At 61.6% G+C, this 57,671-nt stretch carries 50 protein-coding genes (1 of these 50 only partly in view); 15 read left to right on the top strand and 35 right to left on the bottom strand.

All coding sequences use genetic code 11. The features are described from left to right. The 3 genes from J2045_RS11770 to J2045_RS11760 form a co-directional block, all read right to left on the bottom strand. Nucleotides 1-1,045, bottom strand: the 5' portion of a protein-coding gene (locus J2045_RS11770) for an FAD-binding oxidoreductase (RefSeq protein ID WP_307372958.1). 365 nt of this gene lie to the left of the window's left edge; only the first 1,045 of its 1,410 coding nucleotides appear in the window; its start codon is at nt 1,043-1,045; its stop codon lies off the left edge, out of view. Between the two features lie 121 nt (nt 1,046-1,166). Next, a complete protein-coding gene (locus tag J2045_RS11765; RefSeq protein ID WP_307372956.1) occupies nt 1,167-4,316 on the bottom strand; it encodes an efflux RND transporter permease subunit in 3,150 nt (1,049 codons plus the stop codon). Then, nucleotides 4,313-5,524, bottom strand: a complete 1,212-nt coding sequence (locus J2045_RS11760; protein WP_307372955.1) for an efflux RND transporter periplasmic adaptor subunit — start codon at nt 5,522-5,524, stop codon at nt 4,313-4,315. The genes J2045_RS11765 and J2045_RS11760 overlap by 4 nt, the downstream gene beginning before the upstream one ends. 272 nt (nt 5,525-5,796) lie before the next feature. Here J2045_RS11760 and J2045_RS11755 point away from each other — a divergent pair, with 272 nt between their 5' ends. After that, the gene (locus tag J2045_RS11755) at nt 5,797-8,274 is read left to right on the top strand and encodes an ATP-dependent helicase (protein ID WP_307373315.1); all 2,478 of its coding nucleotides are present in this window, start codon (nt 5,797-5,799) and stop codon (nt 8,272-8,274) included. A 50-nt stretch (nt 8,275-8,324) separates the two neighbouring features. Here the strand turns inward: J2045_RS11755 and J2045_RS11750 are convergent, their stop codons facing one another. Continuing rightward, the gene (locus tag J2045_RS11750) at nt 8,325-8,924 is read right to left on the bottom strand and encodes a thymidine kinase (RefSeq protein ID WP_307372954.1); all 600 of its coding nucleotides are present in this window, start codon (nt 8,922-8,924) and stop codon (nt 8,325-8,327) included. A 324-nt stretch (nt 8,925-9,248) separates the two neighbouring features. Here J2045_RS11750 and J2045_RS11745 point away from each other — a divergent pair, with 324 nt between their 5' ends. After that, the gene (locus tag J2045_RS11745; protein WP_307372953.1) at nt 9,249-10,028 is read left to right on the top strand and encodes a glycosyltransferase family 25 protein; all 780 of its coding nucleotides are present in this window, start codon (nt 9,249-9,251) and stop codon (nt 10,026-10,028) included. 1 nt (nt 10,029) lies between these two features. On the opposite strand, the gene J2045_RS11740 is transcribed toward J2045_RS11745, so the two are convergent. Further along, nucleotides 10,030-10,308, bottom strand: a complete 279-nt coding sequence (locus J2045_RS11740; RefSeq protein WP_166602333.1) for a DUF6074 family protein — start codon at nt 10,306-10,308, stop codon at nt 10,030-10,032. Between the two features lie 387 nt (nt 10,309-10,695). On the opposite strand from J2045_RS11740, the gene pncA reads away from it, so the two are divergent. From pncA to panB, 3 genes are all read left to right on the top strand, one after another. Beyond that, nucleotides 10,696-11,322 carry a bifunctional nicotinamidase/pyrazinamidase gene (gene pncA, locus J2045_RS11735; protein WP_166602332.1) on the top strand — a complete coding sequence of 209 codons (627 nt, stop codon included), beginning with the start codon at nt 10,696-10,698 and terminating at the stop codon, nt 11,320-11,322. Nucleotides 11,323-11,411: 89 nt separating this feature from the next. Further along, on the top strand, nt 11,412-12,284 hold the full coding sequence (panC, locus tag J2045_RS11730) for a pantoate--beta-alanine ligase (RefSeq protein ID WP_166602331.1): 873 nt from the start codon (nt 11,412-11,414) through the stop codon (nt 12,282-12,284). A 1-nt stretch (nt 12,285) separates the two neighbouring features. Then, on the top strand, nt 12,286-13,113 hold the full coding sequence (gene panB, locus J2045_RS11725) for a 3-methyl-2-oxobutanoate hydroxymethyltransferase (protein ID WP_307372950.1): 828 nt from the start codon (nt 12,286-12,288) through the stop codon (nt 13,111-13,113). Here panB and J2045_RS11720 read toward each other — a convergent pair whose 3' ends face one another. Further along, nucleotides 13,114-13,362 carry a DUF2164 domain-containing protein gene (locus J2045_RS11720; protein WP_307372949.1) on the bottom strand — a complete coding sequence of 83 codons (249 nt, stop codon included), beginning with the start codon at nt 13,360-13,362 and terminating at the stop codon, nt 13,114-13,116. 159 nt (nt 13,363-13,521) lie between these two features. On the opposite strand from J2045_RS11720, the gene J2045_RS11715 reads away from it, so the two are divergent. Beyond that, a complete protein-coding gene (locus J2045_RS11715; RefSeq protein WP_307372948.1) occupies nt 13,522-14,232 on the top strand; it encodes an AzlC family ABC transporter permease in 711 nt (236 codons plus the stop codon). After that, complete coding sequence (locus J2045_RS11710; RefSeq protein WP_307372947.1) at nt 14,229-14,540, top strand: AzlD family protein; 312 nt, start codon at nt 14,229-14,231, stop codon at nt 14,538-14,540. The genes J2045_RS11715 and J2045_RS11710 overlap by 4 nt, the downstream gene beginning before the upstream one ends. Nucleotides 14,541-14,544: 4 nt before the next feature. On the opposite strand, the gene J2045_RS11705 is transcribed toward J2045_RS11710, so the two are convergent. Next, a complete protein-coding gene (locus tag J2045_RS11705) occupies nt 14,545-16,380 on the bottom strand; it encodes an aminopeptidase P family protein (protein WP_307372946.1) in 1,836 nt (611 codons plus the stop codon). A 262-nt stretch (nt 16,381-16,642) separates the two neighbouring features. Between J2045_RS11705 and J2045_RS11700 the strand changes: the two genes are divergently transcribed. Then, nucleotides 16,643-16,816: a hypothetical protein gene (locus J2045_RS11700; protein WP_166602325.1), complete on the top strand. Its 174-nt coding sequence runs from the start codon at nt 16,643-16,645 to the stop codon at nt 16,814-16,816. Between the two features lie 146 nt (nt 16,817-16,962). On the opposite strand, the gene J2045_RS11695 is transcribed toward J2045_RS11700, so the two are convergent. From J2045_RS11695 to J2045_RS11685, 3 genes are all read right to left on the bottom strand, one after another. After that, nucleotides 16,963-17,847, bottom strand: a complete 885-nt coding sequence (locus tag J2045_RS11695) for a 50S ribosomal protein L11 methyltransferase (protein WP_307372944.1) — start codon at nt 17,845-17,847, stop codon at nt 16,963-16,965. Between the two features lie 104 nt (nt 17,848-17,951). After that, nucleotides 17,952-18,551 (bottom strand): SCO family protein, encoded by a 600-nt coding sequence (locus J2045_RS11690; RefSeq protein WP_307372943.1) that lies wholly within the window; start codon nt 18,549-18,551, stop codon nt 17,952-17,954. A 121-nt stretch (nt 18,552-18,672) separates the two neighbouring features. Then, a complete protein-coding gene (locus tag J2045_RS11685; RefSeq protein ID WP_307372942.1) occupies nt 18,673-18,828 on the bottom strand; it encodes a hypothetical protein in 156 nt (51 codons plus the stop codon). A gap of 138 nt (nt 18,829-18,966) precedes the next feature. Here J2045_RS11685 and J2045_RS11680 point away from each other — a divergent pair, with 138 nt between their 5' ends. From J2045_RS11680 to J2045_RS11665, 4 genes are all read left to right on the top strand, one after another. Next, entirely contained in the window at nt 18,967-19,758 is a 792-nt protein-coding gene (locus tag J2045_RS11680; protein WP_307372941.1) for a DUF2189 domain-containing protein, read from the top strand. A 187-nt stretch (nt 19,759-19,945) separates the two neighbouring features. Beyond that, nucleotides 19,946-21,913 carry a methyl-accepting chemotaxis protein gene (locus tag J2045_RS11675; protein WP_307372939.1) on the top strand — a complete coding sequence of 656 codons (1,968 nt, stop codon included), beginning with the start codon at nt 19,946-19,948 and terminating at the stop codon, nt 21,911-21,913. A gap of 2 nt (nt 21,914-21,915) precedes the next feature. Continuing rightward, the gene (locus J2045_RS11670) at nt 21,916-22,380 is read left to right on the top strand and encodes a chemotaxis protein CheW (RefSeq protein ID WP_006725961.1); all 465 of its coding nucleotides are present in this window, start codon (nt 21,916-21,918) and stop codon (nt 22,378-22,380) included. A 232-nt stretch (nt 22,381-22,612) separates the two neighbouring features. Next, on the top strand, nt 22,613-22,975 hold the full coding sequence (locus J2045_RS11665; RefSeq protein ID WP_307372937.1) for a hypothetical protein: 363 nt from the start codon (nt 22,613-22,615) through the stop codon (nt 22,973-22,975). Nucleotides 22,976-23,182: 207 nt separating this feature from the next. Here the strand turns inward: J2045_RS11665 and J2045_RS11660 are convergent, their stop codons facing one another. Together J2045_RS11660 and J2045_RS11655 are read right to left on the bottom strand one after the other, a co-directional pair. Then, nucleotides 23,183-23,671 (bottom strand): CreA family protein, encoded by a 489-nt coding sequence (locus tag J2045_RS11660; RefSeq protein ID WP_307372935.1) that lies wholly within the window; start codon nt 23,669-23,671, stop codon nt 23,183-23,185. Between the two features lie 46 nt (nt 23,672-23,717). Then, nucleotides 23,718-24,356: a 3'-5' exonuclease gene (locus J2045_RS11655; protein WP_307372934.1), complete on the bottom strand. Its 639-nt coding sequence runs from the start codon at nt 24,354-24,356 to the stop codon at nt 23,718-23,720. Between the two features lie 255 nt (nt 24,357-24,611). Between J2045_RS11655 and J2045_RS11650 the strand changes: the two genes are divergently transcribed. The 3 genes from J2045_RS11650 to J2045_RS11640 all read left to right on the top strand — a co-directional run bounded on the left by J2045_RS11650 (nt 24,612) and on the right by J2045_RS11640 (nt 28,857). After that, on the top strand, nt 24,612-25,148 hold the full coding sequence (locus tag J2045_RS11650) for a GNAT family N-acetyltransferase (protein WP_307372933.1): 537 nt from the start codon (nt 24,612-24,614) through the stop codon (nt 25,146-25,148). A gap of 167 nt (nt 25,149-25,315) precedes the next feature. Next, nucleotides 25,316-27,409, top strand: a complete 2,094-nt coding sequence (locus J2045_RS11645; protein WP_307372931.1) for a DEAD/DEAH box helicase — start codon at nt 25,316-25,318, stop codon at nt 27,407-27,409. 647 nt (nt 27,410-28,056) lie between these two features. Further along, nucleotides 28,057-28,857, top strand: coding sequence for a GGDEF domain-containing protein (locus J2045_RS11640; RefSeq protein ID WP_307372930.1), 801 nt, complete (start codon nt 28,057-28,059; stop codon nt 28,855-28,857). A 2-nt stretch (nt 28,858-28,859) separates the two neighbouring features. On the opposite strand, the gene ligA is transcribed toward J2045_RS11640, so the two are convergent. From ligA to mraZ, 23 genes are all read right to left on the bottom strand, one after another. Then, complete coding sequence (gene ligA, locus J2045_RS11635) at nt 28,860-31,016, bottom strand: NAD-dependent DNA ligase LigA (protein WP_307372929.1); 2,157 nt, start codon at nt 31,014-31,016, stop codon at nt 28,860-28,862. 63 nt (nt 31,017-31,079) lie between these two features. Continuing rightward, nucleotides 31,080-31,892: an endonuclease/exonuclease/phosphatase family protein gene (locus J2045_RS11630; protein ID WP_307373312.1), complete on the bottom strand. Its 813-nt coding sequence runs from the start codon at nt 31,890-31,892 to the stop codon at nt 31,080-31,082. Between the two features lie 79 nt (nt 31,893-31,971). Then, entirely contained in the window at nt 31,972-33,420 is a 1,449-nt protein-coding gene (cls, locus tag J2045_RS11625; RefSeq protein ID WP_307372928.1) for a cardiolipin synthase, read from the bottom strand. 58 nt (nt 33,421-33,478) lie between these two features. After that, nucleotides 33,479-35,152, bottom strand: coding sequence for a DNA repair protein RecN (recN, locus tag J2045_RS11620; protein ID WP_307372927.1), 1,674 nt, complete (start codon nt 35,150-35,152; stop codon nt 33,479-33,481). A 33-nt stretch (nt 35,153-35,185) separates the two neighbouring features. Beyond that, on the bottom strand, nt 35,186-35,992 hold the full coding sequence (locus tag J2045_RS11615; RefSeq protein WP_370873106.1) for an outer membrane protein assembly factor BamD: 807 nt from the start codon (nt 35,990-35,992) through the stop codon (nt 35,186-35,188). Nucleotides 35,993-36,274: 282 nt separating this feature from the next. Then, the gene (gene lpxC, locus J2045_RS11610; RefSeq protein WP_307372925.1) at nt 36,275-37,231 is read right to left on the bottom strand and encodes a UDP-3-O-acyl-N-acetylglucosamine deacetylase; all 957 of its coding nucleotides are present in this window, start codon (nt 37,229-37,231) and stop codon (nt 36,275-36,277) included. A 261-nt stretch (nt 37,232-37,492) separates the two neighbouring features. Continuing rightward, entirely contained in the window at nt 37,493-39,238 is a 1,746-nt protein-coding gene (gene ftsZ, locus J2045_RS11605; protein ID WP_307372924.1) for a cell division protein FtsZ, read from the bottom strand. 96 nt (nt 39,239-39,334) lie between these two features. Next, the gene (ftsA, locus tag J2045_RS11600; RefSeq protein WP_166602307.1) at nt 39,335-40,666 is read right to left on the bottom strand and encodes a cell division protein FtsA; all 1,332 of its coding nucleotides are present in this window, start codon (nt 40,664-40,666) and stop codon (nt 39,335-39,337) included. Further along, the gene (locus J2045_RS11595; RefSeq protein WP_370873093.1) at nt 40,663-41,595 is read right to left on the bottom strand and encodes a cell division protein FtsQ/DivIB; all 933 of its coding nucleotides are present in this window, start codon (nt 41,593-41,595) and stop codon (nt 40,663-40,665) included. Before J2045_RS11595 ends, ftsA begins: the two co-directional genes overlap by 4 nt. Continuing rightward, nucleotides 41,583-42,509 (bottom strand): D-alanine--D-alanine ligase, encoded by a 927-nt coding sequence (locus J2045_RS11590; protein WP_307373307.1) that lies wholly within the window; start codon nt 42,507-42,509, stop codon nt 41,583-41,585. Before J2045_RS11590 ends, J2045_RS11595 begins: the two co-directional genes overlap by 13 nt. Before the next feature lie 205 nt (nt 42,510-42,714). Continuing rightward, the gene (locus tag J2045_RS11585) at nt 42,715-43,569 is read right to left on the bottom strand and encodes a GGDEF domain-containing protein (protein WP_307372923.1); all 855 of its coding nucleotides are present in this window, start codon (nt 43,567-43,569) and stop codon (nt 42,715-42,717) included. A 70-nt stretch (nt 43,570-43,639) separates the two neighbouring features. Next, nucleotides 43,640-44,614 carry a UDP-N-acetylmuramate dehydrogenase gene (gene murB / locus J2045_RS11580; RefSeq protein ID WP_307372922.1) on the bottom strand — a complete coding sequence of 325 codons (975 nt, stop codon included), beginning with the start codon at nt 44,612-44,614 and terminating at the stop codon, nt 43,640-43,642. Continuing rightward, on the bottom strand, nt 44,615-46,027 hold the full coding sequence (gene murC / locus J2045_RS11575) for a UDP-N-acetylmuramate--L-alanine ligase (RefSeq protein WP_307372921.1): 1,413 nt from the start codon (nt 46,025-46,027) through the stop codon (nt 44,615-44,617). Beyond that, nucleotides 46,024-47,145, bottom strand: a complete 1,122-nt coding sequence (gene murG, locus J2045_RS11570; protein ID WP_307372920.1) for an undecaprenyldiphospho-muramoylpentapeptide beta-N-acetylglucosaminyltransferase — start codon at nt 47,143-47,145, stop codon at nt 46,024-46,026. The genes murC and murG overlap by 4 nt, the downstream gene beginning before the upstream one ends. Before the next feature lie 6 nt (nt 47,146-47,151). Next, nucleotides 47,152-48,306 carry a putative lipid II flippase FtsW gene (gene ftsW, locus J2045_RS11565; RefSeq protein WP_307372918.1) on the bottom strand — a complete coding sequence of 385 codons (1,155 nt, stop codon included), beginning with the start codon at nt 48,304-48,306 and terminating at the stop codon, nt 47,152-47,154. Nucleotide 48,307: 1 nt separating this feature from the next. Further along, nucleotides 48,308-49,717: a UDP-N-acetylmuramoyl-L-alanine--D-glutamate ligase gene (gene murD, locus J2045_RS11560; protein WP_307372915.1), complete on the bottom strand. Its 1,410-nt coding sequence runs from the start codon at nt 49,715-49,717 to the stop codon at nt 48,308-48,310. Between the two features lie 7 nt (nt 49,718-49,724). Next, a complete protein-coding gene (mraY, locus tag J2045_RS11555) occupies nt 49,725-50,825 on the bottom strand; it encodes a phospho-N-acetylmuramoyl-pentapeptide-transferase (RefSeq protein ID WP_307372913.1) in 1,101 nt (366 codons plus the stop codon). Between the two features lie 24 nt (nt 50,826-50,849). Beyond that, nucleotides 50,850-52,283 (bottom strand): UDP-N-acetylmuramoylalanyl-D-glutamyl-2,6-diaminopimelate--D-alanyl-D-alanine ligase, encoded by a 1,434-nt coding sequence (locus J2045_RS11550; RefSeq protein ID WP_307372911.1) that lies wholly within the window; start codon nt 52,281-52,283, stop codon nt 50,850-50,852. Continuing rightward, the gene (locus tag J2045_RS11545; protein WP_307372909.1) at nt 52,280-53,734 is read right to left on the bottom strand and encodes a UDP-N-acetylmuramoyl-L-alanyl-D-glutamate--2,6-diaminopimelate ligase; all 1,455 of its coding nucleotides are present in this window, start codon (nt 53,732-53,734) and stop codon (nt 52,280-52,282) included. The genes J2045_RS11550 and J2045_RS11545 overlap by 4 nt, the downstream gene beginning before the upstream one ends. A 59-nt stretch (nt 53,735-53,793) precedes the next feature. Further along, nucleotides 53,794-55,542, bottom strand: coding sequence for a peptidoglycan D,D-transpeptidase FtsI family protein (locus J2045_RS11540; protein WP_307372907.1), 1,749 nt, complete (start codon nt 55,540-55,542; stop codon nt 53,794-53,796). Next, the gene (gene ftsL, locus J2045_RS11535; RefSeq protein ID WP_205911305.1) at nt 55,542-55,904 is read right to left on the bottom strand and encodes a cell division protein FtsL; all 363 of its coding nucleotides are present in this window, start codon (nt 55,902-55,904) and stop codon (nt 55,542-55,544) included. Before ftsL ends, J2045_RS11540 begins: the two co-directional genes overlap by 1 nt. A 27-nt stretch (nt 55,905-55,931) precedes the next feature. Continuing rightward, nucleotides 55,932-56,957, bottom strand: a complete 1,026-nt coding sequence (gene rsmH / locus J2045_RS11530; RefSeq protein ID WP_307372903.1) for a 16S rRNA (cytosine(1402)-N(4))-methyltransferase RsmH — start codon at nt 56,955-56,957, stop codon at nt 55,932-55,934. A gap of 17 nt (nt 56,958-56,974) precedes the next feature. Beyond that, the gene (gene mraZ, locus J2045_RS11525) at nt 56,975-57,412 is read right to left on the bottom strand and encodes a division/cell wall cluster transcriptional repressor MraZ (RefSeq protein WP_307372901.1); all 438 of its coding nucleotides are present in this window, start codon (nt 57,410-57,412) and stop codon (nt 56,975-56,977) included. Nucleotides 57,413-57,671: the final 259 nt, after the last annotated feature.

Raw genomic sequence — 57,671 nt, 5'->3', positions numbered from 1 at the left:
ACAGCGCGGCCAATTCCGGCGCAAGCGCGCGGCTCGCCCAATAGGCATTGTGGCGGGCCTTCCAAAGCTGGCTGCGTTCCTCGGCATTGGCGGTATAGACAAAATCTCCGCCCCCGAATTCAGCCGCGATCTCGCCGAATTGCGCCGCCTGCAGCGCCACTGTCTCCTCGGTGCCGTGGAACTCGACGAACAAGGTCGGACGCTCGGCATAAGAAAGCCTCGAATAGGCGTTGCAGGCGCGGATCTGCATCTCGTCGAGCAGTTCGATGCGCGCCACCGGAATGCCCATCTGGATGGTCATGATCACCGCATTGCAGGCATCCTCCAGTGACGGGAAGGCGCAGACACCACCAGCGATCTTCGCCGGAATGCCCTGCAGGCGCAGCGTGATTGAGGTGATAAGCCCGAGCGTGCCCTCAGATCCCACGAAGAGCCGCGTCAAATCATATCCCGCCGAGGATTTTCGCGCCCGATGCGCCGTCCGGATTTCCGCGCCATCGGCCGTGACCACGGTGAGTGCCAGGACATTGTCCTTCATCGTGCCATAGCGCACGGCATTGGTGCCGGACGCGCGCGTTGCCGTCATGCCGCCGAGCGAGGCATTCGCACCCGGATCGATCGGGAAGAACAGCCCGGTATCCCTGAGGTAGGTGTTCAGATCTTCCCGCGTGACGCCCGGCTCCACAGTGCAGTCCAGATCCTCGGCATTCACCGATAGAATTCTGTTCATCCGGCTGAAATCGACCGAAATGCCGCCACAGGGCGCATTGACCTGTCCCTCAAGCGACGACCCCGTGCCGAAGGCGACAATTGGCACGCGATGCTCGGCGCAGATGCGGACAACCTCCCGCACCTCGTCGCTCCCCTCGACGAAAACCACGCCGTCGGGTCGCTGCGAGGGCAGATAGGTCGTGGTATGGCTGTGTTGCTCGCGGAAGGACTGCCCCGTCTGGAAACGCTCGCCAAATCGCTGCTTCAGGATCGGCAACGCCTGCGCGATGCCGTCCTCGTTGCGCCGTCCGTCGATCACATCCTTGCGGGCCATCCGCACCTCCCGAAACTGCAATGGGTCTCAGCGGCAAACCGCCGATGCGACCTGCTATGGGATAGCGTCAGGCAATTGTCCAGACGGCGAATGCGCGCGCCGCACGACCGGCGCGCCTTGCTCATTCGGCGGCAATCCGTGGCGGAGCACCGGGATCATTGGCGATCTTCAGGGTCGCATCGTCAAGCTCGGTCTTCAGGCGCGCCTCCTCATGGGCGTGAGGCCTGGAGAAGCGGGCGAGCAGAAGGTAGGCGACGGGCGTGATATACAGCGTCACCAGGGTGGCCACGCCGAGCCCTCCAACGATCACCCATCCTAGCGCAATGCGCGCCTCAGCACCGGCTCCCTGGGCGAGCACCAGCGGCACGCCTCCGAGAACGGTTGCGATCATCGTCATCATCACAGGACGAAGCCGTATGGTGCAGGCGTTCTCGATCGCCTCGCGCACGGAAAGCCCCCTGTCACGCAGCTGGTTGGCGAATTCGACGATCAGGATGCCGTTTTTCGCCATGACACCCACCAGCAGGACCAGACCGATCTGGCTGTAGACATTCAATGTCGAACCGGTGACGACTAGAGCAAAGACGGCACAGGCAAGACCAAGGGGCACCGTCGCCATGATGATCAACGAAGAGACGATGCTCTCAAACTGCGCTGCGAGCACCAGGAAGATGATGGCGATCGCAAAGCCGAAGGTCAGTGCCATCCCGTAGCTGTTCTCCTCCAGCGTCGCGGCTTCGGCGAGCGGAATGAGCCGCGATCCTGGCGGCAGCAGTGGTTGCGCGATTTCGGTCACCGCCTGCACCGCATCCCCAAGTGTCACGCCATCGGCAAGACCGGCGGAGAAGGAGACCGATGCCAGTTGCTGCTCGCGGTTGAGCGTCGGAGAGACCACCTTTTCCTCAAGTGTTGCAATGGTCGACATGGGCACCACCCGCCCGTCCGAGGTGGTCAGGAAGATGTTCTCCAGGTCTGTCGGATCGTTGATCGGCTGGGTACTCGAAACGAGGCGGACCGGGATCGCGTTTCCGTCGACGAAGACATCGGTGACGGAACGGCCTTCCAGCAGTGCCTGGAGCGAGGCACCGATTGCTCCGATGTCGATCCCGAGGTCTGAGGCGCGTTCGCGGTCGATGGTAACGGAGATCTGGGCCTGCGTCGGCTCGTTGTCGAGGCGCGGTGTCTGGAACTCCGGGCGGTCGCGCATCTGCTCGATAACCTGCAGGGCTGCCCCCGTCAGCTTGTCATGTGTCGAGCCGACAAGGGCCATCTGCAGCCCGTTTCCGGCGCCCCTAATCCGCAGACTGTTGCTCTGGAACACGTTGCCGCGCAGGGCCGGCACACGAGCCGCTGCGGCGTTTACGTCCTGCACGATCTGATCCTGCGTACGCGCCCGCTCAGACCATGGTGCAAGCGTCATGACCATGAAGGCGCTGTTGGAAGCCCCCTGACCGGAGATCGAGAAGATGTTCTGGATCTCGCCGCTGTCGCGAAGCGGCTGAAGATTTTCCTCCACCCGCTGCAACTGGTCGCGCGTATAGGCGAGGCTGGAGCCCTGCGGCGTGGTGAGACGCATCATCACCATCGAGCGATCTTCCCGTGGCGTCAATTCGCTGCGGATCGCGGTAAAGGCGCCATAGGCGGCTGCCGAGAACATCACCGCAACAACGACCACCACCATGGGATTGCCGAGACAGGCGTGCAGGCTGCGTTTGTAGGCGGCGGCGAACAGCGAGCCGAAGGCGCCCAGCAGCCCCTTGTTGTGATCCGCAGGGCGAGACAGCATGCGCGATGCCATCATCGGACACAGTGTCAGGGCCGTCACCGACGACAGAAGCACGGCAAAGGCGAGAACGAAACCGAACTCCCGGAAGAGCCCACCGAGCTGCCCCGGCAGAAAGGAAAGCGGCACGAAGACGGCGGCGAGCGTCGCCGTTGTCGCAAGAACCGCAAAGAACACCTCCTGTGTTCCGAGCACAGCCGCCGCACGCGGCCCCATGCCTTCGGACCGGCGACGTACGATATTCTCCAGCACAACGATCGCATCATCGACCACCAGGCCGGTGGCCAGCACGATCGCGAGCAGGGTCAGGATATTGATCGAGAAGCCGACGAGATAGATGGCAACCAGCGTACCGATCAGCGCCACCGGCATGGTCAGCGCCGGGATCAGCGTTGCTCGCCAATCTCTGAGGAAAAGATAGAGAACGACAAGCACGATCGCGGCGGAGAGACCGAGCGCCAGTTCCACCTCGTGCAAGGCGCCCTGGATGAATACCGCATCGTCGCTGGTGACAACCACACGTGTGCCCTCCGGCAACGCAGCTGCCATGGCGTCCACGGCCGCATGAACACCGGCCGAGATGTTGAGCGTGTTCGATTGCGCCTGACGGATGACCCCAAGCCCGACCCCGGGCACCCCGTTGGAGCGGAGTGATGTCGAGCCTTCGTCGGGACCCAGCGTGACAGTGGCCACATCACCGAGCCTGATCCGGTCTCCGATCAGGACATTCTCGAAATCCTCGACCGAAGTCAGGTTTGCGGTGGCCCGTACGACGATATCCTGGGTCTGCGACTGCAGCGAACCAGCCGGCACGTCCAGCGATGCGTTCTGCAGCCCTGTGGCCAGGTTCGCGACCGTCAGACCACGACCCGCAAGAGCCGCCTGGTTGACGTCGATGCGGAAGACCTTCTCCTGGTCGCCATAGACCTGGACATCGGCAACGCCCTCCACGGCCGCCAGCCGGTCGGAGATCTCGTTTTCGACCAGCAGGGTCAGATCTTCCATCGACAGCGTGCTGGAGGTCACGGCCAACCGCATGATCGGCTGGGAATCTGCGTCCGCCTTGACGATCCGCGGCTCCTCGGCATCATCCGGCAACTGGTTCTGCACGCGTCCGAGAGCATCGCGCACGTCGTTGGCCGCAACAGCAAGATCGACCGTATCGCCGAATTCCAGTGTCGTGCGGCTGGAGCCGAATTCCGAACGCGAGGACATGGACTTCATGCCGCTCACCCGTGCGACGGCCCCTTCGATGACCCGCGTCACCTCCTGATCCATGGTTTCGGCCGAGGCACCGTCGTAATCGGTGCTGACAGTGATGACCGGCTGGTCGACGTCAGGCAGTTCGCGGATCTCGATGCCCGCAAGGGCTGCAAGCCCGGCGACCACGAGGAGCGTGTTGAGGACGGCCGCCAGCACCGGCCGGCGGACGAAGAGAGCCGTAAAACTGCGGCCAGACTGTTCGGATCCGGTTTCGGTTGTACTCATCGCGTGGCGACCTCCTCGGACGGGACTTTCTCGGCTCCGGCAACTTCGACGGCTCCGCCTTCGCGAACCCGCTGCAGCCCCTCGACGGCAACGATATCACCATCCTTGAGCGGAGCATCGACCAGGATCTGGTCGGAGTTGCGCTGAATGATGCGGACACGGGTCTTGACGGATTTGGCATCGACGATCTGCCACACGAAGGATCCTTCGCCGTCCCATTGCACGGCCAGCGGATTGACTGCGGGATAACGGTCTCCTGCGAACCGCATGACGACGTTGAACGACATGCCCGCCCGCAGCACGTCGTCGGGATTGTCGATCCTGGCCCGTATCCGGATTGTACGGCTGGCCTCGTCCACGCGGTTGTCGACGGCTTCGACCTCCCCCGAGAACGTCTGGCCCGGACGCGCAACGGACGTCGCCTCGACGGGCATGCCGGGCTTCACCGCCACCGCGAAACGTTCCGGTGCCCAGAAGTCGATGAGCAACTGCGTCCGATTGTCGAGCGAGACGATGGCGCTGCTGTTGGTGACATTATCGCCGACACTCACACCGATGATCCCGATCATGCCATCGATAGGCGCCACGATATCGCGCCGCTTGAGGTTCAGTTCCGCCGTGGTGAGTTGCAATTGCGCCTGCTCTTCGGCGATCTTCGCATCGAGCACATCAAGACGCGAAAAGCTCTGCAGATTACGGTAGGACTCGGCCTTTTCCCGGGCGCTGCGCAGCGCGACGGCAGCGAGGTCCCGCAGGATCAGCTGCTCTTCGCGGTCGAGGCGGGCAATCACATCGCCCTTCTTCACCGACTGTCCGGAGGCGACCAGGATCTCCGAGATCATCCCTGATGTTTGCGGCATCACGGTCACCGCCTCGATGGCCTCGCCGTCGCCGATGGCGCCGAGACGATCATTCACCGTGCCGATCGTGACCGGCTGCGTCGCGACCAGAATGGCCTGGCTGCCACGCCTCTGGCCGCCCTGATTCTGGCCACCTTGACCTTGGCCCTGTGCCTGCCGCGCATTTCCCTGAGGCGCCTGCCCGCCCCCTGGGCCCTCTGCCTCACCAGATGAAACCAGCGCCACGAGCGCCTGCGGCACACCCATGCCAATCAGCGTCTGCCCTGCCCCTGGCGACAGGTAGATCCAGGAGCACAGTCCGATGAAAAGCAGCAGGATACTGACGGCGGCTTGCTTCCAGAGAGGCATTTGGAACTCCGAGAACTGAATTGGGTAGCAGCTAGTATCGGATACAAACAGAAAGTGGCAATGCCGGAAGAACAAGCTTACCGAATTGTAATCTCGCGCGTTTTCACAGCGGCGTGATGACGATCGTCAACCTGGGGCTGCGCAGGGCGAAACCACACAGAACATCGTGCCATGTTGAGGCTCACGCAAAAACCCGTGTGCAAGGGCATTGGTGGAATGAAACCAGAACGCCATCACTGGCCTTTCCAATCCGAATCACTACATTGAGCCGCATGAGTAACGGTTTCGACGACATACCCTTCTTCGATGAAGAGCCTGCGCCGCGCAAGCCGGCTACGCCCGCTGCCCCGAGTGCAGGCGCACCTGCGGGCGGCGGCCTCGGCATTGCGGCCCGCGCCATGGCAGCCCGCGACCAGGCCCGTGCGCCCGACTACCTCTCCGGCCTCAATCCCGAGCAGCGCGAGGCGGTCGAAACCGTCGATGGCCCCGTGCTCGTTCTCGCGGGTGCAGGCACCGGCAAGACCCGCGTGCTCACGACCCGCATCGCCCATATCCTCGCGACCAGTCGTGCCTTTCCCAGCCAGATCCTCGCGGCGACCTTTACCAACAAGGCCGCCCGCGAGATGAAGGAGCGTATCGGCCATCTCGTTGGCGGCGCCGTCGAAGGCATGCCCTGGCTCGGCACCTTCCACTCGATCGGCGTTAAGCTGCTGCGTCGGCACGCCGAGCTCGTCGGCCTCTCCTCCGATTTCACCATTCTCGACACCGACGATGTCGTGCGGCTGATCAAGCAGATCATCCAGGCCGAAGGCCTCGACGACAAGCGCTGGCCGGCAAAGCAGTTCGCCCAGATGATCGACGGCTGGAAGAACAAGGGCCTCGACCCCGCACAGATCCCCGAGGGAGATGCCCGCGCCTTTGCCAATGGCAAGGGCCGCGAACTCTATGCCGCCTATCAGGCCCGCCTCAAGACCTTGAATGCCTGTGATTTCGGCGACTTGCTGCTGCATCCGATCCGGATGTTCAAGGCGAACCCGGACGTTCTCAAGGAATACCACCAGCGCTTCAAATACGTTCTGGTCGACGAGTATCAGGACACCAACACGGCCCAGTACATGTGGCTCAGGCTGCTTGCCCAGCGCCCTCCGGGCGTGCCGCAGAATGTCTGCTGCGTCGGTGACGACGATCAGTCGATCTATGGCTGGCGCGGCGCCGAAGTCGATAACATCCTGCGCTTCGAGAAGGACTTTCCGGGCGCCAAGGTGATCAAGCTCGAGCGCAATTATCGCTCCACCGAACATATCCTGGGTACCGCCGGCCACCTGATCGCCCACAATGAAGGTCGGCTTGGCAAGACGCTGTTCACCGACCGAGTCGATCCGAACGACGGTAAAGTCGTGGTACACAAGGCATGGGATTCGGAAGAGGAAGCCCGTGCCGTCGGCGAGGAAATTGAACAGCTCCAGCGCCAGCAGCATCCGCTTAACAATATGGCGATCCTGGTGCGCGCTTCCTTCCAGATGCGCGAATTCGAAGACCGCTTCGTGACGCTCGGTCTCAACTACCGCGTCATCGGTGGCCCGCGCTTCTACGAGCGCCTCGAAATCCGCGATGCCATGGCCTACTTCCGCCTGGTCTGCCAGCCAGCCGACGACCTTGCCTTCGAGCGCATCGTCAATACGCCGAAGCGAGGCCTCGGCGACACGACAATCCGAAACCTGCATGACTATGCCCGCGCCCGCAACATCCCGATGCTTGCGGCAGCGGCCGACATCATCGACACGGACGAGTTGAAGCCCAAGGCCCGCAAGGCGCTCTTTGACGTGGTCGCCGACTTTCGCCGTTGGCAGTCTCTTCTCGAAAACACACCGCACACCGAACTCGCCGAGCAGATCCTCGACGAGAGCGGCTACACGGCCATGTGGCAGAACGACAAGTCAGCGGAAGCTCAGGGACGATTGGACAATCTTAAGGAACTCATTCGTTCAATGGACCAAGAGGAAAGCATGCGTGCCTATTTAGAGCGCGTAGCATTGGTCATGGATGCCGAGCAAAACGCCGATATGGATGCCGTATCCATCATGACATTGCACTCGGCCAAAGGTCTGGAATTCGAAACCGTTTTCCTGCCCGGCTGGGAGGAAGGTCTGTTCCCTCACCAGCGTGCTCTCGACGAAGGCGGTCGTGCCGGCCTCGAAGAAGAGCGCCGTCTCGCCTATGTCGGCATCACGCGTGCCAAACGTCGATGCCATATCTGGTTTGTCGAGAATCGCCGGATTCACGGCCTCTGGCAATCGACGCAACCGTCGCGTTTCCTTGAAGAGCTACCTTCTGCACACGCAGAATATGATGAAACCTCTGGCAGCTTTGGCGGTTACGGTCGCAACCCCTACGGCCAGTCGCGCTTCGACAAGCAGGAACCCTTTCAGAACAGCTATTCGACACCGGGCTGGAAGCGCGCCCAGGCCAACAAGACCGATGCCACGCGCGACAACTGGGGCAACCGCTCAGGCCATGCGGTGGAGCGCATCGGTTACGGCGAAAGCGGCCCGCGCGCCAAGACCATCGACGGGGAACTGGTCGCCAAGTCCAAGACGTCGGAACCATCCCGCTTCTCGGTGGGCGATCGCGTCTTCCACATCAAGTTCGGTAACGGCAATGTTTCTGCGATCGAGGGCAACAAACTGACGATCGACTTCGATCGCGCCGGACAGAAACGGGTGCTGGACGGATTTGTCGAGCTGGCGTGAACACCAAGATCGAAGAACAGGTGGCGCCGTCTGGCGCCCCTGAATGATCCTCAGGCCGCTGAGTAAACCTCTTCCGCAGCAAAGGCGCGCTGCCAGTGACGCCGGCAAAGCGAGGTATAGGTCTCGTTTCCACCGATAAGCACCTGAGCGCCGTCCTTCTGCGCCTTGCCGTCTTCGCCCATGCGCACCACCATGGTCGCCTTGCGGCCACAATGACAGATCGAGCGTGCCTCGGTGAGTTCGTCGGCGATGGCGAGCAACGCCTTGGAACCGGGGAAGAGCTCGCCGCGAAAATCTGTTCTCAGCCCATAGGCCATGACCGGGATGTCGAGCATGTCGACGATCCGCGCCAGTTGCCAGACCTGGTCCGTCGTCATGAACTGCGCCTCGTCGATGAAGACGCAGGAGAGCGGCGATGTCTCGTGATCGGCTTTGATCGCGGCAAAGAGGTCGTCCTGCGCACCGAAGATGTCAGCCTCGGCCCTGAGCCCGATCCGTGACCCGATGAAGCCTTTGCCGACGCGGTTGTCCAAAGCGCTGATCAGCGTTGCGACCCGCATGCCGCGTTCGCGGTAATTGTAGGCAGCCTGCAGAAGAAGCGTCGATTTGCCAGCATTCATGGTGGCATAGATGAAATGAAGTTTGGCCAAGGCTTTGCCGCTGTTGAGTTGAATATCTGCCGGAAACCGCAGTTCTAGGGACGTCGCGGGCCATGGACAAGCGTATCGTCGGCATTGCCAACAACCAAAATTGCGAAAAGGTGGAGAACAGTCGCACCTTGAGCACCTTGCGGATGCCGAAGAGGTGATCAAAGTGACAGGTTTTGGATCGCAGATTGAATGCGGTGGAACATCCGGGGCGGGTTTCTCGACCCAGGCAGTTGAGCGCACTCAGTTGACGCCCAAGCGGGGATTGCTATGACTGCCGGGCCTATGACTTCACGGCCCGACAGGGCCTCTCCCGCGGAGCACGACTTGCAGTTCCTGCCTGAAAGCCGCTTATCCATGGCGGTCTACCTGATCAACATGGATGGTGCGACCGACCGTCTTGCCGCGATGGAGCGCAAGGCAGGTCACGCCGACCTGGACTTCCAGCGTGTTCCGGGGGTGGAGGGTCGAAAGCTCACGTTTCCGACACCGGATTTCAGCGAAAAGAGCTACAGGTTGTTGCACGGACGGCGCACCACGCCGGCCGAAATCGGCTGCTACCTGAGCCATGTCGAATGTGCACGACAGTTTCTCGCCAGCGATGCAGACATCGCGTTGATACTGGAAGACGACGTCTCCTTCGAGCCGGATTTCCTCGAAACCGTCGATCTCGCCAGCTGTCATCGCAACGATTGGGATGTCCTGCGGCTGACCACCGTCAACGACGGAAAAAAATTTGCGTTCCGACAGTTGAAGTCCGGACGAAGCCTCGCAATAGCCCTGACACGGGAAAAAGGGGCTGGCGCCTATATCGTCAACCGCAAAGCAGCAACCTGGATCGTGGAGCGGCTTCTGCCGATGAAACTCGCCTACGACATCGCTTTCGACCTGGAATATCTCGACGGCTTGCGCGCGGCTTTCGTCCACCCTCTTGTTGCAAGCCAGCGATCGGAGCACCCGACCCAAATTCAGGCCAACATCAAGGAATACAAGCTCTCACGCTGGCGCTATCTGACCGTTCTGCCCTATCGGACATATCTGGAAGTTACGCGCTTTGTCGCACGCGGCATCACGCTGATGCGGCACAAGCTGAAGTCGGCCCGATAGTTCAGCCCCGCGCGGCTTCCTCGCGGTGCAGCCACATGAGCTCTATCTGCACGGCAGCCTGAAAATCCATGATCTCGGCGCGCATGTCCTCTTCCGGGCAACCGAGCGCGAGCAATTCGTTGCCAAGCCCACGGCACGTCGTCTTCCAGAACTCCGTGGCCGCGTAGCCATTCAGGCGATCAAGTTCGATCGCGGAACGGCGCACCAGATCCCTACGGTTCGCGAGTGGAAAGAAGGCGATGGTCGGGTTGTTCTGGCCGTTCATGGCTTGGCTACTCATGCGAAACATCCTCACGTTACGGCATGTGTTTAGAATCACATGGTTAACGTTCCGTTTCGCAGCAATGCCGGACACGCCGAAGTGTGCCAAAAGTGAGCCTGTCCCAGGCAGGTTCCCGGGCAGTTTCCCGCATATGAACTGCCGGCGGAAAGTTCATCCCCCAGCCGATGCGGCCTGCCCTTTGTCCATCACGACCATCGCGGCAGTATCAATTGGGCTTGCTTCCCGATCGATGCGTCACCGCCAACCGCCCGAGCGATGAAGCGAGTCGCACATGGCGGCAGCACAGGTGTTCCATCTGCGGAGCAGCGAGGAAATCTCCCGATTGCACTTGATCACAAGGCTCGCGATTGCCATCTTGCGCCGCACAAGAAATGGAGCGCGACCATGACGAAGGCCCTTCTGCTGATCGACATCCAGAACGGCTTCTGCCCCGGCGGCAATCTGCCGGTTGCGGAAGGCGACGCGGTCGTGCCGGTCGCCAACCGCCTGATGGCAAGCGGCGCCTATGACCTCATCGTCGCGTCACAGGACTGGCACCCCGCCAACCATGGCAGCTTTGCCTCCCAGCATCCGGGCAAGATCCCCTTCGATATGGGCGAATTGTCCGGCCAACCGCAGGTCATGTGGCCGGATCACTGTGTCCAGGGCACTCTGGACGCGGAGTTCCATCCGGATCTCGAAACGGCACGCATCGACTTCATCCAGCGCAAGGGCGAGAAACCTGATGTCGACAGCTACTCCGCCTTCCGTGACAACGACAAGGCGGCGCTCACGGGTCTTGCAGACTGGCTGAGGACAAAGAGTGTGACGGAACTCGACGTGATGGGGCTTGCGACGGACTATTGCGTGAAGTTCTCAGCCCTCGATGCAGTTGACATGCTGCCGGGCCTGAAGGTTCGCCTGATTGCCGACGGCTGCCGAGGCATCGATACAAAGGGCGTGGACGACGCCATCACTGCGATGCGCGACGCAGGCGTCGAGATCACGGACAGCAAGCGAATCGGTTTCTGAGCAAAGGCCTGCAACAGATTCGTGCGATTGCCTTTTTTGGCGGCAAGCGCTAGAGCCGAGCCAACGACAAGACAGGAAGGACGCCGGTCATGGAAGTCGTCACCACGATCGCCGCTTTGCGACAGAAGCTCTTGCCTCGCCGCCGTGCCGGCCAGACCATCGGCTTCGTGCCAACCATGGGTTACCTCCACCAGGGGCACCTGAGCCTGGTCGGCCGTGCCAAGTCTGAAAACGACGTCACCGTGGTCTCGATCTTCGTCAACCCGCTGCAGTTCGGCAAGAACGAGGACCTGGAGAAATACCCCCGCGACCTCGCCCGCGACAGCGCCATGCTGGACGAGGCCGGCGTTGATTTCCTCTTCGCACCGGACGTTGAGGACATGTATCCGGAACCTATGCAGACGGTGGTGGACCTTCCGAGGCTCGGATCCGAACTCGAAGGTGAAGCCCGGCCGGGCCACTTCGCCGGTGTCGCCACAGTCGTCACCAAGCTCTTCAACATCGTGCAACCCGACAACGCCTATTTCGGCGAGAAGGACTACCAGCAGGTCACGATCATCAGGAAGATGGTCGAGGATCTGGCGCAACCGGTGCGCATCGTCCCGGTTGCAACGGTGCGCGAGGCCGATGGCCTCGCCTGCTCGTCGCGCAATGTCTATCTCTCGACTGCCGAACGCACCGCCGCCGTTATCGTGCCGAAGACCCTGGCCGAGGCCGAGCGCCTGCTGCGGACCGGCATCAGGGACGTTGCGACGCTGGAAACAAGGCTTCTGGAATTCGTCCGCACCGAACCGCTTGCCGAGCCGGAGGTCGTGGCCATCCGCGACCCGCGAACACTCGAGCGGATCGATATGGTGAAGGACACCGCCCTCGTTCTTCTGTATGTCCGCTTCGGCAAGACGAAGCTTCTCGACAACCGCATCATCGGCCAAGCGGCCGCCACCGGCATGGAGGCCGCCTGACATGAGCACACCACCCCGCCAGAAGCGCCTGACGCCCGCCGACATCACGGCACTGAAGGGCAACCGCCCGGTCGTTTCCCTGACCGCCTACACGACGCCCATCGCCCGGATCCTCGACCGCCATTGTGACCTGCTTCTGGTCGGCGACAGCCTTGGAATGGTTCTCTACGGCCTGGAAACGACGGTCGGCGTGACCATGGACATGATGATCGCCCACGGTCAGGCCGTGATGCGTGGCACCGCACGCGCCTGCGTGATCGTCGATCTGCCCTTCGGCTCCTATCAGGAGAGCAAGGAGCAGGCCTTCCGCAACGCTGTTCGGCTGATGAAGGAAACCGGCTGCGACGGCGTGAAGCTCGAGGGTGGCGCCGAAATGGCCGAAACCGTGGAGTTCCTGGTCACCCGCGGCGTGCCGGTCTTCGGCCATATCGGCCTGATGCCGCAACAGGTGAATACGTCGGGCGGTTACCGCTCCAAGGGCCACAGTGAAGCCGAGCAGGACAAGATCCGCCGCGACGCCAAGGCGATCGACGAGGCCGGCGCCTTTGCCATGGTCATCGAGGGCACCGTCGAGCCCTTGGCACGGGAAATCTCGGCCAATGTCAGAGCCGCCACCATCGGCATCGGCGCCTCGCCGGCCTGCGATGGCCAGATCCTGGTCTCCGACGACATGCTCGGCCTGTTCAACGAGTTCAAACCGCGCTTCGTCAAGCATTACAGCGAATTGGCCGAGGTCATCGACAAGGCCGCCAGCGATTATGCATCCGAGGTGAAGGAGCGCGTCTTCCCCGGTCAGGAACACACGTTCCAGATCCGCCCGAAGAAATAGTCAGGCCTCCGGCAGCCGCTCCATTTCGTAGAGCGCATCGTTGATCTGATCGACCTGCCGGGCAATGAGCGCCTGCGCGTCGCGCAGTCCCTTGTTGTAGTAATGCGGCCCGATTAGCCGGGCGACCAGATCGACCAGCGTCTCGACCTCGAAGCGCCCGAGCTCCGTTTCGGCCTCATCGGACAGATGACGCTGAACCTTGAGCAACAGCCGCTCCCTGTCCTCGCGACTGATCAGATCCTTCTCCATCTGCCTTTTCTCCACATCGGATGCGACTTTTCGACAAGACGGAAATCCCGTCCGGATGGCAATGCCATTCATCAATGGCGGTCGTCGTTCCATCAGCGGAATTGGTTTGTCGATCAGAGCGACAGGCTTTAGCCAGCAGAAGAACGCGAGAAGTCTATAATGTCCCGATCCCCCTTTGCCGAAGGCGCGCTGAAGGCGCTGCCTGTCATCATCTCCGCAGGTCCCTTTGCCGTTCTCTTCGGCGCGGTCGCCGTGGCGAACGGCCAGACGGTTGCGGAAGCTGCGCTGATGAGCGCCACCGTCTATGCCGGCGCCAGCCAATTGGTCGGCATCGAACTTTTCGGCCAGGCCGTGCCGATGTGGGTTGTGATCCTCTCGATCCTGGCGGTGAATTTCCGCCACATCCTCTATTCGGCGGCCCTCACCCCGTTCATCGATCACTTCACCCTGCCGCAGAAACTGCTCAGCTTCTTCCTGCTGACCGACCCACAATTTGCCGAGGCCGTGGCGCGCGGTGAAAGCGGCCGGGAGGTTAGCTTCCCCTGGTATTTCGGCTTCGGCGCGATGATCTACGTTCCCTGGGTCGCCATGAGCGCGCTTGGCGGCGCCCTTGGCAGCGTCATCGGCAATCCCGCCGACTACGGGATCGACGTGCTGCTGCCGATCTACTTCCTCGGCCTCGTTCTCGGCTTCCGCAAGCGCGGCAATTTCCTGCTGATCGTGGCCGTAAGTGCCGTCGTCTCCGTCGCTGCCCAGCATGTGGTAGGCGCGCCCTGGCATATCAGCATTGGAGCTGTGGCCGGCATCGTGCTCGCAGCTCTCCTGCCTCTTCCCCCGTCAGAGAAATCTGTCGAGGAGGTCGCCCGATGAGCACCTGGCTGACGCCCAACATGACGCTGCTGATCGCAGCTGCGGCCGTTGCAACCTTCCTCACCCGGATCGCCGGCTATGTGCTGGTCAAGCGGCTAAAGAACATGCCGCCCCGGCTGGAGGCTGCGCTGAATGCCGTGCCGGCTGCGGTGCTGACGACGCTTGTCGCGCCCGCCTTCTTCTACGGCCAAATCGACGTGAAGGCCGCCATGGCGGCGGCCCTTCTCATCGGCCTGCGTTTCTCCGCCATTCCGATGCTGATCGGCGGCTGGGCCGCCGTCATGCTGATGCGGCAGGTGATCGGCTGATCCCTTAGCGCTCGAACGGCGCCGTTGCATGCTCCAACCAGGCGCGCGTGGCGGCATCTGAAATGAGCGGCAACAGCTCTTCCCGTGTCTTGGCGTGATAGGCATCGAGCCAGCGCAGCTCGTCGCGCGTCAGCAGATCTTCCACGATCAGCGCGCGATCGATCGGCACATAGGTCAGCGTCTCGAAACCGAGCATAGGCTGATCGCCACCCTCGATCGCCTCGGCCTCGCGCACATAGATCAGGTTTTCGATGCGGATCCCGAAATTGCCGGGGCGGTAGTAACCCGGTTCGTTCGAGAGGATCATGCCGGGCAGAAGCTCCTGCGTCGAAAGCCGGGCAATACGCTGCGGCCCCTCGTGGACGGACAGATAGGACCCGACGCCATGCCCCGTGCCATGGGCGAAGTCTGCCCCGGCCTTCCACAGTGCAATGCGCGCCAGGGGATCCAGATCGCAGCCCCGCGTGCCCTTCGGGAAACGCGCAGCACTGATCGCAATCATGCCCTTGAGCGCCAGCGTGAAGAAGCGCCTCTGTTCATCCGGGACCTCTCCGACCGCAAGGGTGCGGGTGATGTCAGTGGTGCCGTTCACATACTGCGCGCCCGAATCGATCAGGAACATCTCGCCGGACCGGATCTGGCGATCACTTTCGCTGGTCACCCGGTAGTGCATGATGGCGGCATTCTCACCGGCACCCGAAATCGTGTCGAAGGAGATGTCCTTCAGCGGGTTCTGCATCCGCTCACCGACTGCGGCGCGCACCGCTTCGAGTTTCCTGGCAGCCGCGATTTCAGTCAGGCTGCCGGCGGGTTGCTGGTTGAACCAGTGCAGGAACTCCACCATGGCAACGCCGTCCTGCAGATGGGCGGCGGCCGAGCCGTTGAGCTCGACCATGTTCTTGACCGCGCGACCGAGCTTGGCAGGATCATTGCCCTCGACGACCTCGCCGCCGCTCTCCCGGATCATGCGGGAGAGCGCATAGGGTGTAAGATCGGGATCAACCAGGATACGGGCACCATCGCGGGCCACCCGCTCCAGCCGCTCGGAGAGAACGGCGGGATCGACCTGCTCGCACAGATCACGCAGATAGCTTTCGACGTCCAGATTGGTCTTGGCACTGTCGAGGAAGAGTTCGGCAGAACCATCCGACTTGATGATGGCGCGCGATAGCGGGTGCGGCGTATGCGGGACGTCATTGCCACGCAGATTGAAGATCCAGGCGACCGAAGATGGATCGGCGATCAGGACGGCTGCGAGATTTCTGTCGGTGAGGTCAGCCGCGATCGTCGTGAGCTTTTCAGCCGCCGAGACACCGGCATGGTTGAGCGCCTGGATGATCACGGCGCCCTTGGGCTCGGCCGGACGGTCCGCCCACAGACGATCGATCGGGTTGAACGGCAGAAACACAAGACTGCCGCCCTTATCCGCAAGCGCTTTTTCCAGACGCCGGACCTCTGCACCGGTGTGCATCCAGGGATCGATGCCCAGCCGAAAACCTTTGGCCGCCCGGTTCTCTATCCATCTGTGAGGCGGCTCGCCGACGAGGTCACCCGGCGTGAACACCGAAGCATCCACCTGCTGGGCAAGCTGGGTGACGTATCGGCCGTCAACGAACACCACAGCCAGGGTCTCGGTGACAAGCAGCAGCCCGGCAGAACCGGTGAAACCTGTCACCCAGGAGAGCCGTTCGGCCGACTCGGGGACATATTCGCCGAGATATTCATCCGAGCGTGGCACGAGCAGTCCGTCGATCCCAAGTTCACCAAACAGCCCCCGGAGCAAGGCGATCCTCGACTTGGCATGATGCGGCGTGGACTTGACCTCATAGGACTGAAACATGGATGTGCTCACAATGGGTTGCGGATTCTGACTGCGCTTATAGCAAGCCCGCTGCGCCCTCACCACCAGCAGCGCATCGTTTCGCGGCAATTGCCGCAAGGCGAGATCAGAACCGCCACAATTTCAGGCAAGCCTCATGTTGCTATGCAGCAAACGCAGATCTCCCGTGCCCCAAGCCACCTGCCTGACCCGCTCTTCAAGGCCTATATAGGGAGCATGGAGGACGCGAACTTCGTGTCCCAAACGGAAAAGGATCAGAAAGATGGCACAGTCTTTCCTGCGCACCGCCCTGAACAACCTCGTCGAAGCACGCCAGCGTCGAGCCGATCTCTATGCCACCGGCGCGCTGCTGTCACTTGATGACGCTTCCCTCGAAGCCATGGGCCTGAAGCGCGACGAACTGCGCCGCCGTCCGCATCAGCGTTCGATCATCTGATCACCAGGACGGCAAACCGTCCGGTCCATTCTCCGCTGGAGCGCTCCTCCCACGCTCGCGGACCACGGCGCGGTGTCATGCCGATGCCAGAAAGGCGGCTCCATGTGGGCCGCCTTTTCTCTTTCAGCAACAACTGACGTTACGTTTCAGCCCTGACCTTGCGTGAAGTGTATGGTCACCCAACCATTGCGCCAGATCGTCCTGACATGCGAGAGCCCCTCGCCGCTATAGGCCGCAATCACCTTCCAGCGCTGTTCAGCCAGAATGCCGGACAGGATCACCGACCCGTTTGCCGCCAGATGCGTCACGAGTTGCGGCGCCATCTTGATCAATGGCCGCGCCAGGATATTGGCAATGATCAGATCGAAGGGACCGTGTTCGCGGAAGGCAGTCGAATGAAAGCCGGGCGCTGTCCGAAAATCGATGCCGTCTACGATCTGGTTGCGACGGGCATTTTCGCGGGCGACGCGAACAGCGATCGGATCGATATCCGTGGCCAGCACCGGTACCGGAAGCAGTTTGCGAACAGCAATGGCAAGAACGCCGCTGCCCGTGCCGAGGTCGAGGGCATTGCGGACCTTGCGGGCCCTGACAACCCTTTCGATCACTTCCAGACAACCCGCCGTCGTGCCGTGATGGCCGGTCCCGAAAGCCTGGCCCGCATCGATCTCGATTGCGACGTCATGCGGCTGCACCTTGTCGCGGTCGTGCGAACCATGCACCAGGAAACGACCGGCACGCACAGGCTTGAGGCCTTCTAGCGACTTGGCGATCCAGTCGACATCCGGGATCACCTCGCGCTGGACGGGAAGGTCCGGGAACTCTTCGGCGAGCAACTCTTGCACGCGCGGCAGGACTTCTTCTTCCTCGTCCATCATCAGATAGATCGAGGCCTCCCATATGTCCGATTTTTCGTCGACTTCGGTTGTCGCAATCGCGAAATCCTCCTCGCCGAAAGCGAAGCTCATCAGATCGAGGATCCGGTTGGCATTCTTTTCGGTCGTGGTCACATAAAAGCGAATTTCGCTCACGGTCTGTCTTCCTCGAAGGGGATGTCTGGAAGGGGCTTGTCGGTCAGGCGTTGCGGTACAACGCTATTGCCGCCGTGGCAACCTCCTCCGTCCGAACCCCGACATTAGCCCTTCATCAGGTTTTCGAGCTTCTTGATCGCCGTCTCCGGATTCTCGCCATAGGCAATCGTGCCCTTGAAGCGCCCATCGGCATCCAGCAGGAAGATCGAGGCCGTGTGATCCATCGTGTAGTCGCCATCTGGCTGGCTCTCATCCAGCGGGATCTTCTTGGCATAGACCCTGAAGCCCTTGACGACCTCGGCGACCTTCGCAGGCTCGCCCGCAATCCCGATCACCCGATCCGTGACATTCGAAATGTAACGACCGAGGATCTCAGGCGTGTCGCGCTCGGGATCAACAGTCACGAAATAGGCCTGAAGCCCCTTCGCATCCGGATCCACCTGCTTCATCCAGCCGTCGAGCTCGAAGAGCGTCGTCGGGCAGACCTCAGGGCAATGGGTGAAGCCGAAGAAGAGCGCCGTCGGCTTGCCCCGGAACGCGGCCTCGGTCACCGGCTTTCCATCCTGATCAACCAGTTGGAAGGGCACACCAAACGGCGCCTCCGCCATCTGCTCTCCGGACTGTGTGACCTGATAGGTCAGCCAGCCCAGAACGCCCGCCATGACGACGACCGCCGCCCACAAGATGACCCTGACCGTTTTCATGAGCGCAAATCCCTGAATGCAAAATCCATGTGAACGCCGATAAGCCCCTGATCCTCGAAAGGCAATTCAACTCGGCGTAAAACCGCGAATGAGCGCCGATTTGTCACGTCTGTGGGGAGCTTCAGAAGCAGTAGGCGAGCCCGGACTCGATCAGCGACAGGAAGATCGCACCGCCGAAGCGCATCCATCCAAGAAAGACCGCGACGCTGAAAAGCGTCCCTGCGAGAAACAGGGCGGCATAGGGCAGCCATCGTTGTAAGCGCACGACTTCGATCATCTTGCGATCCTAGCGCAGTTTGCAGAGGATGAAACGCGAGATTTTGATCGGCAATAGAGAGATTTGACTGTTATCAAGGAACGCAATGCGCTTTTGCTGACAGATTGCCGTAGCAGCCAGACGTCTTGGGAGGGATCAATGGAACAGCAGGCACTCGAACGCGGATCACTGCCGAAACTTCAGATCAACCCGTTGCGCATGGAGGATGTTCGGGCCGCGTTCGCCGACGGCTGGCGTGATTTCCGCACCTATCCCGGATTCGGCCTCTTCTTCGGCGCGATCTATGCACTCGGCGGCCTCTTTATTGCGGTCATGCTGACCTACTACCACCTGCCCTGGATGATCATTCCCGTGGCAATCGGCTTCCCGCTGATCGGCCCCTTCGTCGCCGTCGGGCTCTACGAGATCAGTCGCCGGCACCGGCTGGGAGAACCGATCGCCTGGAAGGCGGTGCTGGGAGAGGTGTTCCGCCAGCGCGAACGGCAACTCTCCTGGATGGCCTTCGTTGTCCTGTTCATCTTCTGGATCTGGATCTACCAGGTAAGGCTGCTGATGGCGCTGTTCCTCGGCTTCCGCATTCCCGCCACCCTGGAGGCCTTCGCGAACGTGGTGCTGACCACGCCTGCCGGTCTTCTCTTTCTTGCCGTCGGCACAGTCGTGGGCGCCGTTCTCGCCATCATCCTGTTCACGGCCACCGTCATCTCGATGCCGCTGCTTCTGGATCACGACGTCGATTTCGTCACCGCAATGCTGACGAGCATGCGCACCGTCATCGAAAATCCGCGACCGATGCTAACCTTTGGCGTGATCGTCGCGGGCATGGCGATTCTCGCGCTGGTTCCCTTCTTCCTGGGGTTGCTCGTCGTCCTGCCCCTCGCAGGCCATGCCACCTGGCACCTTTATCGCCGCGCAATCACGGCAAACACATGATCTGAAGAAGAGAACACGGCCGCATGGCGCCCTGATTAGTTTTAGATTAACTAATATTAGAGATTCTGCGTTTGCGTGATGACCGAAAGGTCAGACGGACATGATCGTCCACGGGAACCCCCTTCCCGGCTTCGCATGACATGCCACCGGTGTGCATGGGCCACCGGGATCGAGGCTGGGGACACCAATGTTCAATTTCATCACGGGTAAGGACCTGTCGGTCAAGCAGCGACTGATGACGCTCGGCGCGGCTGCGGTGATCGGCATCGGTTCGATGCTGACAGTCGGCTGGTACCAGAATGCGCAGATCTCGACCGCGATCCAGGAGTCGATCGAAATCAAGGACGAAGTCGAGCGGATCAATGAGATGCGGCTCGCCAACGCCAACATGGTTCTTGCGGCCATGGACACAATCATCGACCGCATGGAAGGCCAGATCCAGCCTGAACGCGTCGATATCATGAACGCGGCGGCCACCCTCCTCAATGACGGCATCCCGATCCTCAAGGACGTCGCGAACGAAGCGGGCATTCCCGGGGAGGTCGCAAGCTACGAGACCGACCTCAAGATCGTCGTCCAGGCAATCCAGGTTGATCTGAAGCGAATGGTCGAGACGAATGCACCCGAGGCGGACTATGCCGCGATCGATGACGCGATCGACGGAGCGGGCGAGCGACTGGCGGGGGTTCTGAACAATCTCTCCGCTCTGGGCGGCAATCTCGTGGAAGACTACGTCAGCGAGGCCACCAACCGAAGCGACCAGGCGCTGACCTTCCAGCTTGGCTTGGGTAGCCTTGCCTTCATCACGGTCGTCGCGCTGCAGTTCATCCACGGCAACTCGATTGCCAACGGCATCCGCATCGTCCGCAATGGCATGCAGCAGATTATCGATGGCGACTACGATTCGCATGTTGGCGGAACCGACAGACGTGACGAGATCGGCGGCATGGCCCGCTCGGCCGACATCTTCCGCAAGGCGGCGATCGAGAAACGGGATCTGGAACATGCCAGCAAGACGCAGCGCGAGCAGAACGAAGCCGAGCGGGAAAGCCGCACGGCGGCCATGGAATCAGACACCCGCGCCCTCAAGATCGCGGTCGATGCCCTCGGCGAGGGTCTCAAGCGACTTTCGGAAGGCGACCTCTGCGCAGCCATCACCAGCCCCTTCCCACCGGATCTCGAGAGGCTGCGCAACGACTTCAACGAGGTCTCCGGCAACCTGAAGCGGGTGATGAGCGAGATTGCCACCAACAGCAGCTCGATCCATGCGAACGGTCTCCAAATGCGCTCAGCAGCGGACGATCTCGCACGGCGGACGGAGCAGCAGGCGGCCTCGCTGGAAGAAACATCCGCCGCACTTTCCGAAATCACGGAAACGGTCCGCACGGCAACCGACCGGGCCGAAGAAGCCAGCCATATGGTCGACAATGCCAAGGTCTATGCCGAGAAATCGGGAACCGTTGTCAGCGACGCCATGTCGGCAATGGAACGAATCGAAGGCGCGACAGGCGAAATCGGAAAGATCATCAACGTCATCGACGAGATTGCATTCCAGACCAACCTCCTGGCGCTCAATGCCGGCGTCGAGGCGGCGCGTGCGGGTGACGCGGGCAAAGGTTTCGCCGTGGTTGCCCAGGAAGTCCGGGCCCTGGCCGGACGGGCCGCCGAGGCGGCACGGGACATCAAGACACTCGTCGGTCGTTCAAGCGACGAAGTTCGCACGGGGGTTGAGCTGGTAACCGCCACAGGTGAGGCTCTGCACCGGATCGGCGAAGATGTTTTGCGAATTAACGAGCACGTTAAGGCAATCGTTACCAGCGCGAGAGAACAATCGATTGGACTGAGCGAGATCAATTCGGCCGTCGGACAGATGGATCAAGTCACGCAACAGAATGCCGCGATGGTGGAGCAGACCAATGCGGCAAGCCACACGCTGGCGGGTGACGCGGAAAATCTCGCGCGCCTCGTCGGACAGTTCAAGGTGACCTTGGCTGACACTGCTCATGTTCAGAAGCCGGAGCCGGCCAAAGCCGTCTCCCCTCAGAAACCGTCTCCCGCGCGGATACTGATGGACAGGGTCGCGGGATCGTCCAACCGAACGGCTTCGGCAACCGCCAGCGCTGCCGAAGCGAAAGAACACTGGGAAGAGTTCTGATCATGAGTAATGCCATCAAGCAGTCGGGTGCCTACCTGGAAATCGTTTCCTTCCATCTCGGCGACCAGGAATTCTGCATCGACATCATGGCCATCCGCGAAATCCGCGGCTGGGCACCGGTGACCCCAATGCCGCACACACCGCCATATGTCCTTGGCCTGATCAACCTTCGCGGCGCCGTCATCCCGGTCATCGATATGGCCTGCCGTCTCGGCATGAAAATGACCGAACCATCGGAACGTGCCGCAATCATCGTGACCGACATCGCCGGCAAGCTGGTCGGCCTGCTGGTCGAACAGGTCTCCGACATGATGACGATCAAGAGCGAGGACTTGCAACCGGCACCGGAAATCATCCCCGAGGCCCAGCGCGCCTTCTGCCGCGGCATCGTGGCACTTGAGAAGTCGATGGTTTGCTTCCTCAACCTCGACACGGTCATCGCAGACGAACTCGCTCAGGCAGCCTGAGCCAAGCTCTTCCCAGGAGCGGCCCCGCCTCTGCGGGGCCCGTTTCGCCAGCACACAGATGGAACGCTGTCGGCAACCGCCAGACGGCGTGTTTTTGCGTTTTGTGCGCCACGAATTCCATTGCATTTTAAAACTAATTTCTCCCAGGCGGGAACAGCCGATGGCCCGGCACGTTTCCCCTGCAACTTCCGACGAAGTGGAAGTTTCTGCAAAGAAACCAAGGAGAAACATCATGAATTCCGCTGTAAAGCTCGCGCTCGCCGGTGCACTGTCCATCACGTCCCTCTCGGGCGTAGCACTGGCACAGACTGCCGATCCCATGGTCGATCAGACCACGACCACCGGCTCCACCACCATGGCAACCGAGGGCGTGAATATTGTCCGCCTCGACAGCCTCAACAACGATCAGGACCGCCAGCAGCACACGCGCCTTGAGCAACTCGCCAATAACCAGAGCGCGCTGGTAGAAGCGCAGGCAGCGATCAATGCCGATCCCGCCGTGATGCAGGCGCTGAAGGAGCAGAGCATTGAAGTGAGCAATGTCATTGAGGTCGAGACTGCCGCAAATGGCGGAAAAATCGTCTACGTGAAGTAATCGATCGCCCACTCGAAAACGCCCTGGAACCGCGAGGTTCCGGGGCGTCTTCGGCTGGAGAGATGAACAGGTTCCTCTCCGTGCCGGTTGCGAAATTGGGGGTGACGCTCTACCGACACGCCAAGATTGTCCAATCGTGTCGAGCCTTGAAAGTGACAGCGGTCACAGAAACCGGCAGAACTGGCGATACACCCTAAACTGGTTGTTTCATTGGGGCTTTCCTGCCGTCCAGACAACGGTCTGGTTGAACAGCGGAACCGTGGATATCGCCATCTTTGCCGACCCCTCGACGACCTGCCGAGAATGCGCGAGATAGATCAGCGTATCATTCTCCTTGTCGTAGATTCGGTTGACCACCAGCGACTTCCAGATGATCGACAGCCCCTCGCGAAAGACCTCTTCGCCCTCCTCCGACAGGTCGATGTCGCCGATCTCGATCTGACCGGTTTGGCGGCAGGCAATCGAATTGTTGGAGGGATCCTCGAACCAGTTGCCCTTCGACAGGCGATCGATCAAAGAACGATCGAAATAGGTGACGTGGCAGGTTATGCCCTTCACATCAGGGTCAGTCATCGCCTCGACAATGATGTCGTTGCCGACCCAGTCGACGCCCACCTTGCCGACGACCTCTGCCGAGGCGGGCACCACGGTGGCCAGTGCGAGCGCGGTTGCGGCGAGAATACGATTGAAGGACATGGTCTTCACTCCCTTGTGAACTGCCCCCCAAAGATAAGGTCACGCCTCACGCTTGCAAGGCCGCCGCGCGTTTCGGCTTGCGGGCGAATGAACATGGCTCGTAGCCGCGACGATCAAGACGGCCAACATTCAGGCCGAGCTTCAGCGCCAGTTCGAAAGGATCGGGCACCTCCGCCTCGCGCGCCATGGCAAGGCAGGCCTCCGCACAGATGCGCGCATCTTCGGCCGCATTGTGGTGGGAAAACCTCAAGCCCAGATGGGCGGCCAGAACGTTGAGCCGATGCGAACCGAGATCTGGCCAGTGGCGCTGCGCGAGCTTGACGCTACAGAGATACGACACCTTCGGATACTCCAGTCCGCACAGGTCGAAACACGCCCTGAGGACGGAAAAATCGAAGGATGCGTTGTGGGCGATCATCCGCGCCCCCTCGAAATCCGGCACGAACTCCGCCATCACTTCGGCAAAATCCGGCGCATGCCGCGTGTGCTCGGGGCGAATGCCGTGAATGGCGGAGTTGAAGGGCGAATAGCGGTTCTCCGGCGGCCGGATCAGCCGCTCCTCGACACGCACGACCCGCCCGTCCTCGATGAAGGCCAGGCCGATCGAACAGGCGCTCGCCCGCGCCTCGGTGGCGGTCTCGAAGTCGATGGCGATCGTCTTGCCGGAAAAGTCGGGACTGGACATGGCACAAGCCATAGGGTCCGAGGGGGATTCGGGCAAGTCTCCCGATCACATCAACTTGACCTTCTCTACCGTGCCGTGCATTCTTCACCCATGTTCGGAAAACACGCGACAAGCACGATGACCCTTCACGTGGTCACCCCTTCTGTGGGTGTCCGGGACAGGTCGCGTCGATAACAGACGAACGAGATACCCGGATTGCCCTGCGGTCGAGCAGGCTCCGGAACCCGCTCTCCCGCGACATCAAGGAGAGCCAGAATGCCACAGCCCAATTCCATTTCCGCAATCACCAGCAAACCATGGCCGAACGGCCTCCTGATCCGTGCCAGATCGCTGGCAGATGCGCCCGGGATCACCGCGCTGCACAATCTGCCAGGCTACCGATGGGGAACCATGCGCCTTCCCTATCATGGCGTCGAAGAGATCACGCGCGGCATCGAACAGCAGGCAAGCGGGGTGACGGGCCTTGTGGCATTCCTGGATGGCACGATCGTCGGTGATCTCGGTTTGCAGCCCGCGAAGGGCCGTCGCGCCCATGCCGGCACGATCGGCATGGGCGTGCATGACAACTTTACGCGTCGCGGCATTGGACGTGCCTTGCTGGGTGAAGCGATTGCCATGGCCGATGACTGGTTGAATCTCCGACGCCTCGAACTCACCGTCTATACCGACAACGCGGCCGCCATCAGTCTTTATCAGAGCTTCGGCTTCCAGATCGAGGGCACCATGACTGACTATGCCTATCGTGCCGGTCAGTATGTTGATGCCTTCACCATGGCACGACTTCGCCGGTGACGGCGCAAGGCGAGCTTGCCTCGCCTTGCCTTCACCATAAGACGCCTTTTCCTCGCGTCCCCCTCGACTTTCCGGGTCTGTGCGAGTAGGAACAGCGCCAACATACCCGCAATCGGCGGGCGCGGTGCTTTGGCCCGCATCATCCATCACATTCGAAAGACCAATTCATGACTGATTTTGACGCCATCGTCCCGGCGATCGCTGAGGCCTTGCGCAAGCGCGGGTACGAGACCCTCACCCCCGTGCAGCAGGCGATGATCGACCCTGACCTTCAAGGTCGCGATGCGCTCGTCTCAGCCCAGACCGGCTCCGGCAAGACCGTTGCCTTCGGCCTTGCCATGGCCCCGACGCTGCTGCCGGAAGGCGGTCGCTTCGAGCGCGCCGGCGCACCGCTGGCGCTCGCCATTGCCCCGACCCGCGAACTGGCCATGCAGGTCATGCGCGAACTGGAATGGCTCTATGCCGAGACCGGCGCCATCATCGGCTCCTGCGTCGGCGGCATGGACATCCGCAACGAGCGCCGTGCGCTGGAGCGCGGTGCCCATATCATCGTCGGCACGCCCGGCCGTCTGCGCGATCACATCACCCGCCGCGCACTCGATCTTTCCCAGATGCGCGTCGTCGTGCTCGACGAAGCCGACGAAATGCTCGACCTCGGTTTCCGCGAGGATCTCGAATTCATCCTCGAAGAATCGCCGGAAGACCGTCGCACGCTGATGTTCTCGGCAACTGTGCCGCGTTCCATCGCCGATCTTGCCAAGAGCTACCAGCGCGACGCCCGCCGCATCGAGACGGTGTCGGAGCAGAAGCAGCACGTCGACATCGAATACCGCGCGCTTGCCGTCGCGAACCCCGACCGCGAAAACGCGATCATCAACGTGCTTCGCTACTACGAAGCCCGCAATGCGATCGTCTTTTGCTCGACCCGCGCTGCGGTCAATCATTTGACATCCCGCCTGCACAATCGCGGCTTCTCGGTCGTCGCCCTTTCTGGCGAACTGTCGCAGAACGAACGCACCCACGCGCTGCAGGCCATGCGCGATGGTCGCGCCCGCGTCTGTATCGCAACAGACGTTGCCGCCCGCGGCATCGACCTGCCCGGCCTCGAGCTGGTCATCCACGCGGATCTCCCGACCAATTCCGAAACCCTGCTGCACCGTTCGGGCCGCACGGGCCGCGCCGGCAACAAGGGTGTCTCGGCGCTCATCGTGCCGAACAGTGCCCGCCGCAAGGCCGAGCGCCTGCTCGGTGGTGCCAATGTCCGCCCGACCTGGGCGCTGCCGCCGTCTGCCGACGAAGTTCAGGCGCGCGACGACGAACGCCTGATGGGCGATCCCTCGCTGACCGAAGTCATCACCGAAGACGAAGCGCCGATGATCGCATCGTTGATCGCGACCCACGGCGCCGAACAGGTGGCCGCCGCCTTCCTGCGCCTGCAGCGTGGCAAGCGTTCGGCACCCGAAGACCTGATCCCTGTCAGCCTGGAAGCCGGCAAGGCCCGCAAGGAACCTGACTACGCCAACTCGTCGAATTCCGCGACCAAGCCGCGCGGCGATTTCGGCGCAAGCGTCTGGTTCTCCGTCTCTGTCGGCCGTCGGCAGAATGCCGAGCCGCGCTGGCTGATCCCGATGCTCTGCCGCAACGGCAACATCACCAAGAACGAGATCGGCGCCATCAAGATGCAGCCGGAGGAAACCTTCGTCGAGATCGCCGCAAGCGCCCTCGACACCTTCCTCGGCGCGCTCGGCCCCAACAAGGCGATGGAACGCGGCATCACGCTCGCCCAGCTGCCGGGCATGCCGGACTTCGGCGCACCGCCGAAGGAACGTGCCCCCCGCCCGCCGCGCGAGGAAGGTGATCGCAAGCCTTTCGGTGAAAAGAAGGCTTATGGCGACAAGAAGCCTTTCGGGGACAAGAAGCCCTTTGGCGATAAAAAGCCTTTCGGCGACAAGAAGCCCTATGCCCGCAAGGACGATGCTCCCGCTCGCCCGCGCGATGCCATGGCCGTGACGGATGCCGACGTCTGGGGCGACACAGCTGCTGCAAAGGCGAAGCGCAACGACTGGAGCGACGACAAGCCTGCTTTCAAGAAGAAGCCGAAGGGCGCGTCCAACGCCTGGGACAAGCCGGCCAAGCCCGAGTGGACGGGCAAGCCGAAGGGCGACAAGCCGGCCTTTGCCGGCAAGCCCAAGGGCAAGTTCGACGACCGTGGTCCAGCCGCCGGTGGCCCGAAGAAGAAAAGTTTCAAGCCGAAGGGCTGATCGGGACCGCCCATCCGGCGAGCTTTTACACACCGGCGCGACGGCCCCATCGGCCGTCGCCCTTGAGCCTCGGCGAAGGAAACAAAAGCCCTTCCTTGCGCCTTGTGTCCGCACACCAGGAAAGCATGATGGTCGCCCCGGGCTGAGCCCGTTGCTGTTCGCCATCGCATGCGGCGCACCTTTGGTGCTTTAGGCTGAAGTGGCCTCAATCAAGCGACCCCAGACCCGCATGGCCTATCGTGATCGCCCTCCTCAACGCGGCCGGAGCGGTCACGCGCGACGGGTCTTGTTTCATTGACATCCCAGACAGTACAGGCAGTGGTTGAAACCGTCATTCTTCACGTAGCCGTGAACGTGCCGGATTGGCACGGGCAACCCTGCAATCCTGGGTTTTGAATTCATCGAAACTTAATTTATAAGGGACTAGAACTAATATATGTCTTGTTGTTCCCTTTACGGCAGAAGTTGCACTCGTCACAGTGACGTAAAGCGATGTTTGAATGCGGGAGCGGCGAGAACTCACGATTGCGAGACCGGCGGCTGATCCTTTCAGCTCGTTCTTCGAAGTCATCATTTCAAGTCATATTACGTGGCCGGGACGAATGTTGAAGAAACAAATTGAGGCTTGGGTTATCCGTGACATTGGATTGACGGAGTTCGACAACTGGGACCCCGTACTTCGCTTTGCCACGCGCCTGTCAGTCCGGATTTCCATTATCGCCTGTCTTATGGTCGCAGGCCTTCTCATCCTGCTGCATGGTTTCGGTCTCCTGCTCAATCCGCTGATGCGCGATATCGCGATCGGCTGCGGCATTACCCTGATCGTATCCTTCAGCCTGACGATGCTGAGTTCGATGTATATGGGCTACGCCGTGATCCATCTTGCTCGCACCCGGCTCGAATTTCAGCAAATGAGCCGTACGGACATGCTGTCCGGCCTGCTCAACCGGCGGGCTTTCATCGAGGACCTGTCTCAGGTCGAGAGGGGCCATCTGCTCGTTATCGACATTGACCGTTTCAAGCAGATCAATGACCGCTACGGTCATCTGGCAGGTGACGACGTGATCGTCTCGGTCGCCACGACACTGAGAGAAGTTGTCGGCCCGCCGCATCTCATCGCCCGCATCGGCGGCGAGGAATTTGCCATTCTGTTCCGCGAAACGGAATTCGCCGAAGTCATTGCGCTTTCCGAAAGGCTGCGGCGCACCGTGGCCAACCGTCTGGTCGATTCCGTCCAGCAATCGATTGCCGTGACCGTCTCCGGCGGGCTCGCTGACATCACCCCGATCCGCGACTTCTCGGCCGTCTACGCGGCCGCCGATCGGGCCCTTTATGTCGCAAAATCATCGGGCCGCAATCGCCTGGTCCACGAGCGTGACCTGCCGCGCACAGCCCATGTCGAACCATCGATCATCGACATCCCCGACGCCGCGATCAGCGCGGCGTGATGTCACCCTCCAATGAGAGTGAGCCACTCGTCTTCGGTCATGACGTTCACGCCGAGTTCGCGAGCCTTGTCGAGTTTGGATCCGGCCCCGGGTCCTGCCACCACATAGTCTGTCTTCTTCGACACTGAACCAGCCACCTTGGCACCCAGCCCCTCAGCGCGGGCCTTGGCTTCGTCGCGGGTGAACCGCTCCAGAGAGCCGGTAAAGACGACGGTCTTGCCGGCGACAGGACTATCGCTCGCGACAGGTGCCTCGGCATCCAGCGGCTTCACTTCATCGAGGAGCCTCTGCACGACCTCCAGGTTGCGCGGCTCCTTGAAGAACTCGACGATCGACGCTGCGACGACTTCGCCGATGCCCTCGATGCTGTTCAACTCGTTCCAGGCCTCGCCGAACTTCGGTGCGGCCGTCTGCATGGCCTCAGAGAACACCGCATAGCTGCCATAAGAGCGGGCAAGCAGTTTCGCCGTCGTCTCGCCCACATGGCGGATGCCGAGCGCGAAGATGAAACGGTTGAGGGCGATCTCGCGTCGCGCATCAATGGCATCGAACAGCTTGCGCACGCTGACCCGCCCGAAGCCCTCGATGTTTTCCAGCTTGGTCAGCGACCGATCCTGCCGCGCCTTGAGGGTGAAGATATCGGGCGCAGTGCGGATCATCAGAGCCGGGTCATCGCTTTCGAAGAAGAAGTCGACCTGCTTAGTGCCGAGTCCTTCGATGTCGAAGGCATTCCGCGAGACAAAGTGCTTGATGTGTTCGACCGCCTGCGCCCGGCAGACAAAACCACCGGTGCAGCGAGTGACGGAATCGAGCTTGCCTGTCTTCTCGTTCTTTTCCCTGACCGCATGACTGCCGCACACCGGGCAGGTCTTCGGAAACACATAAGGCGCGGCGGTTGGCGGTCGCTTCTCCAGCACCACATCGAGTACCTGCGGAATGACGTCGCCGGCCCGCTGGACGATGACCGTATCGCCGATCCGGATATCGTGCGCCTCAGGCCGGATCCGATCGCCGGAATTGCCGATGCCCTTGATATAGTCCTCGTTGTGCAGTGTCGCATTGGTGACCACCACACCTCCGACCGTGATCGGCGTCAGACGGGCCACCGGCGTCAGCGCTCCGGTCCGGCCCACCTGGATGTCGATGGTCTCGACCGTGGTGAAGGCCTGCTCCGCCGGGAATTTGTGGGCCGTCGCCCAGCGCGGCGAACGCGAGCGAAAACCGAGGCGTGCCTGGAGATCGAGCCGGTCGACCTTGTAGACGACGCCGTCGATGTCATAGTCCAGATCCGGCCGCTGCAACCCGATCTCGCGGTAGTGGTCGAGGATGGACTCGATGGAAGTAAGCCGCCGCGTCAACGGATTGACGGGAAAGCCCCAGGCTTCGAAGACCTTGACCATCCCCCACTGCGTCTCGGCCGGCATCTGGCTCATCTCGCCCCAGGCATAGGCGAAGAACCGCAGATTACGGCTTGCCGTGACCTTCGCGTCGAGCTGGCGCAGCGAGCCGGACGCCGTGTTGCGCGGGTTCACATAGGTCTGCTTGCCCTCTGCTTCCATCTGCGCATTGAGCGCCATGAAGTCGGATTTGGCCATGTAGACTTCGCCGCGCACCTCGACGACATCAGGAGCATCGCCGGGAAGCTCGGTCGGGATATCCTTGATCGTCAGAATGTTCGCTGTGACGTTTTCGCCCGTCGTGCCGTCGCCGCGGGTCGCCGCCGTCACCAGCCTCCGGTTCTCGTAGCGCAAAGACATCGAAAGCCCGTCGATCTTTGGCTCGGCGGTAAAGGCGATCGAATTGTCCGGCATCTGGCCAAGGAAGCGATAGACGGAGGCGACGAAGTCCTGGACGTCCTCGTCGGAAAAGGTGTTGTCCAGCGACAGCATCGGCCGGGCATGCGTGACCTGGGCAAAGATCCCCGCCGGTGCGGCACCCACCCGCTGCGACGGGCTGTCGGTCCGCACCAGTTGCGGAAACTGCGCCTCTATCGCATCGTTCCGGCGCTTCAGCGCGTCGTATTCCGCATCAGAGATCTCCGGCTTGTCCTTGCCATGGTAGAGCGCATCGTGATGGGCGATCTCGGCCGCAAGACGCTGCAGCTCGGCTGTCGCCTGCTCCTCGGTCAGGGTTTCGACGGGAATGATGTCAACGGCCATGGCAATCTCCGGAAATCTTCAGTCGGGTTTAGCGGAAAACTGGCGAATGAAAAGAGCGGGAGATCAGTCCTCCACCTTGCTCAGGTCAAGCCGCGCCGTGAGTGGCAGATGGTCGGAGGCGCGGCGGGCGAGCAGCGTGTCGTGGACCGTGAGATCGGCAATCAGGCCGGATCGGTTTGCCATGATCCGGTCCAGCGAAAGCACCGGCAACCGTGCGGGAAAGCTCGGAATCGGTGGTGGCAGTGGCCCAAACACCGGTTCCAGCCGCGTCAGCGCCGAGCCCGGCCCCAGCCGCCATTCGTTGAAGTCTCCCATCAGCAGGGTCGGGCGCTCGTCCCGGCTCTGCAGTAGTTCGAGGATCACATCCGCCTGCTGGCGTCGCGCCCAGCGCAACAGACCGAGATGCGCGGCAATGACACGCAGGCCCGCCCTGCCCTCGAGATCGATCTCGGCCACCAGCGCGCCCCGCGGCTCAAGACCTGGCAGAGCCACCTGGTGCACGTCCCGGACGATTCCTTCGCGAAACAGCAGCACGTTGCCGCGCCATCCATGCGACTTCGGCCCGGCGAGGACAGGCACGGGCAGCAGACCCGTTTCGAGCCTGAGGCGGTTGAGGTCGAGCAGGCCGGAGCGCTCACCGAACCGCTGGTCGGCCTCCTGAAGCGCAATCACGTCAGGGCCGATCTCACGGATGACGTCGATGATCCGTTCCGGGTCGAAGCGGCCGTCCGTGCCAACGCATTTATGCACATTGTAGGAGGCAACCGTCATCACGCGGTCGCCGCCTTCCGGCGCGGTCCACGCCCCCGGACGCCAATGCCGATTGCGGATGGAGGCCACCATCGTGCGCGCCAGGCTGGGCTTGTGCTTTTTCATCACGCCAGTAGCATCCGTCTTCTTTTCGGCCGCAGGCCAGTCGGGTCATGCGCACCCCGCCGCGACGGGCACGCCTTGGTCAAAGATAGGGCGAGCCGAGCCAGAACAAGCGGTCGACGAGCCGGTTCGGCAGGGAGCGCGATTTGAGATCGTGAAGCGTCAACGCCTGGGCCGAAGAGAGTGTGGCATCAATCTTGTCCTCAATCTGCTCGGCCAGGTCCCGGTCATAGACTTCAAGGTCGATTTCGAAATTCAGTCGCAGCGAACGCGAATCGAGATTGGACGATCCGATGAAGCACCACTGGCGATCGATGACCATCAGTTTGGAATGATCGAAGGGACCGGTCGACAAATGGACGTGGCAGCCCTCCCGCAGAATCTGGTCGAACTGTCCCATCATCGCCCGCGCCACGATCGCCAGATTGTTCTGCGATGGCACGATCACATCCACCTGCACGCCACGCCGTGCCGCCGTGTTGAGGGCCGCAATGAAAGTGGTATCCGGCAGGAAATAGGGCGAGACGATCCGGATCGAGCGCTCCGCAACGGAAAACGCGCCAAGCAGAAGCTTGTGATTCGTCTCCACATGCGTATCCGGCCCGGAGACCACGGCGCGGATCGACGTCCCCGCCCCCGGAACCGCTTCGTCCAGCCGAACGCGCCATTCGGGGCCCAGAAGAACCTCGTCTCTCTCGAAATGCCAGTCTTCCGCAGCCACAGCCAGGATGTCAGCCACCACGGGCCCGGTCACTCGAAAATGCGTGTCGCGGGCGGCGTCCGGGCCAATGAACCCGGCACGAATGTTCATGCCGCCGACAAAGGCAACGGTCCCGTCGACCACAAGGATCTTCCGGTGTGTGCGCAGATTGGCATAAGGCAGCCTCAACCCCATGATGACCTGGCCGTTGAAGACAGCAACAGGGACACCACCCTCTTCCAGCCGCCCGATGATGCTTGGCACGCTATAGCGCGCGCCAACCGCGTCCACGATCACCCGCACGGCGACGCCGCGCCTGTGTGCGGCGATCAGGCACTCGGCGATCCTCAGACCGACAGTGTCGCGATCGAAGATGTAGGTCTCAAGGATGATGCTGTACTCGGCCGCATCGATCGCCTGGCACATCGCATCGAAGGTCTCCTCGCCGGTGGTCAGCATCGTGATTCGATTGCCGGACGACAATGGATGCCGCGTGACCTTGTCCCCGAGCAGCTTCATCTGGCCAAAACGGCTGCCGAACTGCGCGGCAACGTTTTCACGGCTGACCGCAAACAGCGACAGGCTGCGCCAGATGTCGTCGAGCTCGAGCGCCCGCCTGGAAATGAGAGTTGCCCGCCGGATCCGGTTGATCCCGGCCACCGCATAGATCATTGCCCCGACCAGAGGCGAGAGGATGATCACCCCGACCCAGCCGAGCGCAGAACGAACCTCCCGCTTGGTCATCGCAGCATGGGTTGCCGCCACCGTGCCGAAAACCACGGAGAGCACGGCGAGGGTCTCGGCCCAATAGATCTGGATCAGCTCCAACATGACGCCGCAACGAAACAGGTTTCAGGTTGGAAGGCAACGTCTGCCGGGGGCAAGAGGTTCACTCGCCGGCTGTCAGCAGTTTTGCGGCAGCCGCACGCGCCTCGTCGGTGACCGAGGCACCGGCCAGCATGCGCGCGATCTCTTCCTTCCGATGCTCCGGCTCCATGATCGCAACCCGCGTTGCGATCTTGTCGCCGGCATCGCCCGTGGGGCCCTTGGAAATCAGGAAATGCGTCGAGGCCCGTGCGGCGACCTGCGGTGCATGGGTGACCGACAGCACCTGGACTTTCGCCGCCAGCCGCTTCAGGCGCTGCCCGATCGCATCGGCGACAGCCCCGCCCACGCCTGTATCGATCTCGTCGAAGACGAGCGTCGGCGCCGATCCCCGGTCGGCAAGCGCCACCTTGAGTGCCAGCAGGAAACGGGACAGCTCACCACCCGAGGCGACCTTCATGATCGGCCCCGGCCTGGTGCCGGGATTGGTCTGAACGTGGAATTCCACAGTATCGATACCATCGGCGGTCGCATTCTCGGGATTGGCAGCCACGTCCACCATGAAGCGTGCCCGCTCCAGCTTCAGGGCCGGCAGCTCCTGCATGACGGCATCCGCCAGCGCCTGGGCAGCGTTGCGCCGCTTTTCAGACAGCTGCAGCGCCAGATGATCGTAATGCGCCTTCGTCTCGCTGACGGCCGCTTCGAGCTGGCCAAGACGCTCCTCGCCGGCATCGAGATCGGCAAGGTCGGCAACCATCTTCTCCGCGAGAGCCGGCAGGTCGACAACGGCCACAGAGTATTTGCGCGCGGCGGCCCTGAGAGCGAACAACCGCTCCTCGACACGCTCCAGTTCGTGCGGATCGAATTCGGTGCGGCGAAGCGCCGCCTCCACTTCCATCTGTGCGGCAGACAGCGTGTCCAGAGCCGAGCCCAGAAGCTGCACGGTCTCTTCCAGAAGCCCCGGAGCCTCATGGCTCTTGCGCTCCAGCCGGCGCATCAATGACGCGATATGGGGCACCGGCGAGGCGTTGCCGTTCAGGAATTCGGACGCTTCTGCGATATCACCCGCAATGCGCTCGGACTTCTGCATGCGCGAGCGACGCTCGGCAAGTTCGTCCTCCTCGCCGTCGAGCGGAGAAAGCGCCTCCAGTTCCTCGACCGAGGCACGCAGATAGTCCGCCTCGCGCGCCGCAGCCTCGACCTTGGCCTTGTGCGTCTTGAAAGCCCGCTCCGCATCCCGCCATCGACGATAGCTTTCGCCAAGCGCGACGGCCTCGTCGGTAAGACCCGCAAAGGCATCGAGCAGCATGCGATGGGCGTCGGTATCGATCAGCGCCCGATCGTCGTGCTGGCCATGGATCTCGACGAGCAATTGCCCGACCTGCCGCATCAGCTGCACGCTCACCGGCTGGTCGTTGATATAGGCGCGGGTGCGGCCATCGGCAGACTGGATGCGGCGGAAGATGAGATCACCGTCATCATCGACGCCATTGCCCTTCAGAAGCGTCCGGGCGGGATGACTGGTGCCGACGTCAAAGACCGCCGTCACCTGCCCCTTGTCTTCGCCATGACGCACGAGCGAACCGTCACCTCGACCACCGAGGGCGAGCGACAGACTGTCGAGCAGGATGGATTTGCCAGCGCCCGTTTCGCCCGTGAGCACGGAAAGGCCCGTCTCGAAGGCAAGATCCAGCCGCTCGATCAGAACGATATCGCGGATCGACAGCTGGACAAGCATGAGCTCAGGATCTCACTTCGTGACGAGGGACCATCAGGTCCCGATCAGCAGTCTGCGACCGGCACGCGTGATCCACGAACCGGCATTCTCGCGCGGCTCAAGACCGCCACGCTGCAGCAGTTTGTAGGAGTCGGAATACCACTGGCTGTCGGGATAGTTATGCCCGAGCACGGCCGCAGCCGCCTGGGCTTCCGAGACGACGCCCATCGCGAAATACGACTCAACGAGGCGTGCCAGCGCTTCCTCGATCTGGTTGGTGTTCGGATACTGCTCCACGACGACGCGGAAACGCGAGATCGCAGCGAGGTATTCCTTGCGTTCCAGGTAATAGCGGCCGACCTGCATTTCCTTGCCGGCCAACTGGTCACGGGCGAAGCGGATCTTCGCCTGCGCATCATCAACATATTCCGAATCGGGGAATTCGTTGACCACGCGCTGCATGGCTTCGATCGTCTTGACCGAATTGCGCTGGTCCTGTGTGACGTTGGAAATCTGCTTCCAGTGCGAAAGGCCCACGAGATACTGAGCGTAAGCCGCATCCTCCGACTTCGGATAGAGGCTCATGTAACGGTTGCCGGTAGAGATCGCATCGGCGTATCGGCCCAGACGATACTTGGTGAAGGTGCTCATCACGAGCGCCTTGCGCGACCACTCGGAGAACGGGTTCTGTGCATCGACCGCATCGAACTTGCGGGACGCTTCGCTCATATTGCCTGCCTTGATATTGGCGAGGCCCTGATTGTAGAGCACTTCCGGCGGCTCAGTCTCGGCAGCGAGCTTGCTGATGTCGATATCCGGATCCGACTGGCACCCGGCAAGCACGACGCCCACAGACATCATCACGCACAGGCCTGCAATACGCGCGGCTTTCTTCACAACGACCGATCCCACATGATTCATTCGAAAGATCCCGATTGCAGCGCCGCTTGAAAACCGTCGCCTTCAACTGGCGTTTCTAGCCACAAAAGCGGCACTAGGGCAACGCAGTGATGTGACTTTAACGCATTTTTGTGGCGAGGCGCCCAGAAAGTACCACTCCCCGCCCCGATGCCCCGATCAAACGAAAAACGCCGGCCCTCACACGGATGCCGGCGTTCCAACTGGACATGCTCCACTCGGCAGTCAAGCCGACCAGGGAGCGAACTCCGAAACCTGGACGGGAACGAACTCCCGCGCACGAACCTGATGGCTCCGGCTAGGCGCCTCCACGACCTCATAAGCCGTCGGATCGCTCAGAAGCGCCTTCAGCGCATTGGCGTTCATCTTGTGACCACCACGATAGGAACGGTAGCAACCGATGAACTGTGCTCCGGCAAGCGCAAGATCGCCCACGGCGTCGAGCGTCTTGTGGCGGACGAATTCGTCCTTCTCGTAGCGCAGGCCTTCGACATTGATGACCGTATCGTCGTCGGAGATCACGACGGAATTTTCAAGCGAGGAGCCAAGGGCGAAGCCGGCAGCCCACAGACGCTCCACGTCGCGCATGAAGCCGAACGTGCGTGCGCGCGACAGTTCGTTCTTGAAGGTCTCAGCCGTGAGGTCCCCTTCCCACTTCTGCCGCCCGATCAACTGGCTGTCGAAGTCGATTTCGACCTCGAAGCGCGTGCCGTCATAGGGGAGGAATTCAGACCAGGATGCACCCGATTCGATGCGAACCGGCTTGATGACGCGAATGTAGCGGCGCTTGACGCCAAGATTGGTGATACCCACCTGCTCGATGGCATCGATGAACACTTCGGAGCTGCCGTCCATGATCGGCATTTCCGCACCGTCGACTTCGACAATCAGATTGTCGAGGCCCAGCGCATAAATGGCGGCCATGACATGTTCGATCGTCGCGATCGACCGCGCCGGATTGGTACCAAGCACGGTGCACAGATCGGTATTGCCCACATGCGCGGACACCGCGCGATATTCGCTGGTGGAGCCGTCGTCATGCTGACGGAGGAACAAGACGCCCGTCCCGGCCTCTGCCGGCTGGAAGGTGATTGACACCTCTCGACCGGAATGGACCCCGATGCCCGTCAGCGTGAGCGGCGCTGCGATCGTGGTCTGAAATCCGAGCAAAGCAATTGCCATTCCGAGTAGCCTTGAACTGCGGCGACGGTGCGGTGGATCGAAGAGTAACCGTCGCAAATCTGCTGTGAAAGGCCTGAAAGCCCTGTTCCGGTTCCATACATACGTGCGGAGCCCATTCTAGCCAAATCACTGATTCTTTCGCTTTGTAACGAAGCCAGACCATTGAATAACATCAAGAAAAACTGACTGCGAAACAATCCGTCAAAAGCAGAAAACCCGGATCCTTCGATCCGGGTTTTCACAGTGAGTCGGTTCCTGCGCTCAGCTCGTCTGGCGACGAAGGAAAGCCGGGATCTCAAGCTGGTCATCCTCGCTCGTTGCCCGTGCCGGCGTTGCGCGACCATGGTCGTCGAGCTGGCCGCGACGCGGAGCGTAGAGGCTGGCTTCAGCAGACAGCGGACGGCGCTGCTGCGAGGCGGCAGCCGGTGCGGAACCGGTCATGTCACCCATCACCTGTTCGTCTTCAGCCTGACGACCGAGCGAGTTGGTGATGCGCTTCAGGAGACCCATCGGGCCACGCTCGTCCTGGACAGCCGGAGCTGCAGGCTGGGCGCGGTGGTCGATTTCCGCGCGCAGCACCGGCGGGAAGTCCTCGACCTTCGGCATGCGGACCGGTTCAGCGGCCATGCGGGGTTCAGCTGCGACAGGTGCCGGCGCAATGGGCGCCTGCATGACGGGAGCGGGCTGCTGCATGACCGGAGCAGGCTGGCTCATGACCGGGGCCGGAGCAACCGGCTGCATCATCTGCGGAGCGGGAATTGTTTCCGGAGCCGGCGAGGCGAACAAACGGCTTGCCGGGCGGAAATCCTGCTGCGGAGCAGCCTGCGGCTGGCTCAGCGGCTGGCGGGCAACGGCGATCTCGAGTTCGCGTTCCATGGCTGCTTCAGCCGAACGAATGGTGTCTGCGACCGGATCCATGGTCGGCTTGGGGGCCTGCGTCATTGCAGGCTGATATGCGGCCGGTGCCGGAGCAACGGCCGCGGAGGAACGCATAGCGGGCTTTGCCAGGGGAGCCGCTTCGAAGCCCTTCGAGGCGAGAGCGGCACGGTCGATGCCGGTGGCGACAACCGACACGCGGATGATGCCTTCGAGCGCTTCGTCGAAGGTAGCACCAAGGATGATGTTGGCGTCCGGATCGACTTCCTCGCGGATGCGGGTCGCGGCTTCGTCGACTTCGAACAGCGTAAGATCACGACCACCGGTGATCGAGATCAGCAGGCCCTGGGCGCCTTTCATCGAGGTCTCGTCGAGCAGCGGGTTGGCGATCGCGGCTTCTGCAGCCTGCATCGCGCGGCCATCACCGGATGCCTCGCCTGTGCCCATCATCGCACGGCCCATTTCGCGCATCACGGAGCGAACGTCCGCGAAGTCGAGGTTGATCAGGCCTTCCTTGACCATCAGGTCGGTGATGCAGGCGACACCCGAATACAGCACCTGGTCAGCCATCGCGAAAGCGTCGGCGAAAGTGGTCCGGTCATTGGCAATGCGGAAGAGATTCTGGTTCGGGATGACGATCAGCGTATCGACCGACTTTTGCAGTTCCTCGATGCCGGATTCAGCGAGACGCATGCGACGCGCGCCTTCGAAGTGGAACGGCTTGGTGACGACGCCGACGGTCAGGATACCCTTGTTGCGAGCGGCCTGAGCGACGACAGGAGCAGCACCGGTACCAGTGCCACCGCCCATGCCGGCGGTAACGAAGCACATGTGGGTCCCGTTGAGATGGTCGATGATCTCGTCGATGCACTCTTCAGCGGCGGCACGACCGACTTCCGGCTGCGAGCCGGCGCCGAGGCCTTCGGTGACATTGACGCCGAGCTGGATGATGCGCTCGGCCTTGGTCATGGTCAGCGCCTGGGCATCCGTGTTGGCGACGACGAAATCGACGCCCTGCAGACCAGCGGTGATCATGTTGTTGACGGCATTGCCGCCACCGCCACCGACACCGAAGACGGTGATGCGTGGCTTCAGCTCAGTGATATCTGGCTTCTGCAGCTTGATGGTCATGGTACCCGTTCCTTCTTTTTCCGGCCGCATCGCCAAGCCGGCCATGTCATTTCAACAGATTTCCCTTGGCCGAACCTTGTGTCCGGCCGGGTGAACTCAAAAACTCTCTTTCAGCCATTGGCCCATGCGGGCGAAGCGGCTGTTTCCGTTGCCGAAGGGCGAGAACAAACCGCCCTGCCCGGCATGTGTTTCCTGATCCGCCATCTGCGGATAGATCGTCAGGCCGACGGCCGTCGAAAAGGCCGGTCCCTTGGCCGCAGCCGGAAGACCCGACACCCCCATCGGACGACCGATACGCACGTTCCGGGCCAGAATGCGGCGCGCCGCCTCCGGCATGCCGGTCAGCTGGCACGCACCACCCGTCAGAACCACGCGCTTGCCGACGACAGGCGAAAAGCCAGACTTCTGGATCCGGTCGCGCAGCATTTCGAGGGTTTCCTCGATCCGCGCGCTGATGATCCGGGTCAGCAGCGCCTTGGGAACCTGCGTCGGCTGATCACGGTCGTCCTCGCCGATCGGCGGAACCGACACGAGTTCGCGATCGTCAGCGCCATTGGCGACAGCCGAACCGTGAACGACCTTCAGACGTTCTGCATCCTCGATACGGGTAGAAAGCCCGCGCGCCAGATCGGTCGTCACATGGTGACCGCCGATCCCGATGGCGTCCGTATGGATCAGCTTGCCTTCCGCGAAGACAGAGATGGTGGTCATGCCACCGCCCATGTCGATCGCCGCGCAACCGAGTTCCACCTCGTCATCGACCAGGGCAGCAAGGCCACTGGCGTAAGGCGTGGCAACCACACCCTCGACGGTCAGGTGGGCCCTGTTGATGCAGAGCTCCAGATTGCGAAGCGCTGCACGTTCGGCCGTGACCACATGCATGTCGACGCCGAGAACGTCGCCATACATTCCAAGGGGATCACGGATTCCCCGCTCTCCGTCAAGTGAAAAGCCCGTGGGCAGAGAATGCAGCACCGCCCTGTCGTTGCCCTGGGACTGATGACCAGCCGCGATCAGGACCTTGCGCAGATCACCGGATTCAACTTCCTGGCCACCGAGATCGATGGAAGCGGTATAGACGTCGGAACCGATGCGGCCGGCAGAGACGTTGACGATCAGGCTTTCGACGGTAAGGCCAGCCATGCGTTCTGCCGCATCGACGGCAAGACGCACGACGTTTTCGACGGCATCGAGATCGGCAATCACGCCGGACTTGATCCCATGCGAACGCTGGTGACCAAGACCGATGACCTCGACATTGTGGGTACGGCCTGGCAGCACGGCGGACTCGCGACGCGGCGTGAGACGGGCGATGATGCAGACGACCTTGGTTGAACCGATATCGAGCACCGAAACGACATGCGCCCGCTTCGAAGAAAGCGGCCTGGTGCGCGGAAGACCAAAGGAGGAGCCGCTAAAGATACTCATATCTTCTGCTCCAGCTTCTTGAGAGCCTTGCGGCGCTCCTCCAGAGCCGCCAGGCGGCGCTCCTGGGCTCCAGGCGTCAAGCGTACGGCCACACGATCTGGAAGACGCATGTCGACCATCGCGATATCCCGCGACAGCACCTGCTGCTCTTCATCAAAGCGATTGAGCAGCGCCAGGGCGCCAGCGACGTTTTCCTCAGGCAAGCGGACAACGACGCCATTGTCGAGATGAACGTCCCAGCGACGACCACCCACACGAACAAAGGCCTTCACGCGCGAGGCGATCGCAGGCCACTTGGAGAATTCTTCATCGATGGAGGCAGCCGCGGTCTCGGCATCCCGCCCGACAAACAACGGCAGAGAGGCGAACTTGTTGTCGCGCAGCGGCGCGATGACCGAACCGGACCGCTCGATCAACGAAAGGTCGCTGCCATGTTGCCAGATTGCATAGGCCTGCCGCTCGCGCAGAACGACCTCAACTGTCGACGGATAGACCTTGCGAACTTCGGCCGATTCAACCCAGGGAAGCTTCGATAGCGCAGCGCGGGCAGCCGCGATATCGAGCCCGAGAAGACTGGTCGAACCGTCAAGCCCGAGAAGCTGCAGAATGTCGATTTCCGAAGTATGCTGATTGCCGGACACCCGAACATCCTCAACGGCAAAACCCGCCGTCGAAGTGACGGCCTGCGCCACGACCGGACCGTGCCCACCAACGACGACACCATGCAGGCCGACAACACCGTAAAAGGCCGCCAGACTGACCTTGCCGAGATGGCGCGGCAAAACAATTCGACCAGAACACAGGCTGATGACGAAACGAACGACACGACGCAGCGGGCGCGGAAGCACCTTCGCCTCCGCCGAAACGACAGGCGACCCCGGATAGCCCCGGACCCCATCAGCCGATTTGTTGCCGCTCAACGAGAACAAGAAGCGTCCTCCACCATCCAACGTACGAATTCACCAAAGCTGTAGCCCGCATGGGCAGCCATTTCCGGCAACAACGAGGTGGGGGTCATGCCCGGCTGATTGTTGAGCTCCAGCCAGATCAGATCACCATCCTCGGAAAAGCGATCGTCATAGCGGAAGTCAGACCGACTCACTCCGCGACACCCGAGCGCCTGGTGTGCCTTCAGCGCCAATGATTGTATTTTTTGGTAAATTTTCGGTGAAATTTGCGCAGGAAGGACGTGCTGCGAACCACCTGCCGCATACTTGGAGTCGTAGTCGTAGAAGCTGTGCCCGAGCGGCACGATCTCTGTCACGCCCAGCACCTTGCCATCCATCACGCCACAGGTCAGCTCGCGACCGGCGACATAGCGCTCGACCATGACAACATCGCCGTAGCGCCATTCGCTTGATGTCAGGATCTGCGGCGGATGCGCCATATCTTCGCGCACAATGACGACACCGAAGCTCGACCCCTCGCGAACCGGCTTGACCACATAGGGAGGCGCCATCGGATGCGTATTGCCGATGTCGAAGCGATTGATGACCATGGCATCGGCAACCGGGATTCCCGCCTGAGCCGCCACAATCTTGGCCTGCTTCTTGTCCATCGCGAGCGCCGAAGCGAGCACGCCGGAATGCGTGTAGGGAATTTCGAGATACTCAAGAACGCCCTGAATGGTGCCGTCCTCACCAAAGGGACCATGCAGAGCATTGAAGGCGACGTCGGGCCTGAGGTCTTCAAGCACACGACCGATGTCACGACCGACATCGACGCGGGTCACCTTGAAGCCCTCACCTTCGAGAGCGGTCGCGCAGGCATTCCCCGAGGACAAGCTGACAGGCCGCTCGGAGGACAATCCACCCATCAAAACCGCCACATGCTTGCCACTCATAAACGCCTCGCAAAAATCCAAAAACCCGACCGGCAGCCGCAAAGACTGATCCGGCTTCGTGAGGTCAGTTGAACAACATTAAGGTTAATGAACCGTTTACTTTCGTTAACTCGCCGCAAAACCACCACCTGCAAACGGTGATTTAATGCTTAAGGAAACGACGGGAACACTATGAAAAAATATCTGAATAACGCAATCGCGTCGGTCAGGCACTGAGCCGGGCTAACCCCGCCCCGCGTTGTGCGTCGTCAGGAAATGAAGCGTCGAGGGACGCTTCGACGAGCTGCTTTGCATGCACGATTCGATTCCGCCCACTCGCCTTGGCGAGGTAGAGGGCACGGTCTGCGCCCGAAAACAGCTCACTGAAGCCACGTTCCGCCACACCTTCAGAGACACCTGCAGAGACCGTCACGGAAATCGGACGCCCGCCGACAGCGAGCCCCATGCTCTCCACGGATTGCCGGATGCTCTCGGCAATCTGCAACGCCCGCTCGGTCTGTTGGCCCCTCAGCAGGACCGCAAACTCCTCGCCGCCAATTCGGGCGATGACCTCACCGGCGCCAGGCGCCTCCGTCAGGCATTTCGCTGTGCGCGTGATGACATCGTCACCCGCTTTGTGACCGAGTGTGTCATTGATCGATTTGAAGCGATCGATATCGAGAAGGATCAGGGCGACCGGGCCCCGCGCCTGCTCAAACGTGTCGAGAAAGGCGCGGCGGTTCATGAGGCCGGACAGCATGTCAGTGCGGCTCAAGGTTTCGAAGCGTTGGCGCGACACGCCAAGGTCATAAATTGCAAGGCCGACGACCGAATAAGCGAGAACCGCCACGAGGAACGACACCGGCGGCGTCAGCATCGTCGCAACCACGAGCGCCGGAAGGAGGGGATAGGGCAGAAGCCCGAAAGCCACGAGAACAAGATGGCCAAGGATATTGAGCAGATAGGCAAAGACGGCAATCTTTGCCGCCATCAAGACTGCCTTCGAGAGCACCGCCTGCCGCGACGCAAACTCTCCCAGCGTCAGCTGCCGAATAACCCAGACATGCACCAAATCTAACATGAAACTCCCCGAACATTTCGGGGAGCCTAATTGAGCGACGTTAAAACTTCGTAGGACAAGCCGGACTGGCTTATGCCGGCACAACACCCATAAACGGCTTCACTTCACGACCGGGCATGAAGATGCCGAGGCGCTTGATCTCCCATTCGAGCTTGATCCCGGAGGTCTCGAAGACCCGCTGGCGCACGGTCTCGCCGAGATATTCGAGATCATAGCCGGTCGCATGCCCGACATTGATCATGAAGTTGCAATGCAACGACGACATCTGCGCGCCACCGATCATCAGACCGCGGCAACCGGCCTCGTCGATCAGCTCCCAGGCCGAATGTCCCTCGGGGTTCTTGAAGGTAGAGCCACCGGTCTTTTCCTTGACCGGCTGCACCGTCTCGCGATGGTGACGAACAGCATCCATATCCGCGCGGATCTTGGCCTTCTCTTCCGGATAGCCTTCAAAAAGCGCGCTGGTGAAGATCAGGCCTTCGGGCGCAGCAGAATGGCGATAGCTGTAGCCCATCTCGGCATTCGACAGCACGTGAACATTGCCCTTGCGGTCGACAGCCTCGACTTCGATCAGCCGGCTGGCCGTTTCCCCACCATTGGCACCCGCATTCATCCGGATCGCGCCACCGATCGAACCGGGAATGCCGTAGTAGAAGTGGAAGCCGCCGATATTGTTGTCCATCGCCATGGCGGCGATGTGCTTGTCGGGGCAGATTGCGCCGGCCCGGATGCGGTTCTCGCCCGCAAGCTCCACCTGGCCGAAACCCTTGGCAGACAGACGGATCACCACGCCGGGGATCCCGCCGTCACGCACGAGCAGGTTCGACCCAACGCCGACGACTGTTAGCGGCACCTCTTCGGGCAGAAGCTTCAGGAACGCAGTCAGATCCTCGACGTCATGCGGCTGAAACATCAGTTCGGCGAGGCCGCCGGCCTGGAACCAGGTCACCCTGTCCATCGGCGCATCGGGCGTCAGCCGCCCCTTGAGATCGTTAACTCCAGGGCCGAGCGACGCCAGAAGCTTTTCCCCATCCACCTGTTTCATTCAAGACTTTCCCGAAATTGCATCTAGTTCCGCCGGCAGGGCAGCAGCCCACTGGGTGATGTTGCCGGCCCCCAACAGGACCACGAAATCACCCGGTTGTGCAATGCCCGCGACGAGAGCGGCCAGTTGATCAGGCGTGGCCAAGTATCGCGCGTCGCGATGACCGCCCGATTTGATGCGCGAGACCAGCGTTTCCGAATCGATCCCCTCGATCGGCTCTTCGCCCGCTGCATAAACCGGCGACAGGAAGATCGTGTCGGCATCGTTGAAGCAGTTGGCAAAGTCATCGAACAGGCTTGCAAGTCGGCTGAAGCGGTGCGGCTGGTGCACGGCGATGATCCGCCCCTTGCACGATTCGCGCGCGGCCCGAAGCACAGCCTTGATCTCGACCGGGTGGTGCCCGTAGTCGTCGAACACCTGCACACCATTTGAAGTGCCCGTCAGCGTAAAGCGACGCTTCACACCGCCGAAACCGGCCAGCCCCTTGCGGATCGCCTCTTCCGGAATGTCGAGCCGGTTGGCGACAGCAATTGCGGCGCAGGCATTGGAAATGTTGTGCCGGCCCGGCATCGGCAGGACCAGATCCTTGAAGTTGAACACCCGGCCGGTGCGGCGACGGCGGATCTCGACGTCGAAGATCGAGCGCGTGCCATCGAGGCGCACATTCGAGAAGCGCACGTCCGCCTGCGGGTTCTCACCGTACGTGATGACCTTGCGATCCTCGATGCGTCCAACCAGCGCCTGCACTTCCGGATGGTCGAGGCACATCACGCCGAAGCCATAGAACGGGACATTCTCGACGAACTGGCGAAACGCAGCACGTGCATTGTCGAAAGTGCCGTAATGGTCGAGATGTTCCGGGTCGATATTGGTGACGATCGCCACATCTGCCGGCAACTTCAGGAAGGTGCCGTCGGACTCATCAGCCTCGACAACCATCCACTCGCCCTCACCCATACGAGCATTGGTGCCATAGGCATTGATGATACCGCCATTGATGACGGTCGGGTCGAGGGCGCCGGCATCCAAGAGAGCTGCGACCATCGACGTGGTCGTGGTCTTGCCATGCGTGCCGCCGACGGCGATCGCATTGCGGAAGCGCATGAGCTCAGCCAGCATTTCGGCGCGCCGGACGATCGGCAGCAGCTTTTCGCGGGCGGCGACGAGTTCGGGATTGTTCTTCTTGATCGCGGTCGAAACCACGACGACCTCGGCCTCACCCAGGTTCTCGGCCTTGTGGCCGACGAAGACCTCGATGCCCTTGGCGCGCAGGCGCTGGACGTTGGCGCTCTCGGCCTGGTCCGACCCTTGCACCCTGTGTCCGAGATTGTGCAGCACCTCGGCGATCCCGCTCATCCCGATGCCGCCGATCCCGATGAAATGGACGAGGCCAATGGATTTCGGCATTTTCATTGTGTGGCTCCCTTCGACTGGGCAATGCCCTTGCCGGCGGCAATAGCCTCTACAAGGTCGGCGAGCAAGCCGGCCGCATCGGGCTTGCCCGTGCTTTTCGCGGCCGACGCCATGGCGGCGAGCCGTTCAGGCCCCTGCATTGCCTTGATAAGCAGATCGGCGATCCTCTCGGCTGAAAGCTCCGCCTGGGGGATGACCTGCGCCCCGCCCTGTGCCGCAAGCGCTGCCGCGTTAGCGGCCTGATCATGGTCAAGCGCATGGGGATAGGGCACAAGCACGCTCGGGCGCCCGATCACCGCAAGCTCCGAAACCGTCGAGGCACCGGACCGGCAGATCACCAGATGGGCGCCGGCAAGCCGCTCGGCCATATCATTGAAAAAGGGCGCGACATCCGCTTGAACGCCGAGCGTGGCATAGGAATCGATGACCTTTTGCCGATCTTCCGGCCGCGCCTGCTGCGTCACAACGAGCCGCTGGCGATCTGCGTCCGGAAGCAGCCGGATCGCGCCGGGGATCGCATCGGAGAAGAACTGCGCGCCCTGGCTTCCGCCGAAAACCACGAGATTGAACGGTTCGCCCGCGCTGGATGGCAGATAGGGCTGAGCTGCGGCGGCGATGACCGCAGGCCGCACCGGATTGCCGGTTAGCACCATCTTTGCCTTGTGCTCACCGCCGGGCGACAGGAAGCCGCCGGCAATAGCACGCACCCGCGAGGCAAGAAGCATGTTGGCGCGGCCCATGACCGCATTCTGCTCATGCACTGCCGTGGGAACCCCGAGACCGGCTGCCGCAAAGAGCGGAGGCACCGTCGGATAGCCGCCGAATCCGATGACGGCTTTCGGCTTCAGACGCGACACCAGCGCCCGCGCCTCGCGATAGCCGCGCCACAGCGACAGGAACGCCTTGACGACGGCCACCGGGTTCTTCGAGCCGATGGTCGCCGAAGAGACGGTGTGGATCTCATCGGCCGGAAAACTCCCCGCATAACGTTCGGCGCGTCTGTCGGTCACCAGATGCACGCTATAGCCACGCGCCTTCAGTTCATGCGCCAGCGCCTCGGCCGGAAAAAGATGTCCGCCGGTCCCCCCGGCGGCAAGCAACACGATACCCTTTGTCATCTGCATTTACTCCGCAGGCACGCCGGCAACCGAGCGGAAGAGGCTGCGCTCCTGGGCGCGCTTTTCCGGACGGCGGCGGGTGAGCGCCAGGATGAAGCCAGCCGTGACGCAGATCGCCGTCATCGACGATCCACCATAGGAAATGAGCGGAAGCGTCATGCCCTTGGCCGGCAGGAGTTCGAGATTGACGCCGATATTGATCATCGACTGGATGCCGAGCAGCAAGACGAGACCGGACACGGCAAGACGGTTGAAATCGTTGCGCTCCTTGTAGGCATGGCTGAGGCCCCGAAGAACAAGGAAGGCGAAGATCGCGACCAGCACCATGCAGAAGACGATGCCGAACTCTTCTGCAGCAACCGAGAAGATGAAGTCGGTATGGCTGTCGGGAATGATCCGCTTGACGATCCCCTCGCCCGGTCCCTGGCCGAACCAGTCGCCGCGGATGATGGCCTCACGCGCCGTATCAACCTGGAAGGTGTCGCCTTCGCCGGTGAGGAACCGGTCTATTCGCCCGGCCACGTGCGGCAATGTCATATAGGCCCCGAAGAAGCCAACACTTCCCAGGACACCGAGCACGACGATCCAGAGCCATGGCATGCCGGCCATGAAGAACATAGCACCCCAGACACTGCCGATCAGGATGGTCTGGCCGAGGTCCGGCTGCGCAATCAGTAGGGCGGCGGCAATGCCGAAAAGCAGGATGGCAAAGAGATTGCCCGGGATCTCCGGCTGGCGCGCATGTTCGGCAAACAGCCAGGCGCAGATCACCACGAACGCTGGCTTCATGAATTCGGACGGCTGGATCGACATCGACCCTACCGACAGCCAGCGACGACCACCCTTCACCTCGAGGCCGATGAACAGCACCAGCACCATCATGATCAGCGAGGTCGCCAGGATCAGCATGGCGACGCGGCGCACCTGACGCGGCGACAGGAAGGACAGCCCGATCATCACGACAAGCGCCGGCATCATGAAGATCGCGTGGCGCTTGACGAAATGGAAGCTGTCGAGCCCCAGGCGTTCGGCAACCGCCGGAGAGGCCGCGAAGGAGAGCATCAGCCCGATCCCCATCAGGAGAACGAAGGTGATCAGGAACAGACGGTCGATCGTCCAGAACCAGTCAGCGACCGGCCCCCTCTCTACGCGGCTTACCATCTCATTTGCCTCCTGTCGGCAGGTCGATCAGCATCGTCACACCTTCGAGGTCCGATACATGTGCCACGAAGGCATCACCGCGAACCTCGAAATTCTTGTACTGGTCGAAGCTCGCGCAGGCCGGTGAGAGCATCACAGCCGAAGCTTCGCCATCTCGCTCGGCATCTGCTGCTGCATGCGCCACCGCGCGCTCCAGGTGGTCCGAGATCTCATAGGGAACGCGGTCACCCAGTTGCGCGGCAAAGGCCGATGCAGCCTCGCCGATCAGATAAGCCTTCACGATGCGCGGGAAGAGTGGTGCGAGGCTTGCGATACCACCTTCCTTCGGCAATCCGCCGGCAATCCAGTAGATCCGCTCGTAGCTGGAAAGCGCAGGAGCTGCCGCATCCGCATTGGTCGCCTTGCTGTCATTGACGAAAACGACCTGGCGACGCCGACCGACTGGCTGCATGCGGTGCTTGAGGCCTGGAAAGCTCTGGAGCCCCTTGCGGACCTCCTCTTCCGAAACCCCGGCAGCCAGGCACGCCGCGATCGCCGCACAGGCATTCTGGGCATTGTGGCTGCCGCGCAGGGTCTGGATGCCATCAAGGTCGACCAGAAGCGAGGTCGCGCCCTGCTGCGCCCTGATGATACGTGAGCCCTCCGCATAGAGCCCGTTTGCCAGCGGCTGGCGCTTGGAGATGCGGATGACCATCGTGCCCGCCCGCTCGATCCGGTCACCGATCAGTTCGCAGTAGCTGTCATCGGTACCGACAATTGCGGCCTTCGCACCGGCGACAAGGCGCTCCTTCACGTCGGCGTAGTGCTGCATGGTCCCGTGGCGATCGAGATGATCGGGTGTCAGGTTGAGCAGGATGCCAGCGGTCGGATTGAGCGTCGGCGCAAGATCGATCTGATAGGACGAGCATTCGACAACGAAGAACCGGCCATCCCGGGGCAGATCGAGCGTCAGAACCGCCCGCCCGATATTGCCGCCAAGCTGCGTGTCGCGACCGCTTGCCTGAAGGATATGGGCAATCAGCGCCGTGGTCGTCGACTTGCCGTTGGTCCCGGTAATCGCGATGAACGGGCAGTCCGGCGCATGCGCCCGGCGCTCGCGCACGAAGATCTCGACATCGCCGATGATCTCGACACCGGCGGCGCGCGCAAACCCCACCGTCCAGTGCGGTTTCGGATGGGTGAGCGGCACACCGGGCGAAAGCACAAACGAGGCAACGGAGGCCCAGTCGATCTCGCGCAGGTCGCGGGTCGGAACGCCCTCGGCTGCCGCCCGCGCCACGCTGTCGGGATTGTCGTCCCAGGCAATGACAACAGCCCCTCCGGCCTGCAGCGCCTTGGCCGTCGCAAGCCCTGAACCGCCGAGCCCGAACAGCGCGACCGTCTTGCCCTTGAACGTGGTGGCCGGGATCATCGCCGCCTCACCGCAGCTTCAGGGTGGAAAGGCCGAGCATGGCAAGACCAACCGCGATGATCCAGAAGCGGATGACCACCTGGCTCTCCGTCCAGCCGAGCTTTTCGAAATGGTGGTGGATCGGCGCCATCAGGAAGACGCGCTTGCCGGTCAGCTTGAAATATCCGACCTGGATGATGACCGACAGCGTCTCCATGACGAAGAGGCCGCCGATGATCGCCATGACGATCTCATGCTTGGTGGCAACGGCGACGGAGCCTATCAGTCCACCGAGAGCGAGCGACCCGGTATCGCCCATGAAGATCGCCGCCGGCGGCGCATTGAACCAGAGGAAGCCGAGGCCGGCACCAATGACTGCGCCCAGCACCACCGCGAGTTCCCCCGTGCCCGGTACGAAGTTGATTTGCAGATAGTTGGCGAAGACCGCATTGCCGGTGAGATAGGCAATGACGCCGAAGGAGGCAGCCGCAATCATCACGGGCACAATGGCGAGGCCGTCGAGGCCGTCGGTCAAATTGACGGCATTGCCGGCACCGACGATGACGAAACCACCGAAGAGGACGAAGAAGATCCCGAGATCGATCAGGAAATCCTTGAAGAAGGGGAAGGCAATCGAGGAGCCGAAGGTCGAGCCCTGCGGACCGGAACTCAGCGCCGTCGACATCATGAAATAGACCGCGATACCCGCGATCAGGAATTCGATGCCGAGACGCGCCTTGCCGGAAAAGCCCTTGTCCGTCTGCTTCGTCACCTTGAGATAATCGTCATAGAAGCCGATGGCACCGAAGCCGAGCGTCACGAGCAGCGTCGCCACCACGTAGACATTGGAGAGATCCGCCCAGAGCAGGGACGACACGACGATGCCCGCCAGGATCATCAGACCGCCCATGGTCGGCGTACCGGCCTTCTTGAAATGGGTCTGCGGTCCGTCAGCCCGGATCGGTTGCCCCTTGCCCTGGCGTACCCGCAGCGACGCGATGATCGCTGGCCCGAAGAGGAAGACCACCAGCGCCGAGGTGAAGAGAGCCGCCCCGGTCCGGAAGGTGATGTAACGGAAGAGATTGAAAAACTGAAGGTTGTCCGCCAGTTCCACAAGCCAGATCAGCATGGGAGCCCTTTCAAAAAGCCCGGATTAAAAGTGGCGCTTCGTGTCGGTGAATGCCGGATACTTGTCAAGCAGAGCCGAAACGATCTTGCCGAAACCGATGCCGAGAGAAGATTTGACCATCACGACATCACCAGCGCGGACTTCGGCGGTGACGAAATTCGCGAGTTCCTCCGTGGTCTCGAGATAGACGACGTGAACCGTTTCCGGCAGGCCGTCGCGCAGCGCCACCATTTCAGGGCCTGCAAGCCAGACATGTTCGATCCCGGCCGCAAGCAGAGGTCCCGCAAGCTCGGCATGAACGCTGGGGGCAAATTCGCCCATCTCCAGCATGTCGCCGAGCACGGCAATCCGTCGCCCCTCGCCTGTCGGCTGTGAGGACGCGAGCACCGCGATCGCTGCGCGCATCGATGCCGGATTGGCATTGTAGCTTTCGTCGATCAACATCATGACGCCATCAGGCGTCTTCAGCCTATGGCGCTGACCACGCCCCTTGACCGGCGCGAGATTGGCAAGTGCCTCGACGGCAGCGTCAACATCCGCCCCGACCAGCGAGACCGCTGCCAGAACCGCCATGGCGTTTTCCGCCAGATGCCGTCCGGGAGCCCCGATCGTCACTTCACGCGTCTCGCCGCCGAAGGAGACCCAGATGGTGGACAATTCGGCGGCGCCATCGAACTCGGCGAGCCTGAACTCCGCCTTGGCATGCTGGCCGAAGCTGTGGATGTTCTCCACGCCCTGAGCAAGCGCCGCCTGTTCAAGGCGTTCGTAATAGGGATTGTCGCGGTTGAGGATCGCGTCCCCGCCATTGACGATGCCTTCGAATATCTCCGCCTTGGCATCGGCGATTTCGGCGACATCGGAGAAATTCCCGAGATGGGCGGGCGCAACCGTCGTGATGATGGCCACATCCGGTCGCACCATGCGCGCCAGCGGGCCGATCTCACCCGGATGGTTCATCCCGAGTTCGAAGACACCGTAGCGCGTGTCGATCGGCATGCGCGCCAGCGTCAGCGGCACACCCCAGTGATTGTTGAAGGACGCGACCGAGGCATGCACCTTGCCCGAAGGCGCCAGCGTCACACGCAGCATTTCCTTGGTGGTCGTCTTGCCGACGGAGCCGGTCACCGCAATGACGGTCGCCGGTGTGCGGTCCCGCGCGGCCACGCCGAGTTTCTGCAGGCCCATAAGCACGTCGTCGACGACAATCATCGGCACCGTCAGACGGCCGAGCGCCGGCAGCTTCGCTTCGCTGACAACGAGCAATGACGCCCCATTGGCGATTGCGATGCTGGCATAGTCGTGGCCGTCGACACGGTCGCCTTTGATGGCGAAAAAGGCTTCGCCTGGCGAGATAGACCGGCTGTCGATCGAAATGCCGGTAACCCCCTCAGGCAGGTTGCCGAAGGGACGGCCACCCATGGCGGCGACCATTTCACGCGCGGTCCAGAGCAGGGTCAACGGTCGAACTCCTCCAAGGCTTTCCGGACTTCCTGGTGGTCCGAGAACGGATGCGTCTCGGTTCCGACTGTCTGTCCTTCCTCATGCCCCTTGCCCGCCACGATCAGCGTGTCTCCGGTGGACAGCATGGCAGCGGCGGCACGGATGGCCTGTACCCGGTCACCGATTTCGATCCCTTTCGGGGTCGCCATCATGATCTCGGAGCGGATGATGGCCGGAACCTCCGAGCGCGGATTGTCGTCGGTTACAACAACGATATCGGCGAGCCGAGATGCGATCTCGCCCATGATCGGCCGCTTGCCCTTGTCGCGATCACCGCCACAACCGAAGACAACGATGACACGGCCCGTCGTAAAGGGCCGCACAGAGTTCAGCACGTTTTCCAGCGCTTCAGGCTTGTGGGCATAGTCGACATAGGCGAGCGCGCCAGCCTTGGTCTGGCCGACCAGCTCCAGCCGACCCGAAGCGCCCTTGAGATGCTCCAGCGCCTTCAGCGCGACAGCGGGCGCAACACCGGTTGAGATCGCAAGACCGGCCGAAACAAGGGCATTGGCGATCTGGAAGTCGCCCGCCAGCGGAATATGCACCTCATAGATTTCGCCCGCGTGATGCACTTCGGCCACCTGCTTGTGGCGGAAGTGTTCGACACGCTTGAGGCTCAGAAAATCACCCTTGCGGCCAACCGTACGCACATCGTGCCCGGCGGCCTTGGCCGCCCGGATCGCCGCGTCAGACCAGGCATCGTCGGCGAAGATCACGGCCGGTGCGCCCTTGGGCAGCAGCGTGTCGAAAAGGCGCATCTTTGCCGCCATGTAGTCTTCCATCGTCGGATGGTAGTCCATGTGGTCACGGCCGAGATTGGTGAAACCCGCTGCCGACAAAACGACACCATCAAGGCGGCTCTGGTCGAGGCCATGGCTCGAGGCTTCCATCGCGGCATGGGTGACACCCTCGTCCGCCAGTTCTCCGAGAAGCGTGTGCAGGGCGAGCGGGTCGGGCGTGGTCAGCGAACCATAATCGGCGCGCGATGGCGAAATCACACCGGTCGTTCCGATCTGAGCGGCGGCATGGCCGGCTTCGGCCCAGATCTGTCGGGTGAAGGAGGCCACGGACGTCTTGCCGGCGGTACCGGTCACTGCGACCATGGTCTTCGGTTGGCGACCGACCAGACGTGCGGCAGCAAGCGCAAGGAACCGGCGCGGATTGTCAACGGTAACGACGGGCACGGCAGCATCGACCGGATGCGACGCGACGATGGCCACGGCACCCTTTTCGACAGCTTGTGCAACGAAGGCAGAGCCATCGACCTTGGCGCCGGAGAAGGCAAAGAAGACGGTACCTGGCTCAACCTTGCGACTGTCGGCAGAAAGCCCCCGCACATCGACGCCTGCAGCGCCACTGGCCGTCACCTGATCCCCAAACTCCTCGCCAGCCAGTGCACCCAAAAGCATTTTGCAGTCCATCCTTCCGGGGCAAGTTCCACGAATCGCCCCGCCTGTAGTCGATCTGATCAATAAGAGACGAGCAATGCCGAGCCGTCTTCCCCGAATGTGGGTTCTACACCAAGAATTGCGGCGCTTCTGCGGATGATCTCCTTCATCATCGGAGCTGCCGTGTACCCTGCAGTAGGTCCGCCATTGTCATCACCGGACTTGGGTTCATCAATGAAAGTCAGAACAGCGTATTTCGGATTGGAGATTGGGAAAGCCGCAATAAAGGCGTTGAAGTTTTTGTCGTCAGAGTATCGACCATTGACCACCTTCTCAGCGGTGCCCGTTTTGCCCCCAACATCAAATCCGTCTACGCGAGCGCGTCGACCAGAGCCCTTGGTGCCATTCCAGTCGAACAGAAAGCGCATCTCCTCGCTGGTTTTCTCTTTGATGACGACTTGGGCCAGCGCATCCGCCGCCTCTTTCGTCCGTGGCAAGAATGTCGGCGGGATCAATCGTCCACCGTTCACCAGAGCGGAAACTGCGACAGCTGTCTGAAGAGGCGTCGTGGATACGCCGTGACCGAAAGAGATGGTCACCGAATTGATTTGTTTCCAAACCCGCGGCTGCGTCGGAGTCGCAACTTCTGGAAGCTCCGTCTCGATCTTGTTGAGCAGACCTAGGCGCGTGAGGAAAGCCTGGTGCTCGGCGATACCGACGGCCTCTGCCATGCGCGCCGTGCCGATATTGGACGAATACTGAAAAATCTCAGGCACGGTCAGAATACGATTCTTACCGTGGAAGTCCTTGATGGTGAACCCACCGATCCGGATCGGATAACGGGCGTCAAAACTATCGCTTATCCTCACTTTGCCAGAGTCCAGCGCCATGGCCGTCGTGAACGCCTTGAAGGTCGAGCCCATCTCGAATGTCCCGTTTGACATCCGGTTGAGCCAACCTTCCTCCGCCCCTTCCGTTGGTCTGTTCGGATCGAAGTCCGGCACAGACGCCATGGCCAGCACTTCCCCGGTGTTCACATCGAGGACGACAGCACCTGCTCCAATGGCTCCGTATTTCTGGACACTCTGAACAAGCGTATCACGGACCAAGTTCTGGACGCGGATGTCGATAGAGAGCCGCACCGGCTCCAAAGGCGCATCGCTGGTCATGCCGAGCGCCCTGAGATCCGCCATGCCCTGGTTGTCGATATACCGCTCCATGCCGGCCATGCCGCGATTGTCGATATTGACGTAGCCGACGATATGCGAAGCCGTTGCACCGCCCGGATAGAAGCGCCGCTTTTCGGGACGGAAGCCGATTCCGGGAATGCCGAGAGCGAGGATCTGGCTCTGCTGTTTCGGGGTGAGCTGGCGACGCAGCCACTGGAAGCGCGAATTGGAGGAGAGCTTGCGATAGGTATCCTTCACATCGAGGTCCCTGAGCACCGTCGACAGACGCTCGACGGCCTCGTCGGGATCGACGACCTTGTGCGGCTCGGCGAACAGCGAAACCGTGCGGATATCGGTTGCGAGAACCTCGCCATTGCGATCGAGGATATCTGGACGCGAGGCCATCAGGCGGTCTGCGGGCAGAATGCTGGAAACAGTCTCAGGCTGCGCATGGCCATACTGCACCAGGCGTCCACCGATGATCGCATAGGCGACGCAGAAACCGGCAAACATTAGGCCGACACGGGTCTTCGCCATCTCTGTCTTGCGCTTGCCGGTGCCCTTGAAGGTCGCACTGTTCACCACCGTGCCGCCACGCTGAACGTCCGTAGAGAAATGGGCCTGGCTCTTCAACAGCATGATTCGCGAGAGAAAGGTCATCAGCGGTCCACCGATCCTGTCGTGATGAGGTCCTTGATGGGGTCGGACGGCGCGGTGGCGCTTTCCGTGCCCTCTTCAGGCTCCGGTACGGGAACCTGATCCTTCGGCATGGGCAGTTCCATCGGCCGCGCGAGTTGGGTCGGCTCGGTTGGAACAAGCTGCAGCTCGGCGGCATAGGTCTGCACGAGCCGCTCGAGTCGGTTCGGCTGGGTCAGCAATGCCTTGTCGGCCTTGAGGAGGTCGATGGTGTCCTTCTCGAGCTTGATTTCGGCCTCCAGCCGGCGCACCTCAGCAGCCTTGTTGTCCGTGTCGTGCTTGATCTGATAGGTCACCGTTGCGGCCGTCAGCATGGCGCCGATCATCAGGAAATCGAAGGGTCTCAACACGGGTCAGCCTCCGATCTTTTCGAGAGTGGCAAGGTCAGGCAGATCGAAGATCGACATGTCGGCGCGCTCGGCAGGCGCCGAGGTGCGGATGCCGGCGCGCAGCTTGGCGGAACGAGCACGCGGATTGATTTCCGCCTCCTCCTCGCTTGCCGCGACCAGACCCTTGCCGACCGGTTCGAATGTTGCCGCCCGCGCTTCCACCATGGGAAGATGGCGCGAACCTGACGCCTTGCCGGAACGCTCCGAGAAGAATTTCTTGACGATACGATCCTCCAGCGAATGGAAGGTCACGACAACGAGGCGGCCGCCCGGCTTCAGCGCCCGCTCGGCAGCAAACAGCGCCTGGGCAAGCTCGCCGAGCTCGTCGTTTACATAGATCCGCAGCGCCTGGAAGACGCGGGTCGCCGGATGGATCTTGTCCTTGGCCTTGCGCGGATTGACGGTCTCGATGAGGTTGGCGAGATCGCGTGTCGTCTGGAAAGGCTCGTTCAGGCGGCGCTTCTCGATGGCGCGGGCGATTCGGCCCGAATGCTTCTCTTCGCCGAGAAAGCCGAAGATGCGAATGAGATCAGAAACCTTGGCACGATTGACGACATCGGCGGCAGAAACGCCCGAGGCCGCCATGCGCATGTCGAGCGGACCGTTTCGCTGAAACGAGAAGCCACGCTCGGCCTCGTCGATCTGCATCGAGGACACCCCGATATCGAGAACGACACCATCGAGCCCCGCGTCGGGAGCAAAATCGGCAAGATTCGAGAATTCCGTGTGATGCAGGGTCAACCGACCACCGCTCGACAGAACAAGCGCCTGACCGCCAGAAATGGCGTTCGGGTCGCGATCAAGCGCGACGACATCCGCACCCTTGGCAAGAATGGCGGACGTATAACCGCCAGCACCGAAGGTACCGTCCAGAATCACCTTGCCGCTCTCGGGCTCCAGCGCATGCAGCACTTCGAAGAGAAGAACCGGAATGTGGCGAACCGGTCCGCCTTCGGCATCAGGATAACCTTCGCCAGGTGTCGCCGCCATTCCGTTTCCCCGTCTTTCTAGGTGCGCAGGCTCCGCTGCCTGACCACCTCTCTGGCTCGCGCCTGCGCCTCGTGAAACGCCTGCGGTTGCCACACCTGAAAATGATCCGAACGACCGACGAAACAGACCTCCGAGGAAATCCCCGTGAAATCCCGGATGAAATCCGTCACCGCCAACCGCCCTTCGGCATCGAGTCGCGCAAAGACGCCGCCACCATGAAGGAGCAGCGACATCTCGTTTGCCTCCAACGCGAAGGGATCTTCGGCAGCCATCCTCCGCTCGTATCGCTCGAGCAGATCCGGACCACCGACATTGATCGCCGGATAGACGAAATCCTGAAGACAATAAAGCTCCTGAATTCCGCGCTGCACCAGCACGGCACGAAAAGCCGCAGGGACGGAAACCCGCCCCTTCGCATCGATCCTGTTTGTCGCATTGGACAGGAAGCGGCTCATCACTGACAACCGACCTCCCCCTGAACGAAGGATCTACCGACCCCCGAAGACACATGGATACACCAGCCGCCACACCCGCGACACACCCGCCCGAGCAACGGGAGGAGGCGCCTGATTTGCGGTACTCCGGGGATGAAAAGACCCCCGCAACGGCATGCATTTGGGATACCATGGGACAATATGGGCGTCAATGGGAACGGTCGGGATGAGCCAGCTCCACGATTCAATCATTGATAGGCTGTTAGGCTTAACGAATGGT

Source organism: Peteryoungia aggregata LMG 23059 (genome assembly GCF_030814435.1).
GTDB lineage: Bacteria > Pseudomonadota > Alphaproteobacteria > Rhizobiales > Rhizobiaceae > Allorhizobium > Allorhizobium aggregatum.
Note: the sequence above shows the minus strand (reverse complement) of the source record. Positions and strands in the feature narration are given on the sequence as shown.

Coding starts and splice junctions, on each gene's coding strand:
- J2045_RS11765 (WP_307372956.1), bottom strand. CDS start 4,316: ATGAGTACAACCGAAACCGGATCCGAACAGTCTGGCCGCAGTTTTACG.
- J2045_RS11760 (WP_307372955.1), bottom strand. CDS start 5,524: ATGCCTCTCTGGAAGCAAGCCGCCGTCAGTATCCTGCTGCTTTTCATC.
- J2045_RS11755 (WP_307373315.1), top strand. CDS start 5,797: ATGAGTAACGGTTTCGACGACATACCCTTCTTCGATGAAGAGCCTGCG.
- J2045_RS11740 (WP_166602333.1), bottom strand. CDS start 10,308: ATGAGTAGCCAAGCCATGAACGGCCAGAACAACCCGACCATCGCCTTC.
- pncA (WP_166602332.1), top strand. CDS start 10,696: ATGACGAAGGCCCTTCTGCTGATCGACATCCAGAACGGCTTCTGCCCC.
- panC (WP_166602331.1), top strand. CDS start 11,412: ATGGAAGTCGTCACCACGATCGCCGCTTTGCGACAGAAGCTCTTGCCT.
- panB (WP_307372950.1), top strand. CDS start 12,286: ATGAGCACACCACCCCGCCAGAAGCGCCTGACGCCCGCCGACATCACG.
- J2045_RS11720 (WP_307372949.1), bottom strand. CDS start 13,362: ATGGAGAAGGATCTGATCAGTCGCGAGGACAGGGAGCGGCTGTTGCTC.
- J2045_RS11715 (WP_307372948.1), top strand. CDS start 13,522: ATGTCCCGATCCCCCTTTGCCGAAGGCGCGCTGAAGGCGCTGCCTGTC.
- J2045_RS11710 (WP_307372947.1), top strand. CDS start 14,229: ATGAGCACCTGGCTGACGCCCAACATGACGCTGCTGATCGCAGCTGCG.
- J2045_RS11705 (WP_307372946.1), bottom strand. CDS start 16,380: ATGTTTCAGTCCTATGAGGTCAAGTCCACGCCGCATCATGCCAAGTCG.
- J2045_RS11700 (WP_166602325.1), top strand. CDS start 16,643: ATGGCACAGTCTTTCCTGCGCACCGCCCTGAACAACCTCGTCGAAGCA.
- J2045_RS11690 (WP_307372943.1), bottom strand. CDS start 18,551: ATGAAAACGGTCAGGGTCATCTTGTGGGCGGCGGTCGTCGTCATGGCG.
- J2045_RS11685 (WP_307372942.1), bottom strand. CDS start 18,828: ATGATCGAAGTCGTGCGCTTACAACGATGGCTGCCCTATGCCGCCCTG.
- J2045_RS11680 (WP_307372941.1), top strand. CDS start 18,967: ATGGAACAGCAGGCACTCGAACGCGGATCACTGCCGAAACTTCAGATC.
- J2045_RS11675 (WP_307372939.1), top strand. CDS start 19,946: ATGTTCAATTTCATCACGGGTAAGGACCTGTCGGTCAAGCAGCGACTG.
- J2045_RS11670 (WP_006725961.1), top strand. CDS start 21,916: ATGAGTAATGCCATCAAGCAGTCGGGTGCCTACCTGGAAATCGTTTCC.
- J2045_RS11665 (WP_307372937.1), top strand. CDS start 22,613: ATGAATTCCGCTGTAAAGCTCGCGCTCGCCGGTGCACTGTCCATCACG.
- J2045_RS11660 (WP_307372935.1), bottom strand. CDS start 23,671: ATGTCCTTCAATCGTATTCTCGCCGCAACCGCGCTCGCACTGGCCACC.
- J2045_RS11655 (WP_307372934.1), bottom strand. CDS start 24,356: ATGTCCAGTCCCGACTTTTCCGGCAAGACGATCGCCATCGACTTCGAG.
- J2045_RS11650 (WP_307372933.1), top strand. CDS start 24,612: ATGCCACAGCCCAATTCCATTTCCGCAATCACCAGCAAACCATGGCCG.
- J2045_RS11645 (WP_307372931.1), top strand. CDS start 25,316: ATGACTGATTTTGACGCCATCGTCCCGGCGATCGCTGAGGCCTTGCGC.
- ligA (WP_307372929.1), bottom strand. CDS start 31,016: ATGGCCGTTGACATCATTCCCGTCGAAACCCTGACCGAGGAGCAGGCG.
- J2045_RS11630 (WP_307373312.1), bottom strand. CDS start 31,892: ATGAAAAAGCACAAGCCCAGCCTGGCGCGCACGATGGTGGCCTCCATC.
- cls (WP_307372928.1), bottom strand. CDS start 33,420: ATGTTGGAGCTGATCCAGATCTATTGGGCCGAGACCCTCGCCGTGCTC.
- recN (WP_307372927.1), bottom strand. CDS start 35,152: ATGCTTGTCCAGCTGTCGATCCGCGATATCGTTCTGATCGAGCGGCTG.
- J2045_RS11615 (WP_370873106.1), bottom strand. CDS start 35,992: ATGATGTCTGTGGGCGTCGTGCTTGCCGGGTGCCAGTCGGATCCGGAT.
- lpxC (WP_307372925.1), bottom strand. CDS start 37,231: ATGGCAATTGCTTTGCTCGGATTTCAGACCACGATCGCAGCGCCGCTC.
- ftsZ (WP_307372924.1), bottom strand. CDS start 39,238: ATGACCATCAAGCTGCAGAAGCCAGATATCACTGAGCTGAAGCCACGC.
- ftsA (WP_166602307.1), bottom strand. CDS start 40,666: ATGAGTATCTTTAGCGGCTCCTCCTTTGGTCTTCCGCGCACCAGGCCG.
- J2045_RS11590 (WP_307373307.1), bottom strand. CDS start 42,509: ATGAGTGGCAAGCATGTGGCGGTTTTGATGGGTGGATTGTCCTCCGAG.
- J2045_RS11585 (WP_307372923.1), bottom strand. CDS start 43,569: ATGTTAGATTTGGTGCATGTCTGGGTTATTCGGCAGCTGACGCTGGGA.
- murB (WP_307372922.1), bottom strand. CDS start 44,614: ATGAAACAGGTGGATGGGGAAAAGCTTCTGGCGTCGCTCGGCCCTGGA.
- murC (WP_307372921.1), bottom strand. CDS start 46,027: ATGAAAATGCCGAAATCCATTGGCCTCGTCCATTTCATCGGGATCGGC.
- murG (WP_307372920.1), bottom strand. CDS start 47,145: ATGACAAAGGGTATCGTGTTGCTTGCCGCCGGGGGGACCGGCGGACAT.
- ftsW (WP_307372918.1), bottom strand. CDS start 48,306: ATGGTAAGCCGCGTAGAGAGGGGGCCGGTCGCTGACTGGTTCTGGACG.
- murD (WP_307372915.1), bottom strand. CDS start 49,717: ATGATCCCGGCCACCACGTTCAAGGGCAAGACGGTCGCGCTGTTCGGG.
- mraY (WP_307372913.1), bottom strand. CDS start 50,825: ATGCTGATCTGGCTTGTGGAACTGGCGGACAACCTTCAGTTTTTCAAT.
- J2045_RS11545 (WP_307372909.1), bottom strand. CDS start 53,734: ATGCTTTTGGGTGCACTGGCTGGCGAGGAGTTTGGGGATCAGGTGACG.
- J2045_RS11540 (WP_307372907.1), bottom strand. CDS start 55,542: ATGACCTTTCTCTCGCGAATCATGCTGTTGAAGAGCCAGGCCCATTTC.
- ftsL (WP_205911305.1), bottom strand. CDS start 55,904: ATGATCGGCGCCATGCTGACGGCCGCAACGGTGACCTATCAGATCAAG.
- rsmH (WP_307372903.1), bottom strand. CDS start 56,957: ATGGCGGCGACACCTGGCGAAGGTTATCCTGATGCCGAAGGCGGACCG.
- mraZ (WP_307372901.1), bottom strand. CDS start 57,412: ATGAGCCGCTTCCTGTCCAATGCGACAAACAGGATCGATGCGAAGGGG.